At 61.6% G+C, this 55,584-nt stretch carries 54 protein-coding genes and 1 tRNA gene (2 of these 55 only partly in view); 34 read left to right on the forward strand and 21 right to left on the reverse strand.

Going from position 1 to position 55,584, the window contains the following annotated elements:
* The 4 genes from J5Y06_RS06645 to J5Y06_RS06660 form a co-directional block, all read left to right on the forward strand.
* On the forward strand, positions 1-50 hold the 3' end of the coding sequence (locus J5Y06_RS06645; protein ID WP_209334228.1) for a 3-isopropylmalate dehydratase large subunit. Its footprint begins 1,207 nt before the window's first position; only the last 50 of its 1,257 coding nucleotides appear in the window; its start codon lies beyond the left edge, outside the window; the stop codon is at positions 48-50.
* Between the two features lie 10 nt (positions 51-60).
* On the forward strand, positions 61-573 hold the full coding sequence (locus J5Y06_RS06650; RefSeq protein WP_209334229.1) for a 3-isopropylmalate dehydratase small subunit: 513 nt from the start codon (positions 61-63) through the stop codon (positions 571-573).
* 23 nt (positions 574-596) lie between these two features.
* Positions 597-1,490 carry an isocitrate lyase/PEP mutase family protein gene (locus J5Y06_RS06655; protein WP_209334230.1) on the forward strand — a complete coding sequence of 298 codons (894 nt, stop codon included), beginning with the start codon at positions 597-599 and terminating at the stop codon, positions 1,488-1,490.
* Positions 1,491-1,570: 80 nt separating this feature from the next.
* Positions 1,571-3,154: an alpha/beta fold hydrolase gene (locus J5Y06_RS06660; RefSeq protein ID WP_209334231.1), complete on the forward strand. Its 1,584-nt coding sequence runs from the start codon at positions 1,571-1,573 to the stop codon at positions 3,152-3,154.
* A gap of 12 nt (positions 3,155-3,166) precedes the next feature.
* Here the strand turns inward: J5Y06_RS06660 and J5Y06_RS06665 are convergent, their stop codons facing one another.
* From J5Y06_RS06665 to J5Y06_RS06690, 6 genes are all read right to left on the reverse strand, one after another.
* Positions 3,167-3,859 (reverse strand): ABC transporter ATP-binding protein, encoded by a 693-nt coding sequence (locus tag J5Y06_RS06665; RefSeq protein ID WP_209334232.1) that lies wholly within the window; start codon positions 3,857-3,859, stop codon positions 3,167-3,169.
* Positions 3,831-4,640, reverse strand: coding sequence for an ABC transporter ATP-binding protein (locus J5Y06_RS06670; RefSeq protein ID WP_209334233.1), 810 nt, complete (start codon positions 4,638-4,640; stop codon positions 3,831-3,833). The genes J5Y06_RS06665 and J5Y06_RS06670 overlap by 29 nt, the downstream gene beginning before the upstream one ends.
* Positions 4,633-5,526, reverse strand: a complete 894-nt coding sequence (locus tag J5Y06_RS06675) for a branched-chain amino acid ABC transporter permease (RefSeq protein ID WP_209334234.1) — start codon at positions 5,524-5,526, stop codon at positions 4,633-4,635. The genes J5Y06_RS06670 and J5Y06_RS06675 overlap by 8 nt, the downstream gene beginning before the upstream one ends.
* 2 nt (positions 5,527-5,528) lie before the next feature.
* Positions 5,529-6,416: a branched-chain amino acid ABC transporter permease gene (locus J5Y06_RS06680; protein WP_209334235.1), complete on the reverse strand. Its 888-nt coding sequence runs from the start codon at positions 6,414-6,416 to the stop codon at positions 5,529-5,531.
* A gap of 2 nt (positions 6,417-6,418) precedes the next feature.
* Positions 6,419-7,576, reverse strand: coding sequence for an ABC transporter substrate-binding protein (locus J5Y06_RS06685; RefSeq protein ID WP_209334236.1), 1,158 nt, complete (start codon positions 7,574-7,576; stop codon positions 6,419-6,421).
* 321 nt (positions 7,577-7,897) lie between these two features.
* On the reverse strand, positions 7,898-8,737 hold the full coding sequence (locus J5Y06_RS06690) for an IclR family transcriptional regulator (protein ID WP_209334237.1): 840 nt from the start codon (positions 8,735-8,737) through the stop codon (positions 7,898-7,900).
* A 194-nt stretch (positions 8,738-8,931) separates the two neighbouring features.
* On the opposite strand from J5Y06_RS06690, the gene J5Y06_RS06695 reads away from it, so the two are divergent.
* From J5Y06_RS06695 to J5Y06_RS06720, 6 genes are all read left to right on the forward strand, one after another.
* Positions 8,932-10,533: an FAD-binding oxidoreductase gene (locus tag J5Y06_RS06695; RefSeq protein ID WP_209334238.1), complete on the forward strand. Its 1,602-nt coding sequence runs from the start codon at positions 8,932-8,934 to the stop codon at positions 10,531-10,533.
* Between the two features lie 781 nt (positions 10,534-11,314).
* Positions 11,315-11,734, forward strand: coding sequence for a PPC domain-containing DNA-binding protein (locus J5Y06_RS06700; protein WP_385930559.1), 420 nt, complete (start codon positions 11,315-11,317; stop codon positions 11,732-11,734).
* Between the two features lie 219 nt (positions 11,735-11,953).
* A complete protein-coding gene (locus J5Y06_RS06705) occupies positions 11,954-13,759 on the forward strand; it encodes a glycoside hydrolase family 15 protein (RefSeq protein ID WP_209334240.1) in 1,806 nt (601 codons plus the stop codon).
* A 366-nt stretch (positions 13,760-14,125) separates the two neighbouring features.
* The gene (locus tag J5Y06_RS06710; protein WP_209334241.1) at positions 14,126-16,864 is read left to right on the forward strand and encodes an FAD-linked oxidase C-terminal domain-containing protein; all 2,739 of its coding nucleotides are present in this window, start codon (positions 14,126-14,128) and stop codon (positions 16,862-16,864) included.
* 117 nt (positions 16,865-16,981) lie between these two features.
* Entirely contained in the window at positions 16,982-18,754 is a 1,773-nt protein-coding gene (locus tag J5Y06_RS06715; protein WP_209334242.1) for a thiamine pyrophosphate-requiring protein, read from the forward strand.
* 64 nt (positions 18,755-18,818) lie between these two features.
* Complete coding sequence (locus J5Y06_RS06720) at positions 18,819-19,856, forward strand: enolase C-terminal domain-like protein (protein ID WP_245247587.1); 1,038 nt, start codon at positions 18,819-18,821, stop codon at positions 19,854-19,856.
* 236 nt (positions 19,857-20,092) lie between these two features.
* Here J5Y06_RS06720 and J5Y06_RS06725 read toward each other — a convergent pair whose 3' ends face one another.
* Complete coding sequence (locus tag J5Y06_RS06725) at positions 20,093-20,314, reverse strand: hypothetical protein (RefSeq protein WP_209334244.1); 222 nt, start codon at positions 20,312-20,314, stop codon at positions 20,093-20,095.
* Here J5Y06_RS06725 and J5Y06_RS06730 point away from each other — a divergent pair.
* Positions 20,313-20,930, forward strand: coding sequence for a PRC-barrel domain-containing protein (locus J5Y06_RS06730; RefSeq protein WP_209334245.1), 618 nt, complete (start codon positions 20,313-20,315; stop codon positions 20,928-20,930). The two genes, J5Y06_RS06725 and J5Y06_RS06730, sit on opposite strands and share 2 nt — an antisense overlap.
* 669 nt (positions 20,931-21,599) lie before the next feature.
* On the opposite strand, the gene J5Y06_RS06735 is transcribed toward J5Y06_RS06730, so the two are convergent.
* Positions 21,600-22,283, reverse strand: coding sequence for a glutathione S-transferase (locus tag J5Y06_RS06735; protein ID WP_209334246.1), 684 nt, complete (start codon positions 22,281-22,283; stop codon positions 21,600-21,602).
* Positions 22,284-22,399: 116 nt separating this feature from the next.
* Between J5Y06_RS06735 and J5Y06_RS06740 the strand changes: the two genes are divergently transcribed.
* Entirely contained in the window at positions 22,400-22,963 is a 564-nt protein-coding gene (locus J5Y06_RS06740) for a TetR/AcrR family transcriptional regulator (RefSeq protein ID WP_209334247.1), read from the forward strand.
* Positions 22,964-23,124: 161 nt separating this feature from the next.
* Here the strand turns inward: J5Y06_RS06740 and J5Y06_RS06745 are convergent, their stop codons facing one another.
* On the reverse strand, positions 23,125-23,484 hold the full coding sequence (locus J5Y06_RS06745; protein ID WP_209334248.1) for a winged helix-turn-helix transcriptional regulator: 360 nt from the start codon (positions 23,482-23,484) through the stop codon (positions 23,125-23,127).
* Between the two features lie 157 nt (positions 23,485-23,641).
* Between J5Y06_RS06745 and J5Y06_RS06750 the strand changes: the two genes are divergently transcribed.
* The gene (locus J5Y06_RS06750; protein ID WP_209334249.1) at positions 23,642-24,520 is read left to right on the forward strand and encodes an SDR family oxidoreductase; all 879 of its coding nucleotides are present in this window, start codon (positions 23,642-23,644) and stop codon (positions 24,518-24,520) included.
* Positions 24,521-24,987: 467 nt separating this feature from the next.
* Positions 24,988-25,134 carry a hypothetical protein gene (locus J5Y06_RS06755; protein WP_209334250.1) on the forward strand — a complete coding sequence of 49 codons (147 nt, stop codon included), beginning with the start codon at positions 24,988-24,990 and terminating at the stop codon, positions 25,132-25,134.
* A 19-nt stretch (positions 25,135-25,153) separates the two neighbouring features.
* On the opposite strand, the gene J5Y06_RS06760 is transcribed toward J5Y06_RS06755, so the two are convergent.
* Both J5Y06_RS06760 and J5Y06_RS06765 read right to left on the reverse strand, forming a co-directional pair.
* A tRNA-Arg gene (locus J5Y06_RS06760) sits at positions 25,154-25,230 on the reverse strand.
* A 54-nt stretch (positions 25,231-25,284) separates the two neighbouring features.
* Positions 25,285-26,175: an alpha/beta hydrolase gene (locus J5Y06_RS06765; protein WP_209334251.1), complete on the reverse strand. Its 891-nt coding sequence runs from the start codon at positions 26,173-26,175 to the stop codon at positions 25,285-25,287.
* Positions 26,176-26,304: 129 nt separating this feature from the next.
* Between J5Y06_RS06765 and J5Y06_RS06770 the strand changes: the two genes are divergently transcribed.
* The 5 genes from J5Y06_RS06770 (at position 26,305) to J5Y06_RS06790 (ending at position 30,847) form a co-directional block, all read left to right on the forward strand.
* Entirely contained in the window at positions 26,305-27,438 is a 1,134-nt protein-coding gene (locus J5Y06_RS06770; RefSeq protein WP_209334252.1) for an ABC transporter substrate-binding protein, read from the forward strand.
* Positions 27,439-27,524: 86 nt separating this feature from the next.
* On the forward strand, positions 27,525-28,448 hold the full coding sequence (locus J5Y06_RS06775) for a branched-chain amino acid ABC transporter permease (RefSeq protein ID WP_209334253.1): 924 nt from the start codon (positions 27,525-27,527) through the stop codon (positions 28,446-28,448).
* Positions 28,448-29,419, forward strand: a complete 972-nt coding sequence (locus tag J5Y06_RS06780; RefSeq protein WP_209334254.1) for a branched-chain amino acid ABC transporter permease — start codon at positions 28,448-28,450, stop codon at positions 29,417-29,419. Before J5Y06_RS06775 ends, J5Y06_RS06780 begins: the two co-directional genes overlap by 1 nt.
* A complete protein-coding gene (locus J5Y06_RS06785) occupies positions 29,412-30,161 on the forward strand; it encodes an ABC transporter ATP-binding protein (protein ID WP_209334255.1) in 750 nt (249 codons plus the stop codon). Before J5Y06_RS06780 ends, J5Y06_RS06785 begins: the two co-directional genes overlap by 8 nt.
* Positions 30,158-30,847 (forward strand): ABC transporter ATP-binding protein, encoded by a 690-nt coding sequence (locus J5Y06_RS06790; protein WP_209334256.1) that lies wholly within the window; start codon positions 30,158-30,160, stop codon positions 30,845-30,847. Before J5Y06_RS06785 ends, J5Y06_RS06790 begins: the two co-directional genes overlap by 4 nt.
* Positions 30,848-30,862: 15 nt before the next feature.
* On the opposite strand, the gene glnT is transcribed toward J5Y06_RS06790, so the two are convergent.
* The 4 genes from glnT to J5Y06_RS06810 all read right to left on the reverse strand — a co-directional run bounded on the left by glnT (position 30,863) and on the right by J5Y06_RS06810 (position 35,262).
* A complete protein-coding gene (gene glnT, locus J5Y06_RS06795) occupies positions 30,863-32,170 on the reverse strand; it encodes a type III glutamate--ammonia ligase (RefSeq protein ID WP_209334257.1) in 1,308 nt (435 codons plus the stop codon).
* Positions 32,171-32,259: 89 nt separating this feature from the next.
* A complete protein-coding gene (locus tag J5Y06_RS06800) occupies positions 32,260-33,588 on the reverse strand; it encodes an FMN-binding glutamate synthase family protein (protein ID WP_209334258.1) in 1,329 nt (442 codons plus the stop codon).
* Between the two features lie 42 nt (positions 33,589-33,630).
* Positions 33,631-34,317: a GltB/FmdC/FwdC-like GXGXG domain-containing protein gene (locus tag J5Y06_RS06805; RefSeq protein ID WP_209334259.1), complete on the reverse strand. Its 687-nt coding sequence runs from the start codon at positions 34,315-34,317 to the stop codon at positions 33,631-33,633.
* Between the two features lie 33 nt (positions 34,318-34,350).
* Positions 34,351-35,262 (reverse strand): class II glutamine amidotransferase, encoded by a 912-nt coding sequence (locus tag J5Y06_RS06810; RefSeq protein WP_209334260.1) that lies wholly within the window; start codon positions 35,260-35,262, stop codon positions 34,351-34,353.
* Between the two features lie 197 nt (positions 35,263-35,459).
* Here J5Y06_RS06810 and J5Y06_RS06815 point away from each other — a divergent pair, with 197 nt between their 5' ends.
* The 7 genes from J5Y06_RS06815 (at position 35,460) to J5Y06_RS06845 (ending at position 39,623) form a co-directional block, all read left to right on the forward strand.
* Positions 35,460-36,155 (forward strand): helix-turn-helix domain-containing protein, encoded by a 696-nt coding sequence (locus tag J5Y06_RS06815; RefSeq protein WP_209334261.1) that lies wholly within the window; start codon positions 35,460-35,462, stop codon positions 36,153-36,155.
* A gap of 153 nt (positions 36,156-36,308) precedes the next feature.
* On the forward strand, positions 36,309-36,629 hold the full coding sequence (locus tag J5Y06_RS06820) for a hypothetical protein (RefSeq protein ID WP_209334262.1): 321 nt from the start codon (positions 36,309-36,311) through the stop codon (positions 36,627-36,629).
* 13 nt (positions 36,630-36,642) lie between these two features.
* Positions 36,643-37,020 carry a hypothetical protein gene (locus J5Y06_RS06825; RefSeq protein ID WP_209334263.1) on the forward strand — a complete coding sequence of 126 codons (378 nt, stop codon included), beginning with the start codon at positions 36,643-36,645 and terminating at the stop codon, positions 37,018-37,020.
* Between the two features lie 27 nt (positions 37,021-37,047).
* Positions 37,048-37,215: a hypothetical protein gene (locus tag J5Y06_RS06830; protein ID WP_209334264.1), complete on the forward strand. Its 168-nt coding sequence runs from the start codon at positions 37,048-37,050 to the stop codon at positions 37,213-37,215.
* 13 nt (positions 37,216-37,228) lie between these two features.
* Positions 37,229-38,650, forward strand: coding sequence for an APC family permease (locus J5Y06_RS06835; RefSeq protein WP_209334265.1), 1,422 nt, complete (start codon positions 37,229-37,231; stop codon positions 38,648-38,650).
* Between the two features lie 9 nt (positions 38,651-38,659).
* Positions 38,660-39,340 (forward strand): hypothetical protein, encoded by a 681-nt coding sequence (locus J5Y06_RS06840; protein WP_209334266.1) that lies wholly within the window; start codon positions 38,660-38,662, stop codon positions 39,338-39,340.
* Position 39,341: 1 nt separating this feature from the next.
* A complete protein-coding gene (locus J5Y06_RS06845) occupies positions 39,342-39,623 on the forward strand; it encodes a hypothetical protein (protein ID WP_209334267.1) in 282 nt (93 codons plus the stop codon).
* Here the strand turns inward: J5Y06_RS06845 and J5Y06_RS06850 are convergent.
* A complete protein-coding gene (locus tag J5Y06_RS06850; RefSeq protein ID WP_245247589.1) occupies positions 39,620-40,582 on the reverse strand; it encodes a GlxA family transcriptional regulator in 963 nt (320 codons plus the stop codon). The two genes, J5Y06_RS06845 and J5Y06_RS06850, sit on opposite strands and share 4 nt — an antisense overlap.
* Positions 40,583-40,667: 85 nt before the next feature.
* On the opposite strand from J5Y06_RS06850, the gene J5Y06_RS06855 reads away from it, so the two are divergent.
* From J5Y06_RS06855 to J5Y06_RS06870, 4 genes are read left to right on the forward strand one after another with little or no spacing between them, the layout of a single operon-like run.
* Complete coding sequence (locus J5Y06_RS06855; protein ID WP_209334268.1) at positions 40,668-41,918, forward strand: sarcosine oxidase subunit beta family protein; 1,251 nt, start codon at positions 40,668-40,670, stop codon at positions 41,916-41,918.
* A 12-nt stretch (positions 41,919-41,930) separates the two neighbouring features.
* A complete protein-coding gene (locus J5Y06_RS06860) occupies positions 41,931-42,206 on the forward strand; it encodes a sarcosine oxidase subunit delta (RefSeq protein ID WP_209334269.1) in 276 nt (91 codons plus the stop codon).
* Entirely contained in the window at positions 42,203-45,157 is a 2,955-nt protein-coding gene (locus J5Y06_RS06865; protein WP_209334270.1) for a sarcosine oxidase subunit alpha family protein, read from the forward strand. The genes J5Y06_RS06860 and J5Y06_RS06865 overlap by 4 nt, the downstream gene beginning before the upstream one ends.
* Positions 45,150-45,680, forward strand: coding sequence for a sarcosine oxidase subunit gamma family protein (locus J5Y06_RS06870; protein WP_209334271.1), 531 nt, complete (start codon positions 45,150-45,152; stop codon positions 45,678-45,680). Before J5Y06_RS06865 ends, J5Y06_RS06870 begins: the two co-directional genes overlap by 8 nt.
* Before the next feature lie 938 nt (positions 45,681-46,618).
* On the opposite strand, the gene J5Y06_RS06875 is transcribed toward J5Y06_RS06870, so the two are convergent.
* Both J5Y06_RS06875 and J5Y06_RS06880 read right to left on the reverse strand, forming a co-directional pair.
* Positions 46,619-47,359 carry a FadR/GntR family transcriptional regulator gene (locus J5Y06_RS06875; protein WP_209334272.1) on the reverse strand — a complete coding sequence of 247 codons (741 nt, stop codon included), beginning with the start codon at positions 47,357-47,359 and terminating at the stop codon, positions 46,619-46,621.
* A 54-nt stretch (positions 47,360-47,413) separates the two neighbouring features.
* Positions 47,414-48,592, reverse strand: coding sequence for a mandelate racemase/muconate lactonizing enzyme family protein (locus J5Y06_RS06880; protein ID WP_209334273.1), 1,179 nt, complete (start codon positions 48,590-48,592; stop codon positions 47,414-47,416).
* Between the two features lie 162 nt (positions 48,593-48,754).
* On the opposite strand from J5Y06_RS06880, the gene J5Y06_RS06885 reads away from it, so the two are divergent.
* Positions 48,755-49,609 (forward strand): transporter substrate-binding domain-containing protein, encoded by an 855-nt coding sequence (locus J5Y06_RS06885; RefSeq protein WP_209334274.1) that lies wholly within the window; start codon positions 48,755-48,757, stop codon positions 49,607-49,609.
* Between the two features lie 55 nt (positions 49,610-49,664).
* Complete coding sequence (locus J5Y06_RS06890; RefSeq protein ID WP_209334275.1) at positions 49,665-50,336, forward strand: amino acid ABC transporter permease; 672 nt, start codon at positions 49,665-49,667, stop codon at positions 50,334-50,336.
* A gap of 156 nt (positions 50,337-50,492) precedes the next feature.
* Here J5Y06_RS06890 and J5Y06_RS06895 read toward each other — a convergent pair whose 3' ends face one another.
* From J5Y06_RS06895 to J5Y06_RS06905, 3 genes are read right to left on the reverse strand one after another with little or no spacing between them, the layout of a single operon-like run.
* Entirely contained in the window at positions 50,493-51,335 is an 843-nt protein-coding gene (locus J5Y06_RS06895) for a fumarylacetoacetate hydrolase family protein (protein WP_209334276.1), read from the reverse strand.
* Positions 51,336-51,352: 17 nt separating this feature from the next.
* Complete coding sequence (locus J5Y06_RS06900) at positions 51,353-52,093, reverse strand: SDR family NAD(P)-dependent oxidoreductase (RefSeq protein WP_209334277.1); 741 nt, start codon at positions 52,091-52,093, stop codon at positions 51,353-51,355.
* A gap of 18 nt (positions 52,094-52,111) precedes the next feature.
* Complete coding sequence (locus tag J5Y06_RS06905; protein WP_209334278.1) at positions 52,112-53,305, reverse strand: mandelate racemase/muconate lactonizing enzyme family protein; 1,194 nt, start codon at positions 53,303-53,305, stop codon at positions 52,112-52,114.
* Between the two features lie 67 nt (positions 53,306-53,372).
* Here J5Y06_RS06905 and J5Y06_RS06910 point away from each other — a divergent pair, with 67 nt between their 5' ends.
* Positions 53,373-54,422 carry a succinylglutamate desuccinylase/aspartoacylase family protein gene (locus J5Y06_RS06910; RefSeq protein WP_245247590.1) on the forward strand — a complete coding sequence of 350 codons (1,050 nt, stop codon included), beginning with the start codon at positions 53,373-53,375 and terminating at the stop codon, positions 54,420-54,422.
* A 14-nt stretch (positions 54,423-54,436) separates the two neighbouring features.
* On the forward strand, positions 54,437-55,584 hold the 5' portion of the coding sequence (locus tag J5Y06_RS06915) for a M81 family metallopeptidase (protein ID WP_209334279.1). 358 nt of this gene lie beyond the right edge of the window; only the first 1,148 of its 1,506 coding nucleotides appear in the window; the start codon lies at positions 54,437-54,439; its stop codon lies off the right edge, out of view.

The following is a 55,584-nucleotide window of genomic DNA, read 5'->3' on the forward strand; positions in this document are numbered from 1 at the left end:
CCGCCTCGGCGATCGAAGGCGCGCTGGCCGACCCGCGCAAGTATCTGTGAGCCCTGTGCGATGACCCTTCAGAACCTGCGCGGCCGCGTTGCCTTCATCTTCGATGAAATCAATTTCGACGTCGACCAGATCGTCGGTGTCAAGAACATCAAGATTACCGACATCGAGGAACTGTCGGCCGCCGCGATGACCTCGTACGATCCAGATTTTCATGCCTCGGTGAAGCCCGGCGACGTGCTCGTCGGCAACCACAATTTTGGTTACGGCCACCCGCACTACCCGCCTATGCGCGCCATGCGCCACCTCGGCATCAAGGGTGTGATCGCGGAGTCCTTCTCTCCTGGCTATTGGCGCGGCGAGATCTCCATGGGCTTCCCCCAGGCAAGCTGCCCCGGCATCTTGGAACTGGTGAACCGCTGGGACGAGGTGGAAGTCGACTGGGACAAAAACGAGGTGCGCAACCTCACGACCGGCAAGTCTCTGCCGATTGAGCCGCTGTCATTTGCCGACCGCGAGATGCTCGATGCTGGCGGCCTCACGGAATATCTCAAACGCCCCGTCCCCGCCTCCTGACCTTCCTTTGAAAGGATTTCAACATGCGAGAGCATATCCAGAGCGACTACAAGCAGCGCGTGCTGGCCCAGAAGACCGTCTGGGCTGCCGGTGCCTACGATGCGCTTTCGGCCCTCTATATACAAAATGCCGGCTTCGATGCAGTCATGACCAGCGGCTTCGGCGTGTCGGCCTCCTATCTGGGCATGCCCGATGCCGAACTCTACACCATGACCGAGAACCTCACGGTCGTGCGCAACGTCTCGGCCGTGCTGAAGGTGCCGCTGATCGCGGACATCGACACGGCCTATGGCAACGCCATCAACGCCATGCGAACGGTGCGTGAGTTCGAGGCTGCGGGCTGTGCCGCTGTGATCATGGAGGATCAGGTTTCGCCAAAACGCTGCCCGATCTGCGTCGGCGGCGTCGAAATCGTTTCGGTCGACGAGGCAGTCGGCAAGATTGCAGCGGCCGTAGAAGCGCGCAGCAATCCTAACATGCTGATCATCGCGCGCACCGATGCCGCGACCGAGGAAGAGGCGATCCATCGCGCAAAGGCCTACGTCGCTGCCGGCGCCGATGTGATCCAGCCAATCAGCAAGTGCTTCAAGTCGATCGAGGGACTGCGCGCGCTGCGCGAAGCCTGCGGCGTGCCACTGTCGCTGCAGGTTCTGGGATGGCTGGAAAAGAACCTGTCACCTGAAGAGATTGAGAGCGTTGCCGGCATGGCAACCTTTGCGTTGGTGCCGCTGATGAGCGCGGCCCAGGCGCTCGAAGAAAACCTTGCCGTTCTTGCCCGCGACAAGACCTCACGTAATCTGCCGCGCCCGGTCGCCGCGCATGATCCGTTTGTTGAGTTCATCGGCTTCAAGGAAATCGAGGAAAAGCAGCTCAAATATCTGCCCGAGCAGAACACGACCACCTGGAAGGCCGCGTAAGCGATCTGAACCTTTGCAAAAGGAAAACCCGGCGCCGGCGGGGTCGGGCTTCCTCGTGCGCCACTTTCTCGGAGCGCCCCATGCCTGACCGTGCGACGCCGCATTACCTGACACTGGCCAACGGACAGATCAGGCTTTGGCAGCGTGGGGCAGGACCCGACCTTGTCGTGCTCGGCGGCTTGACTCGCGCCGCGGAAGTTCTGGCGAACGAACTTGCTCTCGCCAATCCCGGTTGCCGCGTGACGGCGCTTGAACTGCCTGGCATCGGCGGCTCGCGCATAGAGCCGAGCGGCGATGCTGAAATGGCTGCCGACCATGTCGTGAAGGCACTTGCAAGCTTTGCGGAGCTCGCACTGATAGCTCATGAGATGGCAGCGGGCCTTCTGCCGGCGATTCTGCGCAAGCTCGGACGCGAAGTGCCGGTTATCACCGTGGGCTTGGAACGGTCCCTTGCCTGGAGGGGGAGCGTTTCAGCCGAACTAGACATCACGCCACGGCAAGACGGTACACACCTCACCCTGCTTTGGCACCATCTGCGCGATCGCGAACTGCTGGAGCCGGAAAATACAGGTCAACCTGCGAAAGTGGGCGAGCCGATTTCTCCGGCGGAAGATCTGAGTGCGACCTTTGTTGCGGCAGCCACCATGCCGTCGGGCTATGCGCGGTTGTGGTCGCTCTGCCATCGGACGATCGGCGAGGCCGCGAAGCTCGAAGGCTGCCGACATGTGGCACTGCTTTCGGACGTGGCGGGCGCGCTCGCCGGCTTGCGCATATCGGTTTCGGGCAACGCACTGCCGCCCGCTCGGGCGCTGCCGAACAACGCCATCTGGCACGACTCGATCATGACGAGCCGCGGGCTCATGCATCTGCGCCGTGCTGGCGAGGGCGGAAGGCCGCTGCTCGTTATTCCGACCGGCGGCGGCTCCTCGGCGCAATTCGCGCCCGTGGTGAGCGGGCTTGCGCGCGGGCGGCAGGTCTTTGCCGTCGACTACTTTGGCAACGGCTTGTCTGAAAAGCTCGATCGTGACGTGACCATCGACATGCTGGCCGAGGACATGGCGGCGCTGATCGAAGCACTAGGCTTCCAAGAGGTCGATGTCTGGGGCTCTCATACAGGCTCGCTGGTCGCGCTGGAACTTGCTGTCACGCGTCCCGACCTCGTGCGCCGCGCCGTGCTGGAAGGCCCGGTCTTCATTGATCCGGATTTTCAGGCTGATCTTCTCGACAACTACTTCCCACAGATTCGTCCAGACAAATGGGGCCTGCACCTCCAACTTGCGTGGCACTGGCGGCGCGACATGTTCATGTACTGGCCGTGGTATCGCGTCGACCGCGCTGCTGCGCGCGACCTCGGCGTGCCGAGCGCGGAGGACCTGCACCTTTATACCATTGGCATCTTGGAGAGCGGACTCACGTATGACCAAGCCTATCGATCCGCCTTCAAATACGACACCGTCAGACGCCTACCCTTGCTCAAGCGGCAGGCGCTGATCTGCGCGGGACCAAACGACATGCTTGTCAACGGCGTGGAGGAGTCGGCGAAACTGAACGTGCCGAGTGTGGAAACAACGTTAACCCCTACGACCGTTTGGTGGCCCGCGCCGGAGGCTGCGGCCGCTCAAGCCACGCTCGACCTTTACGACGCGTTTCTCAGCCGACCCTGATCGCATGCGCGATCAGGACATGTAGGCCTCAAGAACTTCCGGGTTTTCCTTTAGGACCGACGCCGTTCCTTCAATCACGATCTGACCGCGCTTCATGACGTAACCATAGTCGCACACAGAAAGCGCAATCGCCGCGTTCTGCTCAACCAGCAGAATCGACTGACCTTCCTTGTGGAGTTCGACGATCGACTGGAAAACAAGATCGACGATGGCCGGCGCCAAGCCCATCGAGGGCTCATCCAGCACCAGCATCTGCGGTTTGGTCATGAGTGCCCGGCCGATCGCAAGCATCTGCTGTTCGCCGCCGCTCATCAGGCCGGCGAGTTGGCGCCGTCGATCGGCAAGGCGAGGGAAAAGCGTGTAGACCTTGTCGAGCAGCGACGGCTCAGAGCGGCCCGAGAAGTGGCTGAGCTTGAGATTTTCTTCAACGGTCAGAGGCGCAACGACCATCCTGCCTTCCGGAACAAAGGCGAGGCCGGACTTAACCACGCGGTGCAAGGAAAGTCGGGAAATCTCCTGGTCGTTGAGCTTCACGGAACCGCCGATCGGGCGATGCAAGCCAGCGATGCTCCTCAGCGTCGTCGACTTGCCAGCTCCATTGGCGCCTAGCAGAACGCAAAGGGAGCCGGCGCTGACCTGCAGATCAACGCCGCGCACGGCGTTGATTGCGCCGTAGCTAGCGGAGAGACTTGATACGTTCAGCATCGTTCTTCCGTCCGAAATAGGCTTCCTGCACGTCTGGATTGGCAATGCAGCTTCTTGGGTCCCCTTCAGCAAGCAACTGGCCGAAGTTCATCACTGTGCAGCTATCGCAGAACTCGGTCACGAGACCCATGTTGTGCTCCACCATCAGGATCGTGATTCCGGCGTCGCGCAGTTCGTGCACGAGGAGGCCAACTGCGGTGGCCTCGGCATGGTTCATGCCCGCGGTTGGCTCGTCGAGCAGCAGGAGCCGAGGATTAGAACCAAGCGCCCGGGCAATCTCGATACGGCGCTGCTCGCCATATGACAAAGTCTCTGCAAGCTCGTCAGCTGTATGATCCATTGCCACCCGCTTCAGAAGGTGCATGGCGTGTTCACGCACGCGCTTCCAGTCGTTGCGGGCCGACGGTAGGCCTAGGAAGGAACTGAATAGACCCGCCTTGCGCTCAAGAAAACAGCCGGTCATCACCTGTTCCAACACGGACATGCCGCTGAAAAGGCGAACGTTCTGGTAGGTGCGGGTTATTCCGAGCCCGGCGATCTGCTGCGGCTTCATCTTCTCCAGGTGGCGACCGGCAAAGTGGATCTGACCCTCATCGGGGTGGAGCAAGCCTGTGATCAGATTTATCAGCGTGGTCTTGCCTGCGCCATTGGGGCCGATCAGGCCGTGCACGCTGCCTTGGCGCACATGCGCAGTCAGCCCACCAACGGCCGCCACGCCGCCAAAGCGCTTAACCACGCTGTTTACTTCTAGCAGAAGGGGTTGGGAAGCGACCTCAAGCATGGGTCTTCTCCGCTTCATGCTCGATGTCACGACGGCGCTTGGCCGCGCGGCGCAACCCGATGGCTCGTGGGTCGATCAGCCCGCGAGGCAGGAAAACCATAATGAGGATCAGCACGACGCCTTTGGCGACATCCTCGACGGCGGGCACCACGGCCTGCATGGCGGCTGGTAACGCTGTGAAGATCAGTGCGCCCACGATCGGCCCAAACCAGTGGAAGGAGCCGCCGAGCACCGTCGATGCGATCATGGTGAAGGCGATGCCGATGAAGTAAGTGTCGGGGGAGATGAACTGCAGCGTAAAAGCCAGGGCTGCGCCACCCAATCCGCCTACGGCGCCGCTGATTAGAAAAGCCGTGAACTGGATACGGTAAGGGCTGATACCCATGGTTGAGGCGACGGCAGCATCTTCACGAACGGCCCGCGAAGCCAAGCCGTACCAGCTGTTGTGAAGGCGGTAGAAAACCAGGGTGGTGACGGTGAGCAGCACAAACAGTTCGAATTGGGAGATCGTGACCGGAACAACGAGGCCGTTGACGCCACCGGTCAAGCCCGGCGTGTTGAGGGCGGTTACACGGGTGATAAGCACCAGGGCGAGGCTCGCGAGCGCCATCCAGTGGGATTCAAGACGCAAGAACAGCGAGGCGACAACAGCCGCCCCCAACCCGCCGCCGATCCCGGCGATGAGAAAGGCAAGGTAAACATGCAGCCCGAATTGACCAACCATCTGGGCGGCCAGGAAGCCACCAATTGCAGCGAAAGTGACGGTGGTGAAGCTCAGTACTCCGGTTGACAGAACCGCATAGGTTGAGAGCGCAAAAAAGGCGTTAGCCATCGCAAAGGTGACAGTGCTGCCATAGGCGGCCCAGAAGTCGAAAAGGGCTTCCATGTTCAAGCTCTCGAAAAGTTGGCGCTGCCGAACAGCCCGCGTGGGCGGATGATCAGGAATGCGAGCAGCAGAGTGTAGGTCACGCCGTCCCGGAATGCAGTGGAGATGTACTGCGCCACGAACACCTCAATGATGCCGAGCATGATGCCCGCGACCGCTGTTCCCCGCACATCGTTGAAACCGCCAACAACTACGGCCGCAAAGCCCTTCAGCATCAGCCCTTCACCAAGCGTGTAGGAGACGTTTGAAGTCGCGATGCCACCGAGCACACCCGCGAGACCTGACGTCGCGCCCGCCATGAAGGCGGTCAGAAGGATGATGACGCGTGAGTTGACGCCGGAAATGGCTGCCGCGACATCGTTCCACCCCACCGCGCGCATGGCTGCTCCAATCCTCGCGCGCTGGATCAGGAGATGTATCGCAATCGTGCAGATTATCAGCGACAGGATGATGATGATCTGCATCTGCGGGACGCGCAGGGGCCCAATCTGGACCATGGCATTCGGGTAGCTGCTTGCGGGGAAGGCGAGGCTCTGGTGACCGGTCGCACTTCCCGCCAAGCTGTCGAGGATAATCCAGAAGCCGATGCTGGTGATCAAGGCGCCCAGCATGCCCATGCGCCTTGACCGCAACGGCTGGAAGCCGATCTGGTCGACGAGGATGGCGAGAATGCCACCCCCGAAGACACCGCAAAGAACAGCGACAGGAAAAGGAACCCCATACCACTGGAACACATAATAGCCGACAATGGCTGCCCAGCTGGCATAGGCTCCGTGTGCAGCGTTCAGGATGCCGAGCGTCGAAAACACCAGGCCAAAGCCAATGCCAAAAAGGGCATAAAGCGAACCAAGAGCCCAGCCGTTGATCAGCTGCTCGACAAAAAGCTGCATGCTTAGTTGCCTTCCCAAGTCGTAATCTTGCCGTCCTTGGTCCAGGCGGCAATCAGCGCCTTGTCGACATCGGCCTGACCTTCCTTCATCGGCAGACCGCCATATACGTTTGGCGTGATTTCGGCGATCGAAGCCATGGCATTGGCGAGAGCTTCACGGGTCGGCTCGCCGTCAAGTGACTTCAGGCCTTGGGCAATGTAGCGCATCGCAGTATAGCCTTGAGCGGCGTAGGTGTCTGGCGACCCGTTGAACTTCGCTTCGTAGGCTTCTGCGAACGCTTTTGCTTCCGGGGACGTGGAGATCTCTGCTGCGAAGCTGGTCGGGAAGGGAATACCAGCCAAGGGCTCGCCGATGCGCTCAAATACTGGAGCAGGCGAGATAACGTCGGATGCACTGATGTGCCCCTCGTAACCACGTGCACGAAGTGCGGCGATGATGCCGGCCGCTGGTGTCTGCGTAGTCCAAACCATGATCAAGTCTGGGTTTGTGGCGATCGCCTGTGTAGCCGGCGCGGTAAAGTCGGTGTCTGCCGAAAGGATGCTGACAACTCCGCCGGTCTTGATGCCAGCTTCTTCCATGACCTCCTGTGCGGCCTTGAAGCGGCCCTGAAAGCCGTCATTGTCGGCATTCACGAAGTAGGTGACCGTCTTCGGCGCCAGCTTTTCCGCCAGCATCTTGGTCATCTTCACTTCTTGCGGCCCAGGCAGAACGACGATGGAGGTGACGTAAGGCAGTTCCGGCAAGCCCGGGCGGGTGGCGCCGTAAAGCACAAGTGGCATTTTCTGGGCGATGGCTACGGGCTTTACCGCGCCGGCGACCGGCGAAAGGATGCAGCAACTGACCGCCAGCACATCACGGTCGGCGATGAACTGTGTGAGCGCCTGAACCGAACGCGCGGCATCCGAGCCGCTTTCCTTTTCAACCAGCTCGAGCTCGACACCCTTACCCGCAGACTCTTCGGCGTTGATCTGTTCGATTGCGAGCTGTGCGCCATGGAGATACGAATTGCCGGCCGCGGCAAGAGGGCCGGTCGCTTCCGAGATAAAGCCGATCTTGTATTCGCCGGCGTCTGGCTCGGCGAAGGCCGCATTGGGCGCCATCGCCCCGCTGAGCGCCAGGATCGAGGCGGCAAACCTCAAGCTGAATTTGCGAATTCTCATGGAAACTCCTCCCGTTTTACCCGGCGCGGCCTGCGAGCCACCCGGCATGCGACCCGGACCCGTTCCGCGAACGGTGCCCGTATCATTCTCGATCGAACAAGCGCCGTCTTTCACGGGCGGAAATTCCGCGCGCGGCACTCTTCCGACATTGTTCTGGAATGAAGCCGCCACAGCGGCGAATAGGGACCGTGGCTGCAGCCAATTCTGGCTACTTTGGCTTCGTTCCTCCCTTAATCCTCACGACGAAGTAAAGTCGAATCCCACAGGGCTGTCAATGAACAATACGCGTGTCACTGCATGACATGATGCTGGGCCGGGCGGTCAGTGGCCGGCGCGTAGACGGCGCTCCAGTTCGCCGGCCGCCCTTTGCATCCGCTCAAGGTGAACGGGCTTGCCACGGTTAACCAGTTGCGGGGTCAGGCCGGCAATGGACAGCGCGCAGACGATCTCGCCGGCCGTGTCGCGCACTGGAACGGCAATCGCGGAGAGGCCCAAAGCCACGTCATCCACGGCCAGTTCCCAACCGCGCTTGCGTATCCTCATCAGTTCCGCGCGCAGCTTTTCCGGCTCGACGATGCTCTTAGACGTCAGCGCCGCCATCGGGCGCTTAAGCACCTCATCAATCTCGTTGTCAGGGCGAAAGGCTAGCAGCAGCTTTGGCGCGCCGCCGCAGTTGAACTGAAGGACGCCGCCCACCGCCCACCAGTGAACCTCGATGCCACGCATGTCGTGGATGCGTTCCAAGCAGACCGCGTCGTTGTTGTCGTAAACCGACAGGAAGGCGGTGATGTGCAGTTCGGCCGCCAGCTCGTTCAGGATCGGCAGGGCCAACGCGCGCAGGTCAAAATCGCCGGTCACGTCGGCTGCCAGTTCGCGGATCGCAAAGCCGAGGCGATATTGCTGAGTCTGCGCATCCTGCATAATAAAGCCGTTGTCCATCAGCGTCAGCAGCAGGCGACGCGTGGTGCCCTTGTCGAGGCCAGTCGCGACAGTCACCTCCGCCAACGTTTGGCCGCTCTTGCCGGCAAAGGATTTCAACACGCGCAACGCGCGCGACACCGCCCTGACATTGTGCGTGGCCGCGCCTTTGTCTTCCACCTGACTAATCTTGCTCACCGGCTCTCCGCGTTTCAATGTTCGACCTCCTGCCGCCTGAGCCATGCCCAATCTCCACTCCCGGTTACAAGCCCAGAGATACTATGTCATACTGTGACATGTAAATCGCGGTTTGACACAGTTCACTAACAGTGCTTCGTTGGAAAAGTTTTCGAGAAATTCGTTGGAAACGTTGTCGAGAAAGAAGCGACCGGAATTTTCGGGCGTGATCTGAACGCTCACAGGGGGGCAGGATGTCAATGACGTCACACGTCCGTGCGGACGATTTTATGGCGGTGGAGAAGCTTCGTCAGACACTGGGCGAAGAGCGTGTGCTGGCCGACCAGCCAACGCGGGACTTCTATGCCAACGACATCTTCTGGCAGCCGGGCATTCCCCCTCTGGCGATCGTCATGCCACAATCGGCCGAGGACGTGGTGGCCGCCGTGAAGCTTGCAACGGAGGAGGGGCTTTCCGTAGTCCCGCGTGGCGGCGGCATGTCCTATACCAAAGGATACTTGCCCGATCGCGCCGATTCCGTCGTGATTGATACACGCAAGATCGACGACATCATCGAGCTCAGCGCCGACGATCTTTATGTGACCGTCGGCGCCGGCTGCACTTGGGACAAGCTGAACGCCGCACTCGAACCGAGCGGACTGCGAACCGGCTACTGGGGGCCGCTTTCCGGCGTCAACGCCACGATCGGAGGCGCGTTGTCGCAAAACAGCGCCTTTTTTGGCTCGGCGCTGAACGGCACAGTGGCCGAAACGGTGCTGGGCGTGACAGTTGTTTTGGCCGATGGTCGCAAGGTCACCACGGGTTCGGGCGGGCGCACGGGTGCCAAGCCATTCTCGCGCTATGGCGGGCCGGATTTCACCGGCATCTTCCTCGGCGACAATGGCGCCTTCGGCATCAAGGTTTCGGCGACGCTGCGGCTCTGGCCGCGCCCAAAGGAGGTCGGCTACCTGTCCTTCGGCTTCAAGTCGATGCTAGACATGGCGCTCACCCAAACCGAGATGGCGCGCACGCGATACGTAGCGGAAGGCTTCGGCATCGACCGCAACAAGGCTGGCCATTCTGCGAGCGTCAACCGCATCTCCGACGGGCTGAAGACGTTGGCGAACGTGGCGGGCGCCGGCAAGACCATGTTCCAGGGCCTGAAGGATGCCGCAGCTGTTGTGGCTGGCGGCACGTCCTTTCTGAAGGCGCACAATTTCACGTTGCACATCGTCACCGAGGCGGATTCGCCCGAGGCGCTGGCCGTCAAGATGAAGCGGCTGCGCGAGATCGGCGGCAAGGCAGGCACAGAGATCGAGAACACGGTGCCCAAGGTTATGCGCTCCAAGCCGTTCTCGCCGGTGCGCGGCATGCTCGGCCTCAACGGCGAGCGCTGGGTGCCGATCCATGCCGTCTTCCCACTAAGCGCGGCAAAACAGGTGATAGAGGTCAACGACGGCTTCTTCGAAGAGCGCAAAGCCTTCATGGAAGAGCATGGTATTCTTTATTCCGTGATGAGCATGACTGTGGGCAACGAGTTCTTCCTGGAGCCCGCCTTCTACTGGGAGGACGAGATCACCCCGCTGCATGCGAAAAGCATAGGTGAGGAAACGGTGCGCCCCTGGATGAACCGCCCCGCCAACCCGCGATCGCGCAACGCCGTCGCCAAGCTGCGCCGCCGCACGCAGGAGCTCTACGCCAGCCTTGGCGGCGTCAGCTGGCAGGTCGCACGCGACTACCCGTACGCGGAGCTGCTCGAGCCCGAAACGCTGTCCTTCGCGGAAAGCATCAAGAAGGCTCTCGACCCTTCCGGCCTGATGAACCCGGCTTCGCTGGGGCTAACTGGCCGGCAGCCCGACTAGACGGCGAGCCTAACCAACAACTTGCCTCACAATCGACCCGCCGGATCCGCCGGCAGGCCGGAGGAGCGGGCTGCGGTCGGCGCTGTTCGTTTGATCGCGCGACGCAACCAAGGTCTGAGGCCAGGCACTCACCTTCGATGGCGGCTGGACGACAACGCCCTACCCAAAGTAGGCCATAAGCTGCTAACCGCTCGCGTCTGCGAAATAGGCTGGGGCAATATTGCTGAACTAATGTTTTCGCCACGGCGGCTTTTGGGCGTTGGACATTCGACGGACGATGTCCGCTTCGGGGTCGAAAGAAGAACGCCTGCTTCCGCCCTCTAATCGCTCAACAGCAGACGGTCCGCTGACGGCCCCGTTTCAGCTGCAGGAAATCGTTTCCCACGGGCGACGGTAAGCGGGCACCAATGACTGAGATTGGATGGCGAACGGACCATCTGCTCAGGCGGAACGAATCTCACGTTCAAATCATTGGCAACAGTGAACAGCCTCGCGGCCTTCGCCGCGTATGGTCCGCCGGCGGCGCGGGTTGCGACCTCCCGGGATGGTCGCGCGGCAGCCCGCGCGTAGAGCGCAAATGTGGTGGTGTTCACAAGAGTCTCTCGCGCGGCTTCGGCAAGCATTGCCGGCCAAACCCGGCGAGACGCAGTGCAGACGGGCCCAGTTCGGCTAGCGGCGCTGTCGTCCGCTCCGGCAAGTCATCGTTCAAGCCGCCTGAGGCCCTGAGAGAGTCTCGAAAGGAGAAGACATGCTGACGCGACCGTTGAATGAACATGGAGGCTTGCGCACCATCCTCGCGGTACTTGAAAAGGGTGACGAGGCGATGGACTGCCTCCGGCGCCTTGCGGAGGTGGAAAACATCTCGGCCGCGCAGCTGACGGCGCTGGGAGCCTTCCGAACTGCCGAGCTCAGTTTCTTCGAGTGGGACACCAAGGAATACCTTTCGATCCCTGTCAACGAGCAGGTGGAGGTCGCGACCATGGTCGGCGACATCGCGCTCGACGGTGAGGGCAAGCCGGCCGTCCACGTTCACGCTGTGCTGGGCAAGAGGGATGGAAGGGCAATCGCGGGCCATCTCGCCCGTGGCGAGGTCCGGCCAACCCTGGAGGTGGTCATCACCGAGACCGAGGCGCACCTCCATCGCGTGAAGGATGACGAAACGGGACTTCCGTTGATCAAACCGCACCGAGCCGGCCCATGACAATCGGAAGCCTCCACTGGACGATTGTCAAAGGCAACATACCAGGTGACAGCCTCCGCAGCGCCCCGGCCTCCGTCTCGGGCGAAACGGATTTCACTCCTGGGGCAGAGGCGGGCGCAGCGATTGTCGTCCCGTGCACGCGGCTCATTCTACGACACCCTGACGTGGCGGTTCTCTCGTCCGCCGCGTTTAGTTGAAGCTGAGGTCACTCCGGATTTCATGCCCGCCGCCATTGACGATTACGCCCTGATTGGGGACTGCGAAACTGCCGCGCTCGTCGGTCGCGACGGTTCGATCGACTGGCTGTGCTGGCCTCGCTTCGACTCGGGAGCCTGCTTCGCGGCGCTACTGGGGACGGAAGACCACGGCCGCTGGCGCATGGCGCCTCGCGACCAGGTGCGCTCAACCAGCAGACGATATCGCGGCGACACGCTGATCCTCGAGACCAGCTTCGAGACCGAGGAAGGCGAGGTCTTGATCATTGACTTCATGCCGGTTCGCGCCGCCAGCCACATTTCCGATCTTGTGCGGATTGTCGTCGGCAGGCGCGGCCAGGTGCGCATGCGGATGGATCTCACCGTCCGCTTCGACTACGGCCGCATCATCCCATGGGTAACTCAGGCGGCGAACGGGGAAGCGTTGCGCGCCATCGCCGGCCCGCATTCGATCATGCTGACCACCCCTATCGAAACGCGTGGCGAAGGCCTTTCCACGGTTGCCGAGTTCCGCGTCAGCGAGGGCGAGCGGATCCCCTTTGTTCTCACATACGGGGCGTCACACTTCGCTCCTCCCGAGGCGGGGAACGCGGAGGATGCTCTTGCGGAAACGGAAGCCTTCTGGAGCGACTGGTCAGGTCGTTGCCAGTACAAGGGGGAATGGCGCGAGCCGGTCATGCGGTCATTGATCACCGTTAAGGCGCTCAGCTATCGGCCCACCGGCGGGATCGTTGCCGCGCCAACGACCTCACTGCCGGAACGGCTCGGCGGCGAGCGCAACTGGGACTACCGGTTCTGCTGGCTGCGAGACGCGACCTTCACGCTCCTGTCGCTGATTGACGCGGGTTATCGTCAGGAAGCCGAAGCCTGGTGTGACTGGCTCCTGCGGGCCGTCGCGGGCGCCGCTTCGCAAACGCAGCCGCTCTACGGCGTCGCCGGCGAACACCGCAACGACGAGGTCGAAATCGGCTGGCTGCCCGGCTACCGCGACTCCCGACCGGTGCGCATAGGCAACGCCGCCTATTCCCAACTGCAGATCGACGTCTTCGGCAGCATCCTCGACACCCTGCATGCGGCGCGGGAGTCCGGTTTGACATTGCACGAGGCATCGTCGAGCCTTCAGACTGAGCTCCTGAAACATCTTGAGGACCTTTGGCGCGAGCCGGACGACGGTATTTGGGAAATCCGCAGCGACAGGCGGCACTTCGTACATGCCAAGCTCATGTCCTGGGTCGCCTTTGACCGAGCTGTGAAATCCTCGGAGAAGTTCGGTCTTGGCGGACCTGTCGATAGATGGCGCAAGCTGAGGGACGAGGTGCGCGCGGAAATACTTGAGCACGGGTTTGACGCGGAAAGAGGCGCGTTCGTTCAGGCCTACGGCTCGAGAGCGCTCGATTCTGCCCTGCTGCTGATGCCCACCTATGGGTTTCTTCCACACAACGATCCCCGTATGGTTTCAACAGTCGAGGCCATCGAGAAGAACTTGATGCGCGACGGCCTTCTGCTTCGCTACGACACAAACGAGACGGTCGATGGCGTGCCGGGAGAGGAAGGAGCCTTCCTCGCCTGCAGCTTCTGGCTCGCCGACAACATGATCCTGCAGGGGAGACATGCGGATGCACGCCGCCTGTTCGAACGCCTCCTATCGTTGCGCAACGATGTCGGCTTGTTGTCGGAACAATATGATCTGAAAGCAGGGGCGCTGATCGGGAATTTCCCGCAGGCTTTCTCGCATTTCGCCCTGATTGAAACCGCGTTCAACTTCGCCGGACCAAGAGGCGCGGTGGGGGAATCCGCAGAGAGCGAGTGACGTGCTCACCCGCCTCTGGGCCCTGCGGATTGCCCAGACGCGAAGGGTGGTTGGAGGAACATAATTCAAAGGTCGATGCTGGAGAGCTGCGGATCGCTTGCCGGCATTCCTTACGCAGTGGCTACGAGAGGATCAGCGATGCCATTCAAACTCACTGCCGCAAAATCGCGGAACCAAGGCACCGACGAAGTGCGCGTCCACTCCTCGGGCGCGCGGATCGCAGCCGCGTTTCATCGAGAGCCCCGCGCAGTGTCAAAGCTCGCGGCGGAACTGAAACAGGCGATCAAGGGCGAGGTCCGCTTTTCGACCGGCGATCGTGCGCTCTACGCCACGGACGCCTCGAACTATCGTCAGGTCCCGGCAGGCGTGGTTCTGCCGCAGACGGCCGAAGACGTCAGTCGCTGCCTGAGCATCTGCCGACGACACGATGCGCAGGTCACGTCGCGTGGGGGCGGCACGAGCCTCGCCGGTCAGACCATCAACACAGGCGTCATCATCGATTTCTCCAAGTACATGAACCGCATTTTGGAGCTCGACCTGACGGAGCGCACGGCTCGGGTCGAGCCGGGGTGTATTCTGGACCATTTGAGAGACGCGGCTGGCGAACATGGCCTCACCTTTGGTCCCGATCCGGCAACCCATAACCACAACACGCTGGGCGGCATGATCGGCAACAATTCATGCGGTGTGCACTCTGTCAGCAGCGGCCGCACTGCTGACAACGTGATTAGGCTCACAGCGCTGACCTATCGCGGCCTTCAACTGAATGTCGGTCCGACAAGCCAGCAAGAGTTCGAGTCTATTCTGGCGGCTGGCGGCCCTCGAGCTGACATCTACCGGGCGCTTGATAATCTGCGGCAGAAATATGGTGATCTGATCCGCGACCGCTTCCCGAATATTCCGCGTCGGGTCTCGGGCTATGCAGACCTCGACAAGCTGCTGCCGGAGAATGGTTTCGACGTAGCCAAGGCGCTGGTCGGCACCGAGGGCACCTGCGTCACGGTTTTGGAAGCGAAGCTCAGGCTGGTGCCAAGCCCCGCCACGCGGGTTCTCGTCATCCTCGGCTTCCGTGACATCGCCGAGGCAGCGGACGCGGTACCGGAGGTGCTGCGGTTCGAGCCGCTCGCCATCGAGGGGTTCGACGCCTTCCTCGTCGACGCGATGAAACGCAAGGACCTGCATGTCGACAAGCTCGATATCCTGCCCGACGCCAGTGACTGGCTTTTCGTGGAACTGGGCGCGGATTCTTTGGAGGAAGCTGAAGAACGGGCGCGGAAGCTCACGGGCCATTTCGAGAAGATGCCGTCTGTCACGGCCAACATGGTGGCCGATCCCGACCGGCAGGCTCAGGCTTGGCTGATCCGCGAGGCAGGGTTGCCAGCCAGCGCCTATGTTCCGGATAGACCTGAAGCCTGGGAAGCCTGGGAGGATTCGGCGGTGCCACCCGATCGGCTCGGCGACTACATCCGTGAACTGAGGGCGCTCTACGAACGATTCGGCTATGTGTCCCCGATGTACGGCCATTTCGGCGATGGCCTCGTCCGTTGCCGGGTAAGCTTCGATCCCAAGAGCGAAGGTGGCATCCGAGACTGGCGGCGGTTCATGGAGGAGGCTGCCGATCTTGTGGTTCGGTTTGGCGGCTCGCTATCTGGCGAGCATGGCGACGGCCAGGCGCGGGCCGAACTCCTGGAACGGATGTACGGCGCCGAACTCGTTCAGGCCTTCAACGAATTCAAGGCTATCTGGGATCCGGATGGTCGGATGAACCCTGGCAAAATCGTGCATCCCTATCCGCTCACCTCAAACCTCCGGCTTGGTCCCAGCTACAAGCCGCCACCACTCGAGACGACCTTCGCTTTTGGTGACGAGGGCGGGTTCGCGGGCGCGGCGGAACGTTGCGTCGGCGTAGGCAAGTGTAGGCGCGTCGACAGCGAGGAGCAGGTGATGTGCCCCAGCTACATCGCCACGCGCGAGGAGAAGCACAGCACCCGCGGGCGGGCGCGCCTGCTGTTCGAGATGCTTCACGGTGGCCCGATCGACAAGGGCTGGCGCAGCGACCAGGTGGAGGACGCGCTTAGCCTGTGCTTGGCCTGCAAAGGCTGCAAGAGCGATTGCCCGGTCAACGTTGACATGGCGACCTACAAAGGGGAGTTCCGGTCGCACTATTATTCCGGCCGACTTCGTCCGCGCTCCGCCTACTTCATGGGCTTGATCCACCGGTGGTCGCGCGCGGCGACGCTTGCGCCGGGCCTCGTCAACTTCATCTTTCGCGCGCCGGGCCTGTCGACGGCGGCCAAGTTCATCGGCGACATCGCTCCCCAGCGTGATATGCCGAAGTTTGCGCGCGAAAGCTTCGTCTCGCGTTTCAGAAAAAGGCCGCCGCACGCGGGTGGCCGCCGCGTAATCCTGTGGCCCGACACGTTCAACAATTATCTGCGGCCGGACACAGCGATGGCAGCCGTCAAATGTCTGGAGAGCGCCGGTTTTACCGTTGTCGTCCCCGAACAACCGCTCTGCTGCGGCAGACCGCTCTACGACTGGGGCATGCTGTCGACCGCGAAGGGCCTGTGGCGGCGGACCTTCGACGCACTGGCGGAGGAGATCGAGGCGGGTACACCCTTGGTGGGCCTAGAACCCGCTTGTGTGGCCGCGTTCAAGGACGAACTCGTGAACCTGTTTCCTGATGACCCGCCGGCTCGTCGACTGGCCTCACAAACGCACTACTTTTCGGACTTTATGGCAGAATGCCTCCCCAAGGGGCTCGCTTCTCCACGCAACGTCTCGGCCCTCGTCCACATCCACTGCAATCACCACGCAGTCATCGGCAAGGAGGGGGAACGCAGGCTGTTCGATCTGTTGAACATCGACCACCGCGTGATGCCGTCGGGATGTTGCGGGATGGCAGGCGCGTTCGGCTTTGAGCGGGACAAGTATCAGATCTCCATGGATCTCGCGGAACGCGTGCTGCTGCCCGCCGTGCGCGAGGCGCCTGAGGACCAACTCATCATCGCGAGCGGCTTCAGCTGCCGGGAGCAGATCGAGCAGGGCACGAACCGCAAGACACTGCACGCGGCCGAGGCAGTGGCAATGCAACTTGGCCTGTAGACCTTGAGGTCCCGGTCGCGACCGGGAACCTTGGTGTGCCGGGTCCGTTGACGGCATGACCTTCGGCACCGCAACGCGGAATAACTGTCGATCCTAAACAGCAACTGGAGGTTCAAAATGGCCAGCACCGTCGCGGACTTTATGCTCTCACGCCTGCAGGAATGGGGTGTGAAACGGATCTACGGATTTCCGGGAGACGGCATCAATGGACTCATGACAGCGCTGGACAACGCCGGCGACGCAATCGAATTCATCCAGACCCGCCACGAGGAATCGGCTGCCTTTATGGCTGGTGGCCACGCCAAATACAGCGGCGAACTCGGGGTGTGCATGGCAACCTCCGGCCCTGGAGCAATCCACCTCCTCAACGGCCTCTACGACGCCAAGCTGGACCACCAGCCGGTGCTCGCTATCGTCGGCCACCAAGCCCGCGCGGCGCTGGGCGGCGATTATCAGCAGGAAGTTGATCTGAAGACGCTTTTCAAGGATGTCGCCAGCGAATACGTGCATGTCTGCATGGATCCAGCGCAGATGCGGCATCTCGTTGATCGCGCCGCCCGTATCGCGCTCAGCATGAGGACCGTGACCTGCATCATCGTCCCCAACGACGTTCAGGAACTCGACGCTGTGGAAAAGCCGCCGCGCGAGCACGGCACGATCCATTCAGGCGTGGGCTACCGGCGGCCGCGGGTCGTGCCAGAGGAAAACGATCTGAGGCGCGCCGCCGAGATACTCAACAATGGCAAGAAGGTTGCCATGTTGGTTGGCGCGGGCGCACTGCAAGCCACGGATGAGGTCATTGAAGTTGCCGAGGTTCTCGGCGCCGGTGTGGCCAAGGCGCTGCTCGGGCGCGCCGCTGTGCCTGACGACCTGCCCTTCGTCACGGGTCAGATGGGCCTGCTGGGTACCGAGCCATCTGATACCATGATGCAGGAATGCGATACGCTGCTGATGGTCGGTTCCAGCTTTCCTTATTCGGAGTTCCTGCCGAAGGAAGGGCAGGCGCGCGGCATTCAGATCGACATCGATCCGAAGATGCTGTCGATCCGTTACCCGATGGAACTGGGGCTGGTTGGCGACGCGGCGCTGACGTTGCGGTCGCTCCTGCCATACCTGAAGCCGAAGGAAGACAGGAGTTGGCGCGCGTCGATTGAGTCGAACGTCGACAAGTGGTGGAAGAGCGTCGAGAAGAAAAGCCTGATGGAGGCTGACCCGATAAACCCTGAACTCCTTTTCTGGGAGCTGTCGAGCCGCCTACCGGAAAACTGCATCATCAGCGCGGATTCGGGATCATCGGCGAACTGGTTCGCCCGGGCGCTCCGGCTCCGCCGCGGCATGAAGGCCTCGCTTTCGGGCAACCTCGCCACGATGTGTCCCGGCGTGCCCTATGCCACCGCCGCGAAATTCGTGCATCCGGACCGCGTCTCCATTGCATTCGTAGGTGACGGCGCCATGCAGATGCTAGGCATCAACGGGCTTATCACGATCGGGAAGTACTGGCGCAAGTGGAGCGATCCGCGCCTCGTCATCGCGGTGCTCAATAACCAGGATCTCAACCAGGTGACGTGGGAGCAGCGGGCGATGGCGGGGTCGCGCAAGACCGAACGCACGCAGAACGTCCCGGAGTTCCCCTATGCCGCCTTCGCCGAAATGGTCGGGCTGCGCGGCATCAGGGTGGAGACGCCCGACCAGATCGGACCGGCGTGGGACCAGGCGCTTGCCGCTGACCGACCAGTCGTCATCGACGCCGTTACCGACGCGAACGTGCCGACCTTGCCACCCCACATCACCGCCTCGCAGGCGAAAAGCTATGTGAAGGCGCTCGCGAAAGGCGATCCGAACGCGGGAGCAATTGTCTGGCAGACCTTCAAGCGGTCCTTCCTGGGGTAGCGGGATGGTAGCGGAAACAGCGGTTACTTCCGTTTCCGCCTCAGCCTATGCGGTGCCCACGGAAATGACTGAGGCGGACGGGACGTTGTCTTGGGATCAGACCACGATCGTCATCTGCGAAGTGGAGGCCGGTGGCCTGAGAGGGCTGGGCTACACGTATGCAGACTCGTCTACGGCCAGGCTGATCAACGATGTTCTGGCGGATGCGGTGGAAGGTATTGAAGCCACCGACATCCCCGCCGCCTCCACGGCAATGTATCAGGTGATCCGCAATCTAGGGCGGCCGGGAATCGCCTCCATGGCGATTTCGGCAGTGGACGTTGCGCTCTGGGACCTCAAGGGCAAGCTGTTTGGCAGGCCCGTCCGCGATCTCCTCGGTGGAAGTCGCTCCGAAATCGACCTGTATGGCAGCGGCGGCTTCACAAACTACAGCGATGACCAATTGCGGGCGCAGCTTGGGGGTTGGGCCGAGGAGGGTTTTCGCGCCGTCAAGATGAAGATCGGCGGCAGCTGCGAGGAGGAAGGGCGGCGGATGGCCTTGATCCGCAGCGAGATTGGGGACGCAGTCAAGCTGATGATCGACGCCAACGGCGCCTATCGCCGGAAGCAGGCGCTTCAGATTGCCGAAGTGGCCAGCGCGCTGGGCGTTGTCTGGTTCGAGGAACCTGTCTCCTCCGACGATCTTTCGGGGCTGCGCCTGCTTCGCGATCGCGCGCCCACGCCGGTCGAAATCTCAGCAGGTGAATATGCCTATGATATCTTCTACTTCCGACGGATGCTGGAAGCGGGCGCGGTTGACATCCTGCAAGCCGATGCGACGCGCTGTGGCGGCATTACCGGCTTCATGAAGGCGGCGTCGCTTGCTGAGGCGTTCTCAGTCCCACTGTCGGCGCACTGCGCGCCTGCCTTGCATGTCCACCCAGGTTGCGCAGTGAGCAACATGGTTCATTTGGAGTGGTTCCACGATCACTCAATCATAGAGGCGAAATTCTTCGAAGGCGCTCCGCGTCCCGTGAGCGGGTCCTTAGCAGTTCTAAGCGAAGCCGGTCTTGGCCTGCGGCTTCGTCGCGCAGACCTCGAACCGTATAGCGTGCGAGAATAGCAGACAGTGTTCTCCATCTTGCCAGCAGCCGAGCGGCAGGAGTCGAGCGGCCAAGGTGGGACACGAGGGGCTGTGCTTTCTACTGGGCCACTAAGACGTGCCCAAAGAAGCGCTCCGGCTGAGGTTACCGAGATTTAACGCAACCCTCGTCTCCTCAGCGCATTCACTATTTATGACGCTCGGAAACAAAGTCGTGCGTCCCCCAGCCATCCGGATTGCGTCCGGATGTAAACGGTTCAGTCAAAACGGAAGGATTTCCCAATGCGAACCCTGACAACTGCTCTCATGACGTCGGCGGCGATGCTGGCCAGCGTTTCCGTGGCCTCGGCCCAGACCGCTACCACTCCGGCTCCGGCCGCTACCACTCCGGCCGCCACTGCGACGAACACCGCCGCCGTCGAACCCAGAATAACACCCCTGTCCGAGTGGAATCCCGCAATCACCGCTGAGACATCCATGAGCGTCGAGGAGATCCTCGACATGGACGTTTACGATACCACCGGCGAGGAGATCGGCGAAGTCGAGAACGTCCTGTTCGGCGCTGACGGGAAGGTCCTGTCGGTGATCGCCGAGGTCGGAGGCCTTTGGGATATCGGTGATACGCACGTGAACGTGCCGTGGGAGGAGGTTGACGTGGATCCTGTGGCGGAGCGCGTCGTGCTGCCACTGACCGAGGAGATCCTCGAGGACTACACCCTCTTCAAGAACGAGGTGGTTACTGCCTCTGCTGCCGCAACGGCAGTCCAGGAGGTTTCTGGTGACGGCGCCGGTTTGGTCGAGACCGCTCCCCGCGTTTGGCAGGCCCGCGAACTCATGGACGACTACGCGCGCCTGCGGGACGGCGACACTTTCGTCAACTACGGCTATGTGGATGACCTCATTATCCAGAACGGCCAAGTGTCGGCCGTCATCGTACGTCCGGACGTGGGCTTCGGAGCCCGTGGCTCGTACGCTTACCCTTTCTATGGGTATAATTATGGATGGAGGCCGGGCGCGACCACCTATGACCTGCCTTACACCCGGGCCGACGTGGCGGGGCTTCAGCCGTACGACGATGACATCTGGGACGACTGATCACGGGGTCTGAATGGTGTACCTTTGCCGCCCGGGCAACGACGCTCGGGCGGTGCCCAATCTACGTAGAAACACGGCATGACCGACGGGCAACATCGTTCTCATCATGGGAGCCTTCCAGGTTGCTCTCCGCGCAAAGAGGCCGCCGAAGCTTCGGCGAGACCGTGGATGGCAGCCCTCGCCTGACCGAAAAGGGTCGTAAGCTGACAGGGCAAACTTTGCCCGATCACGCAGATCCAAACGGCAGCTTACGGCCTAGCATTTCCCAAAAGCGGACCATCGGCTGCCCGGCCCCGTTTCAGCCGTGAAAAATGATTCCCACAGGCGACGGTAAGCGGGGGCCGATGGCTGAGACTGGGTGGGAAACCCGACAGGCGCTTCCTGCCCTTCCTCGTAGAACGGCGGCGTGCTGAGTTGGGACGGAGGCCGCTGATATCAAACTCGGCCTAGGTGGAGGCATCAGCCCGCTGCTAGACCTAATCGCAAATGACAGATTTGGCGCAGCTCCACCTACGCCGGATATGGTCGATATGGGGTCGGTTGCCGTTCAACCGCTTCCCCTGGTCTCGCTCTACCGGTGCCGACTCGTTAGCGGGGGTAGCGGCGTAGAGCGAGCAGATCAAGGAAGCCATGCGAGGCGACCTCCTTGGAGGATGCCTCTGGGTGCGCCTACTTGGGGCCTTCTGAAGAATGCTGGGACAGGTTTGCCTCGCGCCCTTGTGATATTGACAAGCGACTTTGGACGCTCGGTCGCTCCTGCATTCTCGTCCACCAATCGCGGAGAGAGTGGCATTCTTCGGGCACCTGCAAATGTACGATCTCGGCAAAGATCATACCGCCGATCACTGTGATATCGGCAGTGGAGAATGCCTCACCAGCGATGAATGGCTGGCTTTTTAGTACATTGTCGAAGTAGCGCATTCCTTTGACTGCCCGGTCGCGCTGCCGAAAACCCCACTCCGCATTCTGATAGGTTTCGACCAGGGGTCCGAGCCCTGCGGTCGCATGATGAAAGTAGACGCTTATCGCGTCGAGTAGCTCGATCTCCGCGCGCTTGCTCATCATGCTGATGACGCCCCTTTCGCGTGGTGAATCACCCGTAAGCACGGGCCGACCCTCTAGTGCGTCAAGATATTCAATAATAGCCGTGCATTCAGCAAGGAAAGTACCGTCCTCCAGTTCGAGCACCGGCAGTGTACCGGAATAGTTTTTGACGAGAAACTCCGGTGCCTTGTGCTCACCTTTACGAAGATCCACTGAGACGAATACCACGCGCGATTGTAGTCCCTTCTCAGCCAATGCAATGCGAACCCGCGCGGGATACGGCCCCGTATGCCAATCATAAATCTTCATCCTCGGAGCTCCATCTACCTGTCACTTGATAGGTGAAGTTATCGCTGTCGTTTCTCGGTTGGTCAACGGCTGCCTGTCATGTGGTAGGTGGATTTACGATTTAGTGGGAAGGCGGAATGAGATCAAATTCCAAGGAGGCGATCCTGGCAGCGGCCAAGAAGGTCGCACAGACGCGTGGCTTCAAAGGCTTGAATTTCCGAGACCTCGCGGCCGAGGTAGGCATAAAGGCTGCGAGCATCCACTATCATTTCCCTAGCAAAGCCGATCTGGGGGTAGCGGTAGTGAGGCGCTATTGGGAGGATGCATTAATCTGTCTGGAAGCCCTGTCAGCCCAGGCGCCGGATCCGGTCAGTTCCCTTCATCTCTACCCCAACATGTTTCGCAGGGCACTCGAAAGCGGAAATCGCATGTGTCTCTGCAGTTGCATGGCCAGCGAATATCACGACCTGCCAGACGCGGTGAAGCAGGAGGTTCAGACCTTCGCTGACATCAATGTTGCATGGCTGAAGAAGGCGCTCGTCGCCTCGGAACTGGTCAGTGTTGAGCAGAGTGAACAGCGAAGCCGCGCAATCTTCGCGGCTGTTGCGGGCGCCCAACTGATCGCAAGGAGCCGCTCAGACATATCGGTTTATGACGCTGCGATCGAGAGCTATCGCGCGACAGGACTCCTGCCAGCGTGAGCGGATCGCTTGATGTTGAAATCGCCGCATCCCTGAAGCGGATACTGAACTGGCTTCCGGTGGTTGAGCGAAACCCCACCTAAGAACATACAGCTCAATTCCGAACGGGCGCTTTCGGGCATGTCAAGCGTGCTGCCGAACCGACTCTACGCAGCGGTTCGCTAAGCCATTGTCGCTTCGTGCGACCGCCTTTGCACAATCATGGCGACCTCGGCGATGTGAAGGGTTCCCCATTGGCACAACGGAGCGAGAACGTCGGCTAGGCTTCGACCAAAGCCGGTCAACTCATACTCGACATGTGGCGGTACGGTCTGGAAGTCCACCCGGCGAAGAACGCCATCCTCCGCTAGCTCCTTGAGGTGCTGGATCAGCATCTTCTCGCTCACATTCGTGACGAGCCTGCGGAGTTGTCCCGTGCGCTTGGGCCCACTGGCCAAGTGATAAACAATGAGCGGCTTCCATTTGCCCCCAAGGATAGCCAGAACCGCTTCCAGTCCGCATTGGAAATTCGTCTCGGTCATCGCCGATCCTTTATGCAGATACTTACCAAATAGTCTGTACTAGACCGTGGGTCTGCTGGGTTCTAACTGAGTACCGGCGCCGATGTCCACGGGAAGGAGGTGACGGTTCGCCGTCACGAGATCGTCGCCTGACCGTTCATCAACCGAAAGGATGACCATGAGCAGGACCCTCGTTACAGGCGCAACCGGCAACATCGGCCGACTGACGCTGCAACACCTCCTGAAGCGCCGACCTGCGAGTGATCTTGTCGGCCTCGCCCGCAATCCCGCCAACGGAGCCGATCTCGCCGCCGAAGGGATCGAAATCCGTCAGGGCGACTATTTCGATCATGACGGAATGGTGCGAGCGTTGCGAGGAATCGACAATATGATGCTGGTGTCCGCCACGGCCTTTACCGACCGGAACACGCAGCATCGAAATGCCATCAGCGCCGCAGGGCAAGCGGGCGTACAGCACATCGTCTACATGCCGATTATCCGAAAGGAGGGATCCAACTTCGTCCTGCCCCAGGTCACCGAGCAGGACATGATCGCACAGGAAATGATCGAGGCTTCGGGGCTTCAATTCACAACCGTCCGCCATCCGCCATTCCTCGAAAGCATCGAGTTCTACATCGGTGGAAACGCCCTGGAGACCGGCGTCCACGCGCCCGTTGGAACGGGTAAGGCGGCCTTTGCCTCCCGTAGCGATCTGGCCGAGGCACATGCGGTTGTGCTCAGTGAAGCGGGCCACGAAAACAAGACCTACTCGCTATACGGTGATCCCGCCGTTTCCTTTGCCGATGTTGCACAGATCCTGTCGGACATCAGTGGCAAGCCGGTGCCTTTCGTTGCCAGGTCGGACGAGGGCTACATCGCTCACCTTGTGGCCGCGGGCCTGCCGGAGCCCGCTGCCGGCTTCGCGCTCGCGTGGGTGCATGGCATCAACGCCGGCGAGTGGGACGGCAAGACGGGTGACCTGGAGAAACTCCTCGGCCGCAAACCGACAACAGCGGCCGAGTTCCTGGACGCCAGCTATGCCGCACACCCAGACTGATGGCCTCTTGGGGCACCCACAGCCTGCCTTCATTTCGGTGGTCCGAAATGGGCCAGGCCCTCCGAGAGGAGGACGCCACTGAACCAGGTTCCGCGCGCTTTCCCGTAATTATCAAAGAAATCGACGCCGACGCTTGCCAGACCCTCACATGACCCTGCTCGCTCGCAGGGCCTCCTTGAACAGTTCGAAGGCCGTCGTGCCGTGCCGATCAGGGTGATACAGGTGGTCGCCCGCGAATGGCTCGCAGCACGGCCCGAGCAGACGCGTGAGACGGCCATAGGCAATTAGGCCCACCACCAGATCCTCTAGGAGGCAAAGAATGCCGAACCCGACTGCGGCGAGCTGCGGACAAGCTCGATCTCATACCAAAACGCCACGACTTAAGCCCTGATGACGCGCTGGCGGCGTGGGAGACTGGCGATGGTCGGGATCAAGCTTCAGGCTAACATCGGTCACACGCTGCAGTCGTGACGCGCATTCTGGAGCGCTATCTTGCCCGCACTAAGCGCGTGGCGGAGGCTGCGATCTACGCTTTCGAGCACGCAGACGCGACTGCGTTTGCAAACCGCCTGCAAACCACGCCGTCGGATGAGAAGAACCGTAAAATTGTCTGAGTGAAAACCGAAGCTTATATGGCGCGCCCGAAGAGATTCGAACTCCTGACCCCCAGATTCGTAGTCTGGTGCTCTATCCAGCTGAGCTACGGGCGCGCATCAGGCAAAGCCTGAAGGCGGGAGCGTCGCTCCCGCGTCGGTGACGGCTAACTACCCATTCGCCGGGTAAAAGGCAAGCGGACTTCTCGTATTTTTCAAGCCCGCAGAACCGTCGTCCTGCAGCAAACAGGTCAACAGCGGACTGCTCGGTGCCAGCAAGCCCTCAACCACATCGAAATGGTGGCGATCGGGTTCCTCCACCACACGCGTGCCGGCGCCAAGGCCTGTCCAGACGTTGCCCAGAAGCGCGTTTTGCCGGATGAACTCCGCGCGCTCAGATGCTCCAACCCAACAGGTCAGCCGCACGCCGGTCCTTGGTTGCAAAAGGGCCGGGCTTTCTTCCAACGCTTCTGTTTCGTCGATCTTCAGCGTCGTGTTGAGGGTGGTGCGCATCAGCGGCCGCAGATCATGCAAACCGGAAATCGACAGCGTTTCCCCGATCCGCGCGCCAACCTCTTCCGGCAGCGGCGTTGTTGTTGTCACCATGCGCGTCACCAGATGGCCGCCCGCGGAATGACCCACCAGGTGGATCGGGCCGGCAACCCGCGCCGCCGTCTGCACGATCGCCTGCGCGATCTCTCGGCTGATGTCGCGGATACGGACCTCTGGGCAAAGCGTATAGCTCGGCACGGCCACGGCAAAACCCATCTCCACGCAACCGGCCGCCAGATGCGACCACATGCTCTTGTCGAACCGCATCCAGAAGCCGCCGTGAACGACGACCACGAGGCCCTTCGCTTCGCAAGCCGGCCAGAAAAGGTCGAAGCGTTGGCGGGAGCCTGCGCCATAGACCTGGTCGAGTTGCGCCCGACCCTGGCTTACCATGCGCTCGCGAAAGGCTTGCGCCATGGCAGCCCACCTGGCGGGCCATTGATCGCCATTCGGGATGTTGGGCGCATTGGCGTAGGCATTGTCCCAGTCGGTGATCGGCAGCAGAAACATGCGGGTTTCCTCGTGGTTGTTTCCAAAGATTCTGCGCTGGGCTGCGCAAAATCATCGCTTCGGGCTGGAAAAACACTGATAATTCGGCTTCTAGAAAGGGAACGATCAAGACTTCAAGGGGGAACAACGATGAAGCAGATGATGGCAGCCGCGCTTGTGGCTCTTTGCGCCGGCACAGCCGGGGCTTTCGCAGAGCCGGTGAAGATCGGCATGATCACCACGCTTTCGGGTGGCGGTGCCGGTCTTGGCGTGGACACGCGCGACGCGTTTTTGCTCGCGATCAAGAAGTCCGGCAACAAGGACATCGAGGTCGTGGTCGAGGACGACGCGCAGAAGCCGGAGCTTGCCGTGCAGATCGCCGACAAGATGATCCAGAGCGAGAAGGTCGACCTGCTCACGGGCATCATCTGGTCGAACCTTGCCATGGCCGTGGTTCCGAGCGTCACCGCACAGGACGTCATTTACCTGTCGCCCAATGCCGGCCCATCGCCGCTGGCGGGCGCAGGCTGCAACGCCAATTACTTCAACGTCGCCTACCAGAACGACAACTTCCACGAGGCGATGGGTCAGTATGCCAATGGCGACTACAAGAAGACCTTCATCCTTGCCCCGAACTACCCGGCCGGCAAGGACTCGCTGACGGGCTTCAAGCGCTACTACAAGGGCGAACTGGCGGGCGAGGTTTATACGCAACTCGGCCAAACCGATTACGCCGCCGAAATCGCGCAGATTCGCGCGTCCGGTGCGGACTCCGTGTTCTTTTTCCTGCCGGGCGGAATGGGGATCGCCTTCACCAAGCAATATGGCCAATCCGGTGTGACCATCCCATTGATGGGGCCCGGCTTCTCCTTCAGCCAGGACGTTCTGGGTGCGATCGGCGATGCGGCGGTTGGGGTGCGCAATTCGGCGTCCTGGTCAAAGGATCTCGATAACGAAGCCAATAAGACCTTTGTCGCCGATTTCCAGGCCGAGTACGGTCGTTTGCCTTCGATCTATGCCGCGCAAGGCTATGATACGGCGAACCTCATCCTGTCCGCCGTCGCCAAGGCCAGCGTGACGGACAAGGAGGCGTTTCGCGCAGCCTTGAAGGAAGCCGATTTCCCGAGCGTTCGCGGCAAGTTCAAGTTCAACACCAACAACCACCCGATCCAGGACATTTATGTGCGGGAGGTGGTGAAGGAAGGCGACGTGATCACCAACAAGATCATCGCGACTGCCTTCACGGATCACAGCGACGCTTACGCCAAAGACTGCAAGATGTAAGCGCTTCCGAGCGCCAGATCTCGACGAACGCGCGGCGCCGGTGACCCGGCGCGGTGCGTTCAGCCGCTACGGATATCCCCAAACCCTTGCAGATCCCCCTTCTTCTTGAACAACTGCTCAATGGGCTCCAGTTCGGCTTCATGCTGTTTCTGATGGCGTCGGGTTTGACGCTGATCTTCGGCGTCATGGGGCTGATCAACCTGGCCCATGGCTCGCTCTACATGGTGGGCGCCTTTGCATGCGCGGCCGTTGCCGCGGCCACGGGATCGTTCTGGCTCGGCCTCGTTGCCAGTCTCGCCGGCGCGGCAGCGGCGGGCGCCTTGGTTGAGGTGCTCGTGATCCGGCGGCTTTACGGGCGCGATCATCTTGACCAAGTCTTGGCGACATTCGCGTTGATCCTGATCTTTTCGGAAGGCACGCGCTGGCTGTTCGGCTCGTTTCCGCTTTACCTGGACATTCCGCCACTGCTTGGAGGCGCGCTGACGCTGCCTGGCAGCGCACCTTACCCGATTTACCGGCTGGCGATCATCGGCGCAGGCCTTCTGGTTGCACTTGGCCTTTATCTCCTTATCAGCCGCACACGCCTCGGCATGCGCATTCGCGCGGGCGAAGCGGATCGCGAAATGATTGCGGCCCTCGGTATCGACATTCGCACGCTTTACACGATCGTGTTTGCGCTGGGTGCTGCCCTTGCCGGCATGGCGGGCGCCCTGGTGGGAGCCCTGCAATCGGTGCAGGTCGGAATGGGTGAGCCGGTGCTCATCCTCGCGTTCGTGGTGATCGTGATCGGAGGGATCGGGTCCATTCGCGGCGCGCTGTTTGGTGCGCTGCTTGTCGGTGTGGTGGATACGACCGGCCGCTTGCTGCTTCCGTTGGCGCTTTCAAGCTTCATTTCGCCGTCCGCAGCGGCGTCCACTGGCGCAGCGCTGGCCTCCATGCTGATCTACGTTCTTATGGCGTTGATCCTTGCACTTCGGCCGCGCGGCCTGTTTCCGGCGGCAGCAGGCTGATGGCGCGCGAAACCGTTTTCAACGGTCTCATGATCCTTGTTCTGGCCGCCATTCCCGCTGCGGCGTTGCTTTTCGAAGAGCCCTTCTACCTCACCCTGGCCACTCGGCTTGCGATTTTGGCGCTGGCTGCGGTCGGGTTGAACGTCGCGCTTGGCTTGGGTGGGCTTGTTTCCTTCGGGCATGCCGCGTTCTTCGGCATCGGCGGCTATGTTGCGGGGATCCTTGCGGTGCACGCATTCAACATGGAGCCGCTGCTCCCCGGGCTTCCCGGGACCAAGTCCATGCCGGTGATCTGGGTCGTTTCGATGCTGCTGGCCGCCTTGATCGCGCTGCCGATGGGGGCGATCAGCCTGCGCACGTCGGGCGTGTACTTCATCATGATCACACTGGCTTTCGCCCAGATGATCTACTATTTTGCGATTTCCTGGCCGGCCTATGGCGGCGAAGATGGCCTGTCGTTTTACGTGCGAAACGGGTTCCCAGGCGTGAACACGCTGCAGCCGCTGCCATTCCTGTTGGTCTGCTACGGCTTGCTGGCGGCGGCGCTGTTGTTTTTCTGGCGTTTGCAACATTCCCCGTTTGGAGCCGCGTTGCAGGCAGCACGGCAAAACGATGTGCGGCTTGCTGCCGTCGGCATTCGGCCGTTCAAGATCCGTTTGACAGCGTTCGCGCTGTCGGCCGCGATCACCGGGGTGGCTGGAGCGCTGTTTGCCGACCTGAACCGCTTCGTAAGCCCGTCCATGCTGTCCTGGCACCTGTCTGGCGAACTCATCGTGCTGATCATCCTCGGCGGGGTCGGCCGGCTTTTCGGGCCCGTGGCGGGCGCCACGGTCTACGTGTTTCTCGAATATGGGCTCGGCGGGATAACCGAGCGCTGGCAGTTCTTCCTCGGACTGATCCTGTTGGGGGTAGTGCTTTTTGCGCGCGGCGGGATCATCGGGCTGTTTGCCGGCAGGCCGCGCCATGGCTGAACCGCTTCTCCAACTGCGCGGGTTAAAGAAAAGCTTCGGCGCGCTCCTGGCAACGGACAACGTGAGCCTGACGCTGCGCCCGGGCGAGATTCACGCTCTGATCGGTCCAAACGGCGCGGGCAAGACAACGCTTATCCACCAGATCGCCGGCACCCTTCAGCCGGACGAGGGCGAGTTGCGCTTTGCTGGCCAGGACATCACGAGCCTCCACATGGCCGATCGCGTGCAACTCGGCCTTGCCCGTACCTTTCAGGTTTCGTCGGTGCTTCCGGAGTTTTCCGCCCTCCGCAACGTCATGCTCGCCGTGCAGGCGCGGCAGGGGACGAGCTTCCGCTTCTTTGCCGATGTGCGCCGCGACGCGCGGCTGACCGATGCGGCCGCGGAATGCCTTGCACGGGCAGGGCTCGACGGTCGTGCTGCCGTTCCGGCGGCCGAACTGTCGCATGGGGAACGCCGCCGGCTTGAAATCGCGATCGCGCTCGCCACCGGGCCGCGCGCTCTTCTGCTGGACGAGCCCATGGCTGGGCTCGGGCCGGAAGGGTCCAAGGATCTCGTGGTTCTGCTGAATGCGCTGCGAAGCGAGGTGCCGATGCTTCTGGTGGAGCACGACATGGACGCAGTGTTTGCGCTTGCCGACCGCATCTCGGTTCTTGTCTACGGCAGGGTGATCGCAACGGGCACAGCCGATGAGATCCGCCGCCATCCGGAGGTACGCGCAGCCTACCTTGGGGATGACGCATGAGCCTCCTCCTGCAGGTCGAGGGCCTCGAAGCGTTTCATGGCGTCAGCCAGGCTCTGTTTGGCGTTGACCTTGCCGTCGGCGAAGGCGAGGTCGTCGCGCTCATGGGGCGCAACGGCATGGGCAAGACCACCACGATCCGCTCCGTGTTCGGCTTGACGCGTACTCGCGCGAAAACGCTGCGCTTCGCCGGCGAGGACCTGGTCGGCGTCGCGCCGCATCGGGTTGCGCGCATGGGAATCGGCCTTGTTCCCGAAGGGCGCCGATGCTTCGCCACGCTGACGGTTGCTGAAAACCTCCTGGCTGCTGCGCGATCTGGCGCCTGGACTCTGCCGCGCGTTTACGCGCTTTTTCCGCGGCTGGAGGAGCGGCAAAAGCAGTCCGCCAAGACGCTTTCAGGCGGCGAGCAGCAGATGCTGGCGATCGGCCGAGCGCTGATGACCAATCCACGATTGCTCGTTCTCGATGAGGCCACGGAAGGACTGGCGCCGGTGATCCGCGCCGACATCTGGAGCGCCATCAGGAGCTTGAAGGCGGAAGGGCAGTCGATCCTGCTCGTGGACAAGACTCTGCGCGAGCTTCTTCCGGTGGCCGATAGCTGTGTCGTGCTTGAAAACGGTCGCAGCGCTTGGAGCGGGCGGCCAGACGACCTGACCGCCGCGATCCGGGATCGATACCTCGGCGTATAGCCGCGCCCGATGGGCTCAGATGTCGAGCGTGTTTTCACGCTCCCAATCGGTGAAATGGCCGCAGAAGCTGTTCCATTCCCGCTGCTTGAGCTTGAGGTAGGCTGCCGAAAACTCCGTTCCCAGCGCTTCCTGCAGTTCCGTGTCCTTCTCGTATTCGCGCAAGGCGTCCAGCAGGTTGAGCGGCAGCTTCGGCGCATTGGTGACCGTATGGCCGTCCTTGTACATGTCGATGTCATGGTGCGGACCGGGATCGGCACGGTGATGCAGGCCGGACAAGCCGGCCGCAATGATCACGGCCTGAAGGAGGTATGGGTTCACCGCGCCGTCCGGCAAACGCAGCTCGAAGCGCCCAGGGGCCGGCACGCGCACCATGTGGGTTCGGTTGTTGCCGGTCCAGGTCACCGTGTTTGGGGCCCAGGTCGCGCCGGATACCGTGCGCGGCGCATTGATGCGCTTGTAGGAGTTCACGGTAGGGTTGGTGATGGCCGCAAGTGCCGAAGCATGACGCATGATGCCGCCCAGGAACTCCTTGCCCTGCGCTGACAGGCCGAACGGCATCGCCTTGTCGGCAAAGGCGTTGGTGGTGCCTTTATTGTTCCACACGGAAATATGCGCATGGCAGCCGCTGCCCGTTAGCCCCTTGAAGGGCTTCGGCATGAAGGTCGCGCGCAGGCCGTGCTTTTCGGCGATGGACCGAACCATGAACTTGAAAAAGGAGTGCTTGTCGGCGGTCGCGAGCGCGTCGTCATATTCCCAGTTCATTTCGAACTGGCCGTTCGCGTCCTCGTGGTCGTTCTGGTACGGCTTCCAGCCGAGTTCCAGCATGCAATCGCAGATTTCGGCGATAACGTCGTAGCGGCGCATCACCGCCTGCTGGTCGTAGCAGGGCTTCTCTGCGGTGTCGTAATCGTCCGAGATACGGCTGCCGTCCGGGCAAACCAGAAAGAATTCCGGCTCGACGCCCGTTTTGACGCGAAGATCCTTGGCGGCGGCTTCTTCAACAAGCCGCTTCAGCATGACGCGGGGAGCCTGCGCCACCGGCTGGTCTTCCATGACGCAGTCTGCCGCAACCCAGGCGACATCGCGTTTCCAGGGCAGCTGAATCACGGAACTTGCGTCCGGCACCGCGAACAGGTCCGGATGAGCGGGGGTCAGGTCGAGCCAGGTTGCGAAACCGGCAAAACCCGCACCGTCCTTCTGCATATCGGCAATGGCTTGTGCCGGCACCAGCTTGGCACGCTGACCTCCAAAAAGGTCGGTGAAGCTGATCATGAAATAGCGAATGCCGCGTTCGGCGGCGAAATCGGATAGCTGGAGCGTCACTCCGGGTCCCCTTTTTGGTCTGCTTGACTGCATATGGTGATCAGGCCGGAGCGGTTCTCCCGTCGCTCCGGCCTGGTCGTGTTCCTATTCTAGAAGCTTCCCTTTCCAGGATACCAGCTTGTCCCTGCAAGCGGCACCTGCGCCATGGCGGCTGCTTCCATGGTCAGTGCGCACAAGTCCTCTGGCTCGAGATTGTGAAGGTGGTTCTTGCCGCAAGCACGCGCGATCGTTTGCGCTTCCAGCGTCATGACCTTCAGGTAATTAGCGAGGCGGCGGCCGGCGAGAACCGGGTCAAGCCGCTGGGCGAGCTCCGGATCCTGCGTGGTGATGCCGGCCGGATCCTTGCCTTCGTGCCAATCGTCATAAGCCCCGGCCGTGCTGCCGAGCTTGCGGTATTCTTCTTCCCATTTAGGATCGTTGTCGCCGATCGCCACCAGCGCGGCGGTGCCGATCGCTACGGCATCGGCACCCAGCGCCAGCGCCTTGGCCACATCTGCACCCGAGCGGATCCCGCCGGAGACGATCAGCTGAACTTCACGATGCATCCCGAGATCCTGCAACGCCTGTACGGCGGGGCGGATGCAAGCCAGGGTCGGCATTCCCACGTTCTCGATGAAGACGTCCTGCGTGGCGGCCGTGCCGCCCTGCATGCCATCCAGCACCACAACGTCTGCGCCGGACTTCACGGCAAGTGCCGTATCGTAATAGGGGCGGGCGCCGCCCACCTTCACATAGATCGGCTTCTCCCAATCCGTGATTTCGCGCAGCTCGTTGATCTTGATTTCGAGATCGTCCGGTCCCGTCCAGTCTGGGTGACGGCAGGCAGAGCGCTGATCGATGCCTTCGGGCAAGTTGCGCATCTTGGCGACGCGGGGGCTGATCTTCTGGCCAAGCAGCATGCCGCCGCCGCCAGGCTTTGCGCCCTGGCCAACCACAACCTCGATCGCGTCGGCGCGGCGCAGATCCTTCGGATTCATGCCGTAGCGGGAGGGGAGATACTGGTAGACAAGCGACTGGCTATGGCCGCGTTCTTCATCCGTCATGCCGCCGTCGCCCGTCGTCGTCGACGTTCCGGCCAGGGTAGCGCCTCGTCCCAGCGCTTCCTTGGCATTGCCGGACAAGGCACCGAAGCTCATGCCGGCGATTGTGATCGGGATCTTCAAGTGGATCGGCTTCTTGGCAAAGCGGGTGCCAAGCGTGACCGAGGTCTCACAGCGCTCGCGGTAGCCTTCCAGCGGGTAGCGCGAAATGGATGCGCCAAGAAACAGCAGATCGTCGAAATGCGGGACCTTGCGCTTCGTGCCACCGCCGCGAATGTCGTAAATGCCAGTTGCTGCCGCCCGGCGGATTTCCGCCATGGTCGCGTCGTCGAAGGTGGCGGACTTGCGCGGCGGCGTGGGTGGATTGTGGTAGCTCATGTGGCGGATTCTTTCCCCTTCACTTCAACGGAGCCGGGCGGCTCAGTAAGCGTCGGCATTGTCGATGTTGAAGGTGTAGAGCTTGCGGGCCGAGCCGTAGCGCTTGAACTCTTCCGGCTTGACGTCGGTGACGCCAGCCTTTTCGAGAAGACCCGAAAGGACCTCGATGTGTTCGGGGCGCATCTCCTTCTCGATGCAATCTGCGCCCAGGCTTTTCACCGATCCGCGCACAAACAGGCGAGCCTCATAAAGCGAGTCGCCTAGCGCTTCACCAGCATCGCCCAGGACCACGAGATTGCCCGACTGCGCCATGAAGGCGGACATGTGCCCGATCGAGCCATGCACGACGATGTCGATGCCTTTCATGGAGATGCCGCAGCGTGAGGCCGCGTTGCCCTTGATGACGAGCAGGCCACCACGTCCGGTGGCCCCCGCATATTGCGAGGCGTCGCCTTCGATGACCACAGTGCCCGACATCATGTTTTCGGCCACGCCTGGTCCGGCTGAGCCATGCACCGTCACGGTCCCGCCGTCGTTCATGCCGGCGCAGTAGTACCCAACTGAGCCGCGCACATCGACCACCACCGGCGCATCGATGCCGACCGCCACGGAATGGTGGCCGCGCGGGTTCACCACCTCGAAGGCTGTGTCGTTGGCACCACTCTTCACATCGTGGAGCGCCTGGTTGAATTCGCGCAAAGGCGTCGCGGTAAGGTCAAAAACGGGCATGCGTGGCGTGTCCTGGAAGAAGAAGGCAGGGGTTCAGGCGGCAGCCTTTTCGTGATCCCAAAAATAGACCGTGGCGGGTTCAGGCTCCCATACACGGGCTGTTTCGATGCCCGGCAGGTTGACCAGCGCCCGGTATTCCGAGCCGAACGCGACATACTGATCCGTTTCGGCCATCACGGCAGGCTTGCAGGCGATCGGATCGCGCACCACGCCGAAGCCCGACTTGGTTCCGACCACAAAGGTGAAGAAACCATCCAGATCATCCAGCGCGCCTTCCAGCGCTTCGCCGAGATCCTTGCCGGTGTTCATTTCGGCCGTGAGGTAAGCAGCAGCAACTTCCGAGTCGTTCTCCGTTTCGAAGCGCATGCCCTTCTTGCGCAGGGTGCGGCGCAGATTGTTGTGGTTGGACAACGAGCCGTTGTGGACGAGGCACTGGTCCGCGCCGGTGGAGAAAGGATGCGCACCCAGCGTTGTCACCGCGGACTCCGTGGCCATCCGCGTATGGCCGATGCCGTGGCTGCCGCTCATGGAACGAACGCCAAAGCGCTCCACCACTTCCTTCGGCAATCCCACTTCCTTGTAGATTTCGACGCTTTCACCGGCGCCCATGACGCGCAAATTGGGCGCAACCGTCGCCAAGGCTTCGCGAACCGCATCCACGCGCGCTGCCGGCAACGAAATCACCGCATGGGTGCTCTTGATCTCGACGGTGGCTTCGCCGCCGGACGCTTCCTTGAGCTTTTCCTGCAAGCCGGCGAAGTCCTGGTCCGGATCGGCGGACTGCACCGTGATCTTGGCCAAACCATCACGCGTGCCGCCATAGATCGCGATGCCAGCAGAGTCCGGACCGCGATCCGTCATCGTGATGAGCATGTCCGACAGAAGCGCGCCGAGTTGCGGCTCAAGCGACTTGTCCTTGAGAAAGAGTCCGACGATCCCGCACATGACCGAGTTCCCTGAAGTGGCTGAGATGGAAAATGGATATCACGTCCACCAGCACTTTCAACTGTGAAGAATGTTTTTTTCACTTGAGGTAACGCGATGAGCTTGCTGCCGTTTTCCTCCGGCGGTAACAATGGCCGTGTTCGTTCACCCTGGGTGAATCATGCCCCAGCAAGACGAGGAATGGAGCCGCAGTCATCATGGCGAAGAACAAGCTCGTCGCGGAGGGTTCCACTTCATCCGCCGCTGCTGCCCCGAAGCCCCGCCTGCCGCTGAAGCAAGATCCGCATGCGGTTCGTGATGCGCCTGAGAATGTCCTCGAAGTTGCGATTGGACGGGAAGTTCGGGCCATTCGTAAGAAGCTGGACCTGACTGTTGCAGACCTTGCGGTGGCAACCGGGATATCCATCGGCATGCTGTCGAAGATCGAGAACGGGGTGACCTCGCCTTCGCTCACCACGTTGCAAACCTTGTCGCGTGCGCTGGGCGTTCCGGTTACCGGCTTTTTCCGCCGCTTCGAGGAAGAGCACAACGCCGTCTTCGTAAAGGCGGGCGCTGGGGTAGATGTAGAACGGCGCGGCACGCGGGCAGGGCACCAGTACACGCTGCTCGGCCATATCGGGCCAAATTCAAGCGGCGTCGTGGTGGAGCCCTATCTGATCTCGTTGAGCGAAGACTCCGACGTTTTCCCTACGTTCCAGCACGGCGGCATGGAGTTCCTTTACATGCTGGAAGGATCGGTCACCTACCGGCACGGCCGCAACCTCTTCAACATGGAGCCGGGAGACAGCCTGTTCTTCGACGCCGATGCACCGCACGGGCCGGAAGAACTTAAGGACCGGCCGATCCGCTATCTGTCCATCATCGCATACCCGGACACGGCAGTCGGTGACTGATCAGTTCCCCTTCCAAGACGCGATCGCACAACAGAGTTGGTGCGATGCAGCACATCGGGCGCTTGACAAGTTGTCGCGGCTGGCCTGACATTCCTCGCAGGCAAATCTTATTCGCCTAAGGGAACAAGGCAGCCAAAGCTGCCGGGAGGAAACATGGATCAGACTTCCGAGCAGGGCGCTGCTGCGCCCGGCATGGCTGCGCGCATCGATCGCATGCATGGCCGCGACCGAATCGGTGCCTTGGTGTTCGTTCTGGTTCTTTGGTGCGTCATCCTGTTCGTGCTTTTCAGCATCTGGCCAAACATCAACAATGGAGCGATCCGCACGATCCTTGCCATCTGCGGCGCGGGCGTCCTCGTTCTCAACACGGCTGCCATCGTGGCCATGCTCCGGCATTACGAGAGCGACAAGCAGTTCATCTACAGCCTCGATCTGATGCATCTCGACGAGATGCGTCGGCGCAAGCGATCATAAGGGGGAGGGGATCATGGCTTATCAGCCGCCAAGGCAGGGTCTTGCCGCACAAATCATCGATGTCGCCGTGCTTCTGGTGATGACGGTCGGGGCGCTCTACCTGCCGCTTTATCTCGGCCTCGCAGGTGCGGCCAAGAACCCGCAGCCAATCGACAATCCCACCTGGGAAGCCTTGGGCCAGAACGCGGCGGAGCAGGCGCAATGGCAGGCGCTCGGCATCACCGATCCTGCCGCGGCAAACGACATCATCACCGCGCGTTTCGATTACAGCTTTTCGTGGGCGGCGCTGATCATCATGGCGGTTCTCGTGATCGGCTATTTCGTTCTGGTGGTGCGCTTGTCGGACAAGGAATACCGCGAGGTCATCGACGAGCGCTTCGGCGGCCAATAGCCGTTCAGCGACCTTGGGAGGGGTACAATGGATTTCTGGAATTATCTTGAATACGCGGCCTGGGTGCTGATCGTGCTCTTTGGCGGTCACATGCTGATCGACCTGGCACGCGTCGATTCGACCTATGACAACGACCTGCTGACCTCATCGCGCGAAGGCGAGATCGAGCGGACGCAGGAATTGCACAAATTGTGAGGGCGGGGTTGTCATGACGGTCACATCCGTACCAAGCGGCGCTCCGATCCCCGGCACCGCCGGACAGGGACAGCGCCTGCAACTGCTGCGCGTCCTTGGACCCGGCCATGTCTGGGCACTCGGCGTCGGCATCGTCCTTGTCGGCGAATACATGGGCTGGAACTTTTCTGTCGGCAAAGGCGGCATGATCGCGGGCTTGGTCGCCTGCTGGCTCGCAGGCCTCCTTTACACCTGCGTCGCCATGATCGACTCGGAGGTCACCTCGACAGTGGCAGCGGCCGGCGGCCAATATGCGCAAGCCAAGCACATCGTAGGTCCGCTGATGGCGTTCAACGTCGGGCTCTTCCTTGTCATGGCCTACACGATGCTGGAAGCAGCCAACGCGATCACCATAGGCTTCCTGCTCGACACGGTGGCGGGATTGCAGGGGCATGAAGGCCTCAACCAGCAGCCGTTTATCATCCTCACCGTGATGTTCCTCGCCTGGCTCAACTATCGGGGCGTTCTCGCAACGCTCACCTTCAACCTGGTGATTACGGCGATCGCTTTCCTCGCCATCATCATCCTTTTCGTAGCCGTGCAACTCGGTGCATCCGCTGTTCCGCTGGAGTTCTCGGCGGTGACGACCGACCCGCTGCCTTACGGCTGGCTCGGCATCATTGCGGCGCTGCATTTCGGGCTCTGGTATTACCTGGGCATCGAGGGAACCTGCCAGGCGGCAGAGGAAGTGCGGTCGCCCGCGCGTTCCCTGCCTTACGGCACCATGGCAGGGATCATGACGCTGCTGATTGCAGCCACGCTGACCTGGTATGTGTGTTCAGGCCTGATCCCCTGGGAATATCTTGGCCAGGCCGGAACGCCGCTGTTTGATGCCGCACGCGTAACCGGTTCGACTCCGCTGATGGTGCTGTTGTTCGTCGGCACGATCTTCTCGACCCTTGCTTCCGCAAATGGTTGCATCAACGATGCATCGCGCGCCTGGTTCTCCATGGGCCGCGACCGGTACCTGCCGATCTGGTTCGGCGCGGTGCACCCGAAATACCGCACGCCCTACCGCTCGATCGTGTTTCTCGTGCCGATCGCGCTGATCTTTGCGCTCGGTGCACCGCTCGACCAGGTGGTGACCTTCTCGATCCTGTCGGGGCTGCTCGGTTACACGTTCATGACCTTCAATATGGTCATGTTCCGCCGCAAATGGCCGCTGGGCACGATCAAGCGTGGCTACGTGCATCCGTTTCACCCACTCCCCGCGATCCTTCTGCTGGCAATCTGTTCGGCCACTTACTTCGCGGTATTGCTGGGTTACGGATCACAGCTCATCTCCATGATGTGCTTCTATATCCTGGCCTCGCTGTGGTTCCACTTCTGGCGGTATCGCTTTGTTCGCCGTGGTGACCAGTTCACCATGCCCTGGCCGCGGCCAATCGGGTACTGAGCGCAGGCCATGCTCAGCGCCGCCGCATTCGTTGTTTCCATCCTTGCCGCCATATGGCTTTGGCGGCAGGGGAAGCGTGAACGGGCCGCGATGCTTTCCCACCGCGCTCATCTTCTCGACGAAACGGCGAAGCTTTTTCCGTCAGCACAATACAGCCTCGAGCCTGACGGTTTCCCGGTGGTGGTCGTGCCTCGTCCAGAGGGCGGGGAGCTCGTCCTCGGCCTTGTTGCCGACACGCTGGTGACCCGCCGCTTGCCGCAACTCTGGCTCAAGCTCACCTTGCGCGAGGGCGAAGGTATCCGCGATTTCTCCCTCGGCGCTTTGGCGAGACCTGCGGGCTCGGAGTTCTACGCGATCACGCATGATCTGCCGGATTGGCTGCCGCCGCCGAAGGGCGACGTGGCCTTGCTCGTGAGGGGCAAGACGATCTCCCCCGGTTCCGAACACATAGCCGAACTCGGTAGTTTGTTTGCCGACACTCAGCTCAAGGAAGCGGTAGTCACCCCGGGTGGCGTCAGGATCGTGCGACAAGCCTGCGAAGGCGATCGCGGCACGCATCTCCTGTTGCGGCAGGCGCGGTTTGCCATCCAGGCCGTTCCGTCGGAAACGATCCTTCAGGCCCTGCGCCATGCAGAACAGCTCAGCGCATCCATGCGGTCGCAGGCACCTACCCTTGCAGAGGCCGCATAGGATGACCGACGCTCCCCTGTCCGAGACCGCCCGCAAGCCGATCAACCCGCGTCTTGTGCTGCTGCTTGCCGTTGTGGTTCCCGGCGGCGGGCACGTGGCGGTGGGTCAACCTCTGCGTGGGCTGATTTTTGTGTTCTTTATCGTGTTGTTCGGACTTCTGACCTTCGCCACCACGACGCCCGACCAGTCCTTTGTTGCGCGGCATGCGGGCGGACTTTTCATCTGGGCCCTGTCCATCCCCGACAGCTACCGTCGCGCCCGGATGCTGGCGTCGCGCGCCTAGGTTCTGCCGCTCCGCGCTTGCGTTGGCGTCGTTCCGAACTGCGCCTTGAATTGCCGGGCCAGATGACCGGAGCTGGAAAAGCCCGTCGCATAGGCGATCTCGGCAATTCCCAACGCACTTTGCTGGAGGAGACGCATCGCATAGTCGAGGCGCAGGCGGCGATACTCGTCGGAAAAGGTCGAGGTCATGTGGCCGGCAAAAAGCCGGTCGAGATGCCGCTCGGAAATGCCGGCAAACCGCGCCATGGCTGCACGGGAAAGGGGCCGCTCCACGGTCGCAGCCATTTTCTCCAGAACCAGAAGCAGGATCGGGTGGTGCACACGATAGCGCTCGGCAAGTGCCGCCCGCTGCGGCCCTGCGGGCGCCCCGATCTCCGTATGGAGAAACCAGTCCGACACCCGGCGGGCGAAACTTGCCCCCATGCGGTCGGCAATCAACGCATGCATCATGTCGATCGGGGCCACGCCACCGCCGCAGGTGAGCCGGTCGCCATCGATCACGAAGCGGGTTTGTTCCGGTGCCAGCATCGGGAAGGCTTCGGCCAAAGCTGGCGCATGCTCCCAGTGGATGGTGAAGCGTCGGTTTGCCAGCAGGCCGGCCGCGGCCAACAGATAGGGCCCGCCGGATATGCCTCCCATGCGAACGCCATCGGCCGCAAGACGCCGCAACGCTGCATGGATCTTTGGACGGTGCCAATCGGCTGGTCCGCCGCCGGCACAAACAAACACCGCATCAAGGTTCTCGCCGCGGTCCGGGAGTGGCTCCGACGGGACCATTGCCCCGGAAGACGCTGGCACCTCCTGCAATTCGCCAAAGAAGCGCAGGTTGTAGATCGACCGGCCAGCAAGGCGATTGGCGGCCCGCAGTGGTTCAGTGGCTGACGCAAACGACATCAGGGCAAAACCCGGCACGAGAATGAAACCGATGTCGCGAAGCTGACTGTCTGTTGGAACGCTCATGTCTCGATCGTGCCACTGAACGTCCTATGGGTGCAAGATCGCCTACTCGATTGCTTCTAAGGAAAGGACATCATCGGACACAGCCATGCGCTATTCAGCTTTATCCGTTTTCCTCAACGGCCTTCGCGGCAACAGCAACTGGGCGGCAGCCTGGCGGCAGCCTGAGCCCAAGCCGCATTACGACGTGGTGATTGTCGGAGGCGGCGGCCACGGCCTGGCGACGGCCTATTACCTCGCCAAGCAGCATGGCATCCGCAACGTTGCAGTTCTGGAAAAAAGCTGGCTTGGTGCGGGCAATATCGGTCGCAACACCACGATCATCCGCTCAAACTACCTCCTGCCAGGCAACAACCCGTTCTACGAATTGTCCATGAAGCTCTGGGAGGGGCTGGAACAGGACTTCAATTACAACGCAATGGTGAGCCAGCGCGGCGTCTTGAACCTGTACCACACGGATGCGCAGCGCGACGCCTATACCCGTCGCGGCAACGCCATGCGTCTGCATGGGGTGGATGCCGAGCTGCTCGATCGTGAGGCGGTTCGCGAGCGGCTGCCTTTCTTCGACTATGACAATGCGCGCTTTCCGATCAAAGGCGGCCTTCTCCAGCCGCGTGGCGGCTCGGTGCGCCACGACGCCGTGGCCTGGGGCTATGCACGTGGTGCGGACGAGCGCGGCGTGGACATCATCCAGCATTGCGAAGTCACCGGCATCCGCCGCGAAAACGGGCGGGTCGTGGGGGTGGAAACCACCAAGGGCTTCATCGGCACAAACAAGCTTGCTCTGGCCACGGCCGGCCATTCCTCGCAAACCGCGCGCATGGTGGACATGACGCTTCCGCTGGAAAGCCATGTGCTGCAGGCGTTCGTGTCGGAGGGACTGAAGCCCTTCATCGACTCCGTTGTCACCTATGGTGCCGGGCACTTCTACGTATCGCAGTCTAACAAGGGTGGCCTCGTGTTTGGCGGCGACATCGACGGCTACAACTCCTATGCGCAGCGCGGCAACCTCGCGACGGTCGAGCATGTGGCAGAAGCGGGCGTCGCCATGATCCCTAGCCTGTCGCGGGTGCGCGTGCTCCGCTCCTGGGGTGGCGTTATGGACATGTCGATGGACGGTTCACCCATCATCGACCGCACCCACATCGACAATCTCTACCTGAATGCCGGCTGGTGCTATGGAGGCTTCAAGGCAACGCCTGCGTCTGGCTTCTGCTTTGCTCATCTGATTGCGACCGGCGAACCGCACGCGACGGCGCGGGCTTTCCGCCTTGATCGCTTCCGCCGCGGCTATGTGATCGATGAAAAAGGGCAGGGCCCGCAGCCGAACCTCCATTAAGGAACAGCCGATATGGCAAGCTTGATCCGCTGCCCGCATTGTGGGGCGCGACCCAAGGAAGAGTTCACCATCCGCGGCGCAGCCGTGACGCGCCCGCAGCCGGACGCCGGCGAGGATGCGTGGTACGCGTATGTTTACCTGCGCGACAACCCAATGGGTCCCTTCGACGAATATTGGCACCACACGTCCGGCTGCCGGCGCTGGCTGGTTGTGTCGCGCGACACGCGCACGCACGAGACCTACGGCGTTCGCGATGCAGCGGCTGTTGCCGGGGAGAGCCGCTCATGACCGCGTATCGTCTCGGGCAAGGCGGACGCATCGACCGCTCCCGCACCCTGGGCTTCACCTTCGACGGCACGGCTCTTTCGGGGCATCCTGGTGACACTCTAGCTTCCGCGCTGCTGGCCAACAACCGCCTCCTTGTAGGCCGCTCCTTCAAGTACCACCGTCCGAGGGGCGTTGTTGCGGCCGGTGCAGCCGAACCGAACGCGCTGGTGACCGTAGGGTCCGCGGGGCGCCGCGAGCCCAACAGCCGCGCCACCATGGTGGAACTGCATGACGGTTTGCGTGCCGAAAGCCAGAACCGCTGGCCCTCCCTGAACTGGGATGTGGGCGCGCTCAATGGCTTCCTGTCGCCCTTCCTGTCGGCCGGTTTCTATTACAAGACCTTTATGTGGCCGGCTTCCTTCTGGGAGAAGCTTTACGAGCCTTTCATCCGCCGTGCGGCGGGGCTTGGGCGCGCTTCCTACCATGCCGATCCCGACCGCTATGAAAAGGTCTGGGCGCATTGCGACCTTCTTGTTGTGGGCGCAGGGCCGACCGGTCTTGCCGCTGCGCTCACTGCAGGGCGCGCCGGAGCCGAAGTCATTCTTGCCGATGAAGCGTCGGAGCCGGGCGGGTCTCTCCTGTTCGACAGCGCTTCCGTTGATGGCCAGCCCGCCGGGCAGTTTGCAACCCAGATCCTCGCCGAACTTGCGACGCTGCCCAATGTCCGCCTGATGACGCGCACCACTGTGTTCGGCTGGTTCGACGACATGGTGTTTGGAGCCGCGGAGCGTGTTTCGCGCCACGTGTCGCAGCCTCTGCCCGGCCAGCCGCAGGAACGCTTGTGGCGCATCGTGGCCAAGCGCGCCATCCTGGCAACCGGCGCCGAGCAGCGGCCGCTGGTGTTTCCCGGCAATGACCGGCCCGGCGTGATGCTGGCGGATGCTGCCGTTTCCTATGCCCGCCGCTTCGGTGTGGGCGTCGGGCGGAAGGTTGCGGTTTTCGCGAACTCCGATGCAGGCGCACGTACGGCCGCCAGCTTGCAGGCGGCCGGGATCAATGTGGTGGCGCTGGTTGATGCCCGCGTAGGGCATCCCGCTGCCGTGACCGTGCCTCGTATCTTCAGCGGTGGCGTTGTTTCCGGGACGTCCGGGTCACGCGCGCTCGGCGCAATCACAGTGCGCCACGCCGGCGGCGAAGACCGGTTCGAAGCCGATGCGCTTGCCATGGCTGGCGGCTACAGCCCCCGGATCCATCTCGCCTGCCATCGCGGCGGCAAGCCGCGCTGGAGCGACGCGCATCAGGCGTTTCTCGCCCCGGAAGGGCTTGCCGGCTTGACACTAGCCGGCTCTGCTGCGGGCGCGCGTACTTTGGGCGAATGCCTGTCCCAGGGAGCAGCCGAAGCAGCTGCAGTGGTCGCCGATCTTGGACACACCGGAACGGCGGCACAGTTCGGCGCCGTGGACGGCGACGTGCCGGAAGGATCGGTGCGTGCGCTGTGGCACGTCCCCGGTGGCAAAGCCTTTGTGGACTTCCAGAACGACGTGACGGTCAAGGATCTCGGCCTTGCGGTGCGAGAAGGCTTTTCCGATGTGGAACTTGCCAAGCGCTACACCACCACGGGCATGGCAACTGACCAGGGCAAGCTTTCCAACGTCAATGCCATCGGCATCCTTGCGGAAGCGCGGGGCGTGTCTCCTGCAGAGGTCGGAACCACAACCTTCCGGCCTTTCTACACGCCCGTGTCGTTTGGCGCCCTGACAGGTTCTTCCACGGGCCACCATTTCCAGCCGGTGCGACGCTCGCCCTTGCACGGCTGGGCCGAGAAGCACAACGCGGTTTTTGTTGAAACCGGGCTCTGGGTGCGCTCAAGCTGGTTTCCCCGCCAAGGCGAAACCCATTGGCGGCAGAGTGTCGATCGTGAAGTGAAGACGGTTCGCGAGGCGGCTGGGCTTTGCGACGTCTCAACACTCGGCAAGATCGAGATCTTTGGCGCGGATGCAGCCGAGTTCCTCAATCGCGTTTATTGCAATGCCTTCGCCAAGCTGCCGGTCGGTAAGGCGCGCTATGGCCTCATGCTGCGCGAAGACGGCATGATCTACGACGACGGCACCACCAGCCGTTTGGACGAGAACCACTTCTTCATGACCACCACCACGGCGCTTGCCGCTGGTGTCATGAACCACCTCGAGTTCTGTGCGCAAACGCTGTGGCCGGATCTTGATGTCCGGATGGCGTCGTCCACTGATCAGTGGGCACAGATGGCAATCGCCGGACCTTTGTCGCGCGCCATTCTGCAGGTGATCGTGGACGAGGACCTGTCGGACGAGAACGTGCCGTTCCTCGCAGCAAAGACGGTGAGCCTGTTTGGCGGACAGCTCGAAGGCCGGCTTTACCGCATCTCGTTTTCGGGAGAGCTTGCTTATGAACTCGGCGTTCCGGCAGGCTTCGGCGAAGCGGTGGCCGATGCGCTGATGGAAGCAGGCGAGCCGCACGGCATCTGTGCCTATGGCGCGGAAGCGCTCGGCGTGCTGCGCATCGAAAAGGGTCACGTCACCCACGCAGAAATCAATGGTACGGTGACCGCTGAGGATCTCGGCTTCGGCCGCATGGTTTCGCAAAAGAAGGTCGATTTTATCGGCAAGCATATGCTGGAGCGGGAAGGGCTGGTGGATGCCGAGCGGCCACGGCTGGTTGGCGTCAAGCCGCTGAACCCGGAACAGAGCTTCCGCACCGGAGCGCATATCCTGGCCAAGGGCGCCGAAGCGACGCTGGAAAACGACCAGGGTTACGTCACTTCTTCGGCCTTCTCGCCGCATGTGGGCTCCACGATTGGCCTTGCCCTTGTGACCCGCGGACCCGACCGACACGGCGAAGAGGTCGTGATCTGGAATGCGCTTGCGGGCGAGACGGTCCCAGGCGTGTTGTGCGACCCCAATTTCGTCGACCCGAGCAATGAGAAGCTTCATGCCTGAGTTTGCGCTCGTTTCGCGGCCGGCCCTGCCGCATTCACCCGTGGGGGACGCATCCCGGGTGCGGATTGAAGCCCTGCCGGAAGGGCATGTGCTTCATGTCTTGGCGGCTGGGGGACGCGACATCACCCCGGAGCAACTTGCATCGCTCGGCGACGGCACGGCACATGCCGTGCGCCGTTATGCACCGGGGCAGTGGTTCGTTGTTGGCAACGAAGCGCTCGGTTCCAAGGAATATCGTGAAAAGGCGGCCCGACTCGGGGCAGATGCCGCGGTGTCAGACCAAAGCCATGGTCGTGTGCGGGTCGCCGTGAGCGGATCCGGCGCACGCAGCCTTCTGGCGAAGGGCTGTGCTGTCGACTTTTCGCCAAGCGTCTTCGCTGTCGGCGCGACTGCGGCCACGCTCTACAATCACATCGGGATCCATGTGACACGAACGGCGGAAGACGGGTTTGAGCTTCTAGTGCTGCGCAGCTTTGCGCAGAGCCTGTGGGAAGATCTGTCCGTCAACCACGGCGAGCATTGAGTGGCCGCCGTTCGGCGACCTTCGCTTCCTCAGTCATGACGAGTCCATCCCCGGGGGGTGGGACGCCTTCGATAGGCGGTGAATTTCCCACAGACGGGAAAAAACGTGGGAAATTGAGGCGTCAGCGTCCTCGAAAACTCAGAGTTGCTTAGTTAAGCGGCTGTTTCATCGGTAGAAAATTACAGAATTCCCGTTGGTCCAGGAGCGGCAGCTACGGGAATTTCATTGCGAAGCAAAACTGATACTCATGCGTTTGCCGCAGGTAGCTTGCCCTGCAGCTGGGGCCATGCGGAGGGGGCGAAGCGACCCCGGTAAGCGCATCATTTAGCGATCCAGCATTGAACGAGAAAACAGAACCGTGGCTTCTGACAGCCAGTGGCAAGGGCATTTGGAGGTTGCGTAACGGCTTCGCTTGGCGGCTGGCCCTAATCATCTCTAACAGAAGCTCCTTGAGAGCCGCAGCTCCCCCCAATCTGGGCAGATTCGTGAGCTCCGCGTTGCCATTTTCCGGAGCCTCCAGGCATTCGGCTTGGGAACACATCTCTCTCTCGCCGCACTTTGCGTCGCCAGTGTCAAGCGTCGCCGCGCTGCTGCCGTGCTTGCGAGCCAAGTGTGCCGCCCTTCGCATCCGCGCAGTTGTGGCAAATTGTAAGAAAGGGGGCATTCCCTGATGTGATTTTCGACAGCCACACTTTGGCAAGCCCCGATGCCGGAGCGGAGAGCCGTTCACCGCAGCAGGCCAGTTGCCTCAAGGATTTCTGAAAGCATCCGCCTGCCGAATGGCGGGGGCGGGTGGAAAGTCGGACAGGCGGGCTTACGACAGCCGTTCTCACTTATCTGCCGCTCTTTCGTCGAGGCTTCAGAGCGCATGCCAGGGCGCGGGGACAACGCACATTGTTTGTGCGCTCGCTGGTCGATTGCCGCGATTCAAGTTGCAGCTACTTTGCCGCGGCTGCTTCTGGAGCCAGTGCCTCAATTAAGGACCGCTTGCCTTCCAGGATCACCCGCAGCATCGCGTCTGCGGCAGCGGTGCCGTCACCCAGGTTGATGGCTTCGTAGATCAGCCGGTGGTTTCGCGCATCGTCCTCTGCCCGGTTGTCCGCCTCATTCAGCGCTTGCTGCTGAACATCGAAGCTCATGCGGAGGAAATCCCCCACGATGTGTGCGAAACCGGCCAGCATGATGTTGTGGGATGCTTCGAACACGGCCATGTGAAACTCCACATCCGCAGCGGCATAGCCAACGCCATCTTCGGCAGCGGCCGCCATCGCTTTCTGCGCACGCTCGATGCGGCGAAGGTCATTCATCGTTGCGCGGCCCGCAGCCAGCCGAGCCGCTGCCGGCTCAATCACCTGGCGGAGTTCGATGAAGTCGCGGAACACGCACTCACCCATACCCTGGCGATGACGCCAGGTCAGAACATCGCTGTCAAACGCGTTCCAAAGGTCCGAGGATCGCACTCGCGTGCCGACGCGTTGGCGCATCTCGATTAAGCCTTTGGCGGCCAGCACCTTCAAGGCTTCCCGAAGCGAGGTGCGGCTCGCCTGAAAGCGCGCCATCAGGTCGCGTTCCCGCGGCAGCACCTCGCCCGGACGAAATTCCCCTCCCACAATGGCCTCGCCAAGAGCTTCGATGACGCGGCCTTGAAGGCCTCGCATCCGATAACCTGACTGGCTCATGTGCTAGTTTTTCCGCACCAAGGCGCTGTCTGTCGGGGATGGCTCGCTGCTGCTTCAGGTGAAGCTGGGCGTGGCATAGATCGTTCGTCCCCCAACCTTAATTTCGGTGTCGACCAGATATTTCGTCAACCCGATTGCATTCACCGAGAGACCTAAGCCCGGAGAGTCCGGAGCCTTTATCTGGCCGTTGGCATCCGGCAAGAGATGCTCCCTTGTGATCTCTACCGCAAGGGATTTGGGCTCTGCCGGGTACTCGCAGATGCGGTGGTCCGACAAACCCGCGTATGGCTGCAACGAGGCACTGAGGGCGAGGTGGGAGGTAAAGGTGTGGTTGACATACTTGACGTCTCGGGCGACCGCATAGTCCGCCACCTGCTTGGCAGGCAGGATGCCACCGATCCGGCCGCAGTCGATCTGCACAAAGCCCACGCCGCCGTAGTCGATCAGGTGTCGCGCCATGTAAACGTTGTGGGCACCCTCACCACCGGCGAGGCGGACGCGGCTGCTTCTCGCTGAAAGCGCGCTGTAGGCATCGTAAGCACTGGCGTGGAAGGGCTCTTCCAGCCATGTGGCGCCGGCGGCTTCCAGATCCGGGAGGCGCGAAGCTGCCGCCTCCAAGTCGTTGCCCCAGATCTGGCCGGCGTCGACCATCAGGAGGGCATCCGGGCCCAGCCCTTCCCGCGCGGCGCGGACATGGTCGGCATCCGTATTTCTAGAACCGGCGCCATAGCCGGCCCAGCCGAACTTGGCGGCCTGGAAGCCCCGCTCGAGCACCTGGCGAGCACGATCTCGGGTCTCGTCAGGCGTGTCGCCGAAAAGCATGGAGGCATAAGGGACTTTGGGTTCCGACGATCGATACCCGAGAAGCCGCCACACCGGCTCTCCTTTCAACTTTCCAAGAAGGTCCCACAGCGCCATTTCGACGCCGGAAAAGGTGTGTGCCGCTTGAAGCAGGTCCATGCTGTCACGCTCCACAAGCGCGGCAATACGGTGAATATCGGCCACATCATCCAGCTTTTGCCCGAGAACCGAGTCGCCCACCGGGCGGCAAACGCCGTGCGACATCGGGCAAACGAAAGCTGCTATCGACGTGAGCGGCGAGGCTTCACATTCACCCCACCCTTCAAGCCCTCCGCCTCGCACGCGTACCAGCAAGGCATCCTGACTTCCATCCGCCGCGGTCGTGACCTCCGGCATCGCTAGGTAAAAGAAGTCAACCGCCTCGATCTTCATGAACGCCATCCACTTGCATGAGCCACATCTGCGGCAACGTCTTAGGTACGACTTTTGATATCAAGGAACATTCTGGTTGGCAAAGCGCTCGACAACCCCGTTGATATAAGTATTATTTTTTTTGCCGCCTCTTCTTCTCGGAAACCACAAAGGAGTTGCACCGTGAAGCCGTTTCGCATTTTAGCTTTCGTTTTGGTAGCCGGCGCGTGGCCTGCCGCTGCCCAGGAGTTCAAGTTCGAGGCTCCCGCGCTGTTCGAGAACTGCGGGGACTCGTCGCTGGCCGACGCTCAGGCGAACGGCATCACGCTGGGTATCTCTCCGTCGCCGCCTTATTCGTCGCTTGAACCTGGAAGCGACCGTGCCAGCGGTCTTGATGTCGAAATCAATGAAGCCGCTCTTGGATGGGCTGGCATCAAGACAATACGCTACGAGGTTATGCCGTTTGGGCAGTTGATCCCGGCGCTGCTTTCATCGCGTATCGATTCAGTTGCCTCCAACATCCACGTGACACCGGATCGGCTGAAGGCGGTTTCCTTCACGAGCCCCGCCTGGTGGTACGGACCCGCCATCGTCGTCCAAAACGGCAATCCGCAATCGTTGAAGTCTTTCGACGACCTAGTTGGCAAGGAAGTGGGGGTGATCGCAGGATCGGCAGCGGACGAGTATCTGCGCAAGATCGGCGCCAAGCTCACAGTCTTCCAAACGGATGCAGATCAGTTTGCGGCAATCTCCACCGGACGAGTGGGCGCCATCGTTGAGGATGACGTGAAGGTCACCGAATATCTTAAGGCCAATCCGTCTGCCGGGATCGAGATCGTCGAGAACGTGGAAGTCCCCGAAGAAATCATCTTCGGCTACGGTTACGGCTATGCTCGGTATGCGGTTCGCAAGGAAGACTGCTCGCTACGCGCGGCCTACTCGCAGGGCTTGGCTGAAATCCGTGGGAACGGCCAGGTGTCGGCGATTCTCAAGAAGTACGGTTTGACCAACCGCAACCTTTTCTTCTTCCCGCTCTGACAAGATGCCGGCGCGCCATGCGGGGTGCGCTGGCATTCCTCAGGAATGATCCTTCATGACCTTTTTCGATTTCGGCGTTGTTGCCGAGTTCTGGCCCGTGTTCCTTCGAGGGCTCGGGATGACAGTTTTTCTGACGGTTGTTGTGATCATCCTCGCGGGCATCCTCGCCGTTCCGCTTGCCTTAGCCCGATTGTCGGGGAAGCGCTGGCTGCGGCTTCTGGCCGGTGCATACGTGGAGTTCATCCGCGCCACGCCGCTCATCCTGCAGCTCATCTACATCTATTACGTGCTGCCGATGGCGGGCATTCGACTGGACCCCATCGCTGCGGCGATCGTCGGTCTTACCTTGAACTACGCCGCCTACATGAGCGAAGTCTATCGAAGCGGCATTCAGGCGGTGTCGCGCAATCAATACGAGGCGGCGAGCAGCCTTGGCTTGCGCCCCTTCGTGACCTTCGGCAAGATCATCTTTCCGCAGGCGTTCCGCATCGTGCTGCCGGCGCTCGGAAATTATTTCATCGCGCTGTTCAAGGACACCGCTCTGGCTTCCGTGGTCACAGTGCAGGAATTGATGTTCAGCGGGCAAATCATTGCAGCGCGCAACTATCAGTATTTCACCGTCTATACGGTGACGGCGCTGCTGTATTGCGCGGTCGGCTACCCCGCGGCGCTTCTGGTTCAACGCCTTGAGACATGGTCAAAGCGGGGCTGGGCGAATTCCGGCTGATCTGACCAAAAGGTTGGATTCAAGGGCAGTGAAGCACCGGCCCCAGCCCAACGCCCCGGCGGCGCAGCCACGAGGCGAATGCCGGCCAGGAGGACTGCTTCAGCCTTCCCGAGGAGACTGCCGGCTAAGCGCCTGCTTCGGAAGAACCTGCCGGGCTCAATCCGCAGCCGTTGTTTGCCTTTGCTCGCCGAGACCCCCGATGCCAAGCCTGATGGTTTGGCCGGGGCGCAGAAAGACCGGCGGCTTCTGGCCCATGCCGACACCGGGCGGAGTGCCCGTTGTGATGATGTCGCCGCTTTGCAGGCTCATGAAGCGGCTGACATAGCTCACGAGATGCGCAACGCCGAAGATCATCGTCTTCGTGGATCCCTCCTGGTAGCGCTTGTTATCGACCTCAAGCCACAAGGACAGGTTCTGTGGGTCCTGGATCTCATCGGCCGTCACCATCCAGGGGCCGATGGGGCCAAACGTGTCCGCGCCCTTGCCCTTGTCCCAGGTGCCTCCGCGCTCGTTCTGAAACTCGCGTTCCGAAACGTCGTTGACGACGCAATAACCGGCAACGTGGCTCAGCGCATCCGCCTCGTCGATGTATTTTCCGCCTTGTCCGATCACCACGCCCAGTTCCACTTCCCAGTCCGTCTTCACGGAACCGCGGGGAATAAGGACGGTGTCGTTGGGACCGCAAATAGCGCTGGTGGCTTTCATGAAGATCACCGGCTCGCTTGGCGGAGTGAGGCCAGCCTCGGCGGCATGGTCTGCGTAGTTCAAGCCGATGCAAACGAACTTCCCCACGCGTCCCACGCAAGGGCCGATCCGCGGAGACCCCTCGATCAAGGGCAATGTCGACAGATCGAGGCGGCGGATGCTTTCAAGGGCCTCCGGCAGAAGTGCCGTGCTGGCGATATCATCGACCACGGTGCTCAGATCACGCAACTGGCCCTGCTTATCCAACACGGCTGGCCGCTCGCGGCCGGGCTCGCCCACTCGAAGAAGTTTCATGCTGTTGATCCCAGATGCTAGTAGGTTGCCCGTCCGCCGGACAGGTCGAAAACCGCGCCGGTGGTGAATGTATTTTCCGCGCTGACCAGCCAGGCGACCATCGCGGCAGCCTCGCCTAGCTCAAGAAACCGTCCCCTCGGAATGCGTGACAGCATGTAGTCGATATGGCTCTGCTGCATTTGTTCGAAAATGCGCGTCCGCGCCGCGGCGGGCGTGACACAGTTCACGGCGATGTTCTTGTTGGCTGTTTCCTTGCCCAGCGATTTCGTCAAGGCGATTACCCCGGCCTTGGAAGCCGAATAAGCGGCCGCGTTGGGGTTTCCTTCCTTGCCGGCGATCGACGCGACATTGACGATCCGGCCGTAATCGCGGGCAATCATGCCCGGCACCACTGCTTTGCAGCAGTGGAACACGCCGTTCAGGTTGATGTCGATGATCCGCTTCCACTCATCGAGTGGATAATCCGCAACGGTCGCATTGGCGCCGGCGATACCCGCGTTGACAACCAAGATATCGATCCCGCCCAGGCGCTGCTCGGTAGCGGAAACGGCTTGCTGAACAGCCGCGAAATCTGTTTGATCGACAACCTCGAAGGCGCCGCCGATGTGCGAGGCAGTTTGCTTCACGAGGTCGGCGTCCACATCCCAAAGCGACACCTTCGCGCCGGACGCGACAAGGCGTTCCGCGACTGCTCGGCCGAGTCCCTGGGCGCCGCCGGTCACAACTGCTGTACGGCCTTGCAAGTCGATCTGATTCATGAGGTCCTCCGGTAAGAATCAGTTGGCGAAGAAGCCGGTCGCGTCAGGCGTATAACGTGAGACACGATCGCGATCGAGGTCGATGCCCAGTCCGGGCCGATCGGGGATGACGAGGCAGCCAGCGGCGTCGAGCTCGAAAGGGGCGGCTGTCAGCTTGTCGACATAGGCGCTGCCGCCGATATATTCGACCAGCGTCGCGCCATGCAAAGCGGTGGCGAGCTGAAGGTCGGCGGCAAGTCCAAGCGCCGTGTTCCAGCCGTGACCGACATACCGGACGCCGAACTCCTCGGCCATCCAGGCGATGCGACGCTGTTCACTGATCCCTCCGACTTTGGTGACGTCAGGCTGGACGATGTCGAAAGCGCCTCGTGCCAGCCATGGCAAAAAGGACTGGCGGCGCGTCAACACCTCGCCGCCGGAGATCGGCACAGGGCTTTGGCGGCGCAACTCCACGAAATCCTCGAGGGCATCTGGCTTAACGGCTTCTTCGAACCAGCCGACGTCATAATCCGCCAGCATCCGCGCTGCGTTCAAGGCCCATTTCAGGCCGTTGGGCCAATAAGCATCGCTGGCGCCAGCGTCCACAAAAAGCTGTGCGTCGGGTCCGATTGCTTCGCGTGTCGCCCGAACGATCGCCTCGTCAAGCCTGCTGCTGTTGCGACGTCCAAAAGGACCCCAGCCGATCTTGAAGGCGCGGAAGCCTCGCTCGTAGTGCTCGCGCACGACGTCGCCCATCCGCTCGGGAGCTTCCATCAGCAAGGAGCAGTAGGGCCGCACCACGTCGCGATAGCGACCGCCGAGCAGGCGACCGACTGAGAGGCCGGTGGCCTTGCCCAGGATGTCCCATAAGGCAATGTCGATCCCGCTGATGGCATGGGTGAGCGATCCGCCGCGCCCCATCCAGAACGTATTCTGATGAAGCTTTTCCGAGACCCGCTCCGGTTCAAGAGCGTTCTCGCCCATGAAGAGCGGTTCCAGCACCTGGACCGCCGCTTCCACCAACCTTCCGTCAGTGAAGACGCTGCCGAAGCCCGAGATACCGCCGTCGGTGTGAACCGCAATCAAGGCATGGATGGAGTCCTGTGCCTTGATCTCATGCGACCAGCCGCCGGCGGGACTTTCCCCAAGCAGCGGAGCCACCCGGATTGAGGTGATCCGCAAAGGCGCAAGTGCGGCAGGGCCCCTTGAGGTCGCATCCGAATGAAAAGGCATCTCCAGTCCTTTCAAGACCGCGCCACCGTTGACGGCAATATCGTATACAATTATACGAGGCAAGTGCATGGGGATTATCATGGAAGCTGTGAGCGTCAAGAGCCGCATCGTCTGCAACATCGATTTCGAGAAGGACGGTCGCCAGGCCGGCTACGCGCGAGCGCCGTTGTCGCGAAACAATTCGGGCTGGGGCACGGTCGAGATCCCAATCATCGTCGTGAAGAACGGGAATGGCCCAACGGTTCTGCTGACTGGCGGCGTCCACGGCAACGAATATGAAGGGCCCATCGCGATTTCGCGGCTGGCACAATCCCTGGATCCAGGCGCCGTCAACGGCCGCGTCATCATGATGCCGGCGGTGAATATCCCTGCAGTGCTGGCCGACACGCGGCTGACCCCGGTGGACAACTGGGACATCAACCGCTGTTTTCCGGGCAATCCCAAAGGGACCTTCAGCCAGATGCTCGCCCACTTCCTGGACAGCGTCATCCTGCCTATGGCCGACATCTCGGTCGACATGCATACGGCAGGGACGTCATTTGACTCCGCACTTTCGACCAACATGCATTATCTGCCTGACGCGACTATGCGCGAAAAGACGATGGCCGCAGCGGCAGCCTTTGGTGCTCCCTACAATGTCGTTTTCGGCGGCGTTGATGAGAGCTCCACCTTCACCTCCTGCGTTGAGCGCCGCGGCATCATCTCGCTTGGAACGGAACTTGGCGGCTGGGGTCGCGTGAACATCGAAGGCGTGCGCATCGGACGGCGCGGTGTCGACAACATCCTCAAGCACATGGGGGTGATCGGGGGGGCGCCAGAAACCGAGCAAAAGGATGGTGCGACGAGAACCCGGCACATGATGGTGCGCGACCCAGCCTCCTACACGTTTGCGCCAAGGGGTGGTCTGTTCGAGCCTACCCATTATGTCGGCGAGGAGGTTCAGGCCGGCGAGGTCGCCGGGTGGGTTCACTTCATTGAAGACGTCGACACGGCTCCCATCGAGCTGAGATACGCCAAGGACGGCGTGATCTGGTTCGGAGCTGGGCCAGGACGCGTAGCCCGCGGGGACGCGGTTGCGATCGTCATGGAAGACTACGACGACCGCTGGCCATCCTGAGGAAAGCACGCGTCATGAAAGCTCGCCGCATCCTCATCGTGGAATGCATGCAGGAGATCTCGTCGTTCAATCCGGTCCAGTCGGGCTATGAAAATTTCGATGTGGAGCGCGGGGAGGAGCTATATCGCCAGCGCGGCCGCAACACCGCCGTGGGCGGGGCTCTCTCAATCTTCGAGGCGGATCCGACAATTCAGGTGGTGCCTGCTTATGCCGCGCGCGCCGGCAGCGCCGGCCTGTTGTCGGCCACAGGCTGGACCCGGTTGCGCGATGAAATGATGGCAGCCGTTCGTGACGGCTTGCAGGACATCGACGGCATCTACGTTTCGTTGCACGGGGCCATGGGAGCAGATGGGGAACTCGACCCCGAAGGCGAGATCTTGACGCGTGTCCGCGAGTTGGCGGGCGATGCGCTGCCGATCGTCATTTCCCTCGACCTTCACGGAATTCTGACCGAAAGGATGATCCGCCAGGTCGACGGGATCGCCATCTACCACACCTATCCACATGTGGACTTCGCCGATACCGGCGCACGCGCTGCCCGACTGCTGCTCGACCTGTTGAACGGCAAGCGCAAGCCGGTTATCGCGCGGTGCATCATTCCGGCCCTTGTGCGGGGCGACGAATTGATCACGCGAACCGGCTGCTATGGCGACCTTATCGGGGAATGCCGGCGGCTGGAGCGGGACGGCACGGCGCTTTCGGCAGGCATCATGATCGGCAATCCCTTCACGGACGTTCCTGAGCTGTGCAGCCAGATCGTGATCGTCAGCGATGGCGAGGAGGAAAGCGCGCGCAGGGAAGCGGAGCGCCTGGCTTCCGAATTCTGGCCGCTTCGTCACCGCATGCAAGGCAAACTGGTCGATCTTGATCGAGCAATCGCCCAGGCGCGAACGTTGAATGGGCCGGTGTGCTTCACCGATGCGGCCGATGCGACCTCTTCTGGCGCTACTGGCGATTCCAACATCATCCTCGAGGCTCTTCTGGCGGCAGGCTATGGACGGCGCGTATTGGCCCAGATCGTCGATCCGGAAGCGGCGGCCGCGGCCCATCGTGCAGGCGTGGGAGCGCAGATCGAGGTCTCGTTGGGCGGCGCGATGGATCCGCGGCGGTTCGTGCCAATGAAGGTGCAGGCGCGTGTTCAGCTGCTCTCCGATGGCGAAGC

The sequence above is a fragment of the Tianweitania sediminis genome (assembly GCF_017813335.1).
Classification (GTDB): Bacteria; Pseudomonadota; Alphaproteobacteria; order Rhizobiales; family Rhizobiaceae; genus Tianweitania; species Tianweitania sediminis.

What these genes read in the sequence shown, in the direction of transcription:
- J5Y06_RS06730 (WP_209334245.1), top strand. Translation starts at nt 20,313, where the DNA reads ATGAGCGTCGAGGAGATCCTCGACATGGACGTTTACGATACCACCGGC.
- J5Y06_RS06750 (WP_209334249.1), top strand. Translation starts at nt 23,642, where the DNA reads ATGAGCAGGACCCTCGTTACAGGCGCAACCGGCAACATCGGCCGACTG.
- J5Y06_RS06670 (WP_209334233.1), bottom strand. Translation starts at nt 4,640, where the DNA reads ATGCTTGAGGTCGCTTCCCAACCCCTTCTGCTAGAAGTAAACAGCGTG.
- J5Y06_RS06680 (WP_209334235.1), bottom strand. Translation starts at nt 6,416, where the DNA reads ATGCAGCTTTTTGTCGAGCAGCTGATCAACGGCTGGGCTCTTGGTTCG.
- J5Y06_RS06785 (WP_209334255.1), top strand. Translation starts at nt 29,412, where the DNA reads ATGGCTGAACCGCTTCTCCAACTGCGCGGGTTAAAGAAAAGCTTCGGC.
- J5Y06_RS06905 (WP_209334278.1), bottom strand. Translation starts at nt 53,305, where the DNA reads ATGCCTTTTCATTCGGATGCGACCTCAAGGGGCCCTGCCGCACTTGCG.
- J5Y06_RS06900 (WP_209334277.1), bottom strand. Translation starts at nt 52,093, where the DNA reads ATGAATCAGATCGACTTGCAAGGCCGTACAGCAGTTGTGACCGGCGGC.
- J5Y06_RS06845 (WP_209334267.1), top strand. Translation starts at nt 39,342, where the DNA reads ATGACCGACGCTCCCCTGTCCGAGACCGCCCGCAAGCCGATCAACCCG.
- J5Y06_RS06835 (WP_209334265.1), top strand. Translation starts at nt 37,229, where the DNA reads ATGACGGTCACATCCGTACCAAGCGGCGCTCCGATCCCCGGCACCGCC.
- J5Y06_RS06805 (WP_209334259.1), bottom strand. Translation starts at nt 34,317, where the DNA reads ATGCCCGTTTTTGACCTTACCGCGACGCCTTTGCGCGAATTCAACCAG.
- J5Y06_RS06770 (WP_209334252.1), top strand. Translation starts at nt 26,305, where the DNA reads ATGAAGCAGATGATGGCAGCCGCGCTTGTGGCTCTTTGCGCCGGCACA.
- J5Y06_RS06860 (WP_209334269.1), top strand. Translation starts at nt 41,931, where the DNA reads ATGGCAAGCTTGATCCGCTGCCCGCATTGTGGGGCGCGACCCAAGGAA.
- J5Y06_RS06780 (WP_209334254.1), top strand. Translation starts at nt 28,448, where the DNA reads ATGGCGCGCGAAACCGTTTTCAACGGTCTCATGATCCTTGTTCTGGCC.
- J5Y06_RS06840 (WP_209334266.1), top strand. Translation starts at nt 38,660, where the DNA reads ATGCTCAGCGCCGCCGCATTCGTTGTTTCCATCCTTGCCGCCATATGG.
- J5Y06_RS06725 (WP_209334244.1), bottom strand. Translation starts at nt 20,314, where the DNA reads ATGGATGTCTCAGCGGTGATTGCGGGATTCCACTCGGACAGGGGTGTT.
- J5Y06_RS06665 (WP_209334232.1), bottom strand. Translation starts at nt 3,859, where the DNA reads ATGCTGAACGTATCAAGTCTCTCCGCTAGCTACGGCGCAATCAACGCC.
- J5Y06_RS06825 (WP_209334263.1), top strand. Translation starts at nt 36,643, where the DNA reads ATGGCTTATCAGCCGCCAAGGCAGGGTCTTGCCGCACAAATCATCGAT.
- J5Y06_RS06855 (WP_209334268.1), top strand. Translation starts at nt 40,668, where the DNA reads ATGCGCTATTCAGCTTTATCCGTTTTCCTCAACGGCCTTCGCGGCAAC.
- J5Y06_RS06875 (WP_209334272.1), bottom strand. Translation starts at nt 47,359, where the DNA reads ATGAGCCAGTCAGGTTATCGGATGCGAGGCCTTCAAGGCCGCGTCATC.
- J5Y06_RS06895 (WP_209334276.1), bottom strand. Translation starts at nt 51,335, where the DNA reads ATGAAACTTCTTCGAGTGGGCGAGCCCGGCCGCGAGCGGCCAGCCGTG.
- J5Y06_RS06790 (WP_209334256.1), top strand. Translation starts at nt 30,158, where the DNA reads ATGAGCCTCCTCCTGCAGGTCGAGGGCCTCGAAGCGTTTCATGGCGTC.
- J5Y06_RS06695 (WP_209334238.1), top strand. Translation starts at nt 8,932, where the DNA reads ATGACGTCACACGTCCGTGCGGACGATTTTATGGCGGTGGAGAAGCTT.
- J5Y06_RS06690 (WP_209334237.1), bottom strand. Translation starts at nt 8,737, where the DNA reads ATGGCTCAGGCGGCAGGAGGTCGAACATTGAAACGCGGAGAGCCGGTG.
- J5Y06_RS06910 (WP_245247590.1), top strand. Translation starts at nt 53,373, where the DNA reads ATGGGGATTATCATGGAAGCTGTGAGCGTCAAGAGCCGCATCGTCTGC.
- J5Y06_RS06850 (WP_245247589.1), bottom strand. Translation starts at nt 40,582, where the DNA reads ATGAGCGTTCCAACAGACAGTCAGCTTCGCGACATCGGTTTCATTCTC.
- J5Y06_RS06880 (WP_209334273.1), bottom strand. Translation starts at nt 48,592, where the DNA reads ATGAAGATCGAGGCGGTTGACTTCTTTTACCTAGCGATGCCGGAGGTC.
- J5Y06_RS06870 (WP_209334271.1), top strand. Translation starts at nt 45,150, where the DNA reads ATGCCTGAGTTTGCGCTCGTTTCGCGGCCGGCCCTGCCGCATTCACCC.
- J5Y06_RS06800 (WP_209334258.1), bottom strand. Translation starts at nt 33,588, where the DNA reads ATGAGCTACCACAATCCACCCACGCCGCCGCGCAAGTCCGCCACCTTC.
- J5Y06_RS06655 (WP_209334230.1), top strand. Translation starts at nt 597, where the DNA reads ATGCGAGAGCATATCCAGAGCGACTACAAGCAGCGCGTGCTGGCCCAG.
- J5Y06_RS06660 (WP_209334231.1), top strand. Translation starts at nt 1,571, where the DNA reads ATGCCTGACCGTGCGACGCCGCATTACCTGACACTGGCCAACGGACAG.
- J5Y06_RS06745 (WP_209334248.1), bottom strand. Translation starts at nt 23,484, where the DNA reads ATGACCGAGACGAATTTCCAATGCGGACTGGAAGCGGTTCTGGCTATC.
- J5Y06_RS06685 (WP_209334236.1), bottom strand. Translation starts at nt 7,576, where the DNA reads ATGAGAATTCGCAAATTCAGCTTGAGGTTTGCCGCCTCGATCCTGGCG.
- J5Y06_RS06810 (WP_209334260.1), bottom strand. Translation starts at nt 35,262, where the DNA reads ATGTGCGGGATCGTCGGACTCTTTCTCAAGGACAAGTCGCTTGAGCCG.
- J5Y06_RS06720 (WP_245247587.1), top strand. Translation starts at nt 18,819, where the DNA reads ATGACTGAGGCGGACGGGACGTTGTCTTGGGATCAGACCACGATCGTC.
- J5Y06_RS06650 (WP_209334229.1), top strand. Translation starts at nt 61, where the DNA reads ATGACCCTTCAGAACCTGCGCGGCCGCGTTGCCTTCATCTTCGATGAA.
- J5Y06_RS06815 (WP_209334261.1), top strand. Translation starts at nt 35,460, where the DNA reads ATGGCGAAGAACAAGCTCGTCGCGGAGGGTTCCACTTCATCCGCCGCT.
- J5Y06_RS06865 (WP_209334270.1), top strand. Translation starts at nt 42,203, where the DNA reads ATGACCGCGTATCGTCTCGGGCAAGGCGGACGCATCGACCGCTCCCGC.
- J5Y06_RS06765 (WP_209334251.1), bottom strand. Translation starts at nt 26,175, where the DNA reads ATGTTTCTGCTGCCGATCACCGACTGGGACAATGCCTACGCCAATGCG.
- J5Y06_RS06705 (WP_209334240.1), top strand. Translation starts at nt 11,954, where the DNA reads ATGCCCGCCGCCATTGACGATTACGCCCTGATTGGGGACTGCGAAACT.
- J5Y06_RS06890 (WP_209334275.1), top strand. Translation starts at nt 49,665, where the DNA reads ATGACCTTTTTCGATTTCGGCGTTGTTGCCGAGTTCTGGCCCGTGTTC.
- J5Y06_RS06830 (WP_209334264.1), top strand. Translation starts at nt 37,048, where the DNA reads ATGGATTTCTGGAATTATCTTGAATACGCGGCCTGGGTGCTGATCGTG.
- J5Y06_RS06740 (WP_209334247.1), top strand. Translation starts at nt 22,400, where the DNA reads ATGAGATCAAATTCCAAGGAGGCGATCCTGGCAGCGGCCAAGAAGGTC.
- J5Y06_RS06735 (WP_209334246.1), bottom strand. Translation starts at nt 22,283, where the DNA reads ATGAAGATTTATGATTGGCATACGGGGCCGTATCCCGCGCGGGTTCGC.
- J5Y06_RS06715 (WP_209334242.1), top strand. Translation starts at nt 16,982, where the DNA reads ATGGCCAGCACCGTCGCGGACTTTATGCTCTCACGCCTGCAGGAATGG.
- J5Y06_RS06820 (WP_209334262.1), top strand. Translation starts at nt 36,309, where the DNA reads ATGGATCAGACTTCCGAGCAGGGCGCTGCTGCGCCCGGCATGGCTGCG.
- J5Y06_RS06675 (WP_209334234.1), bottom strand. Translation starts at nt 5,526, where the DNA reads ATGGAAGCCCTTTTCGACTTCTGGGCCGCCTATGGCAGCACTGTCACC.